Here is a 57,671-nt window from a genome sequence, read left to right on the forward strand (position 1 = left end):
GTGCCGCGCCTGACGCGAGGGGAGGCTTTGCTGGTCTGGGACATTCGGCCACATTTCGGGATATGCACTGTGAGTCAGCGCGGTGCGAGCCGGCTATTTTAAACCTCCGCAGCGCAATGAGCTATTCCATCAGTGATAACCCTGATGGCCCTGACAAGAATCACAGCGCTATTATTTCGCAGCGCTGCGATTTTCGCTTAAGGCGAGCAGTCGTGGTTTTTCAGCAGCATCGACCGGCGGTTTTTCGCCCCTCACCGACCCGTTTGCCTAGCCCCGCCCGACTCGCCAGATCATGACCGTTCTCTCCGTCTCCTCCGAATTCCAATGTGTGCTGAACGCCCAGGCCCAGCTTGGCGAATGCCCGCGCTGGGACGAGCGCGAGCAGGTGCTGTACTGGGTCGACATCCTCGAACCCGCGCTGCATCGCTTCGATCCGGCGACGGGTGTCGATACGAAATTCATGCTGCCGGAACACATTGGCTGCTTCTCGTTGTGCGAAGGCGGCGGGTTTATCGCCGGGTTGCGTTCGGGCATCTGGACGCTCGACGAACACGCCCGTCCGCTCGACATGATCGCGTCGAATCCCGAGAATCAGCGCACCAGCCGCTTCAACGACGGCCGTTGCGACGCCGCAGGCCGCTTCTTCGCGGGCACCGTCGACGAACCGAAGGCCGGCGGCAATGCGCATCTTTACCGGCTGGTTGCGTCGGCGCTGGGCGTGTTGAGCAGCGGTCTGATGACGTCGAACGGTCTCGCCTTCAGCCCTGACGGGCGCTGGCTCTATCACTCGGACACGCCGCGCTTCACCGTCTATCGCTCGCCGTACGACGTCGCCACCGGCGCCTGCGGCAAACGCGAAGTCTGGATCGAAGTCCAGCCGACGCAAACCGATCGCGGCCGCCCGGACGGCGCGGCGGTCGACGCAGAAGGCTACTACTGGAGCGCGTTCTACGAAGGCGGCCGGGTCGTGCGTTTTTCCCCGGACGGCGAAATCGACGCGGTCTACCCGCTGCCGGTGCGCTGCCCGACGATGTGCGCGTTCGGCGGCCCCGATCTGCGCACGCTGTACGTCACGAGCGCCCGGTCAGGCCGTCCCGCCGACGAACTCGCCCGCGAGCCGCTGGCCGGCGCGCTCTTCGCGCTGCGCACGGAAGTGCACGGCCTCGTCGAACCCCGCTGGCGCGGCTGATCCGCGTCTTCCATCCTCACCGGTACTTTTCCCATGCTGAATCTGAGAGATCCTGACCTGCTGCGCACGCAATGCCTGATCGGCGGCGAATGGTGTGATGCGCCCGAAGGCGGCACCATCAACGTAACCGATCCGGCCACCGGCGCGTTGCTCGGCACGGTGCCCGCGATGGGCACGCGCGAAACCCGCGAGGCGATCGCCGCCGCGCAGGCGGCCTTGCCGGCCTGGCGCGCCCGCACGGCGCTGGAACGCGCCGGGTTGCTGCGCAAGTGGCACGAGTTGATCCTCGCGAATCAGGAAGACCTCGGTGCGCTGATGACCGCCGAGCAGGGCAAGCCGCTGGCCGAAGCCAGGGGCGAAATTGCGTTTGCCGCGAGTTTTATCGAGTGGTTCGCCGAAGAAGCAAGACGCGTGGATGGCGACGTGCTCGCGTCGCCGTCGAAAGACCGCCGCCTCGTCACGATCAGGCAGCCGGTCGGCGTGTGCGCCGCGATCACGCCGTGGAATTTCCCGGCCGCGATGATCACGCGCAAGGCCGGCCCGGCGCTCGCAGCCGGTTGCACGATGGTGCTGAAGCCCGCGTCGCAAACGCCGTTCACGGCGCTCGCACTCGCCGTACTGGCGCAGCGCGCGGGCATCCCCGCTGGCGTGCTGAACGTCGTGACCGGCGACCCGCAAGCCATCGCCGACGAACTCACGAGCAATCCCATCGTGCGCAAGCTGTCGTTCACCGGATCGACGGCGATCGGCGCGCGGCTGATGGAGCAGGGCGCGCGCAATATCCAGAAGTTGTCGCTCGAACTGGGCGGCAATGCGCCGTTCATCGTGTTCGACGACGCGGACCTCGACGCGGCAGTCGAAGGCGCGTTGATCTCCAAGTACCGCAACGCGGGTCAGACCTGCGTGTGTGCGAACCGTTTTTACGTGCAGGCCGGTGTCTACGACGCATTCGTCGGTAAACTATCGGCCCGCGCGCAAGCGCTGAAGCTCGGCGACGGCCGTGCGCCGGATACGCAGATCGGTCCGCTGATCGACGCCCGCGCGTTGTCGAAAATCACCGCGCTGGTCGACGACGCCCGTTCGCAAGGTGCGAATGTGCTGTGCGGCGGCGAAGCGCTCGCGCTGTCCGCTGACGGCGTCGCGCGTCACTACGCGCCGACGGTGCTCACCGGCGTGACCCCCGGCATGCGGGTCGCGCGCGAGGAAATTTTCGGCCCGGTCGCGCCGGTGATGCGTTTCACCGACGAGCAGGACGTGATCGCACTCGCCAACGACACCGAATTCGGTCTCGCCAGCTACTTCTACACGCGCGACATCGGCCGCGTGTGGCGGGTTGCCGAAGCGCTGGAGTTCGGCATGGTCGGCATCAACACCGGCCTCATTTCAACCGCTGAGGCGCCGTTCGGCGGCGTCAAGCAATCAGGCATTGGCCGCGAGGGTTCGAAGTACGGAATCGACGAATACCTGGAAATGAAATACCTGTGCATGCAGGTCGCCTGACTTCGCGCGTGATGGAAACCGGCACTGTCGCGCGACCAGAAATCGCAGCGCTGCGAAACTGACGCCAGCAAGATTCCGCATCCACGGGACCGGCGTCCGAATCCACCTCAAAGAAGAACACCGAGGAGACGATCATTTTTACGATATTGAGTTTTGCCTTCTTTACCGCGCTGGTGGGATTCGTGTCCTACCTGTTCACGCGCCGCGCGAAAGACGTCGGCGCGCGCGGCTACTTCATGGCAAGCGGCGGACTGACCGGCTGGTTTATCGCCGGGTCGATGATGCTGACCAACCTCTCCGTCGAGCAGATGGTCGGGCTGAACGGCGACGCGTATGCGCACAACCTGTCGGCGATGGCGTGGGAGTGCACGGCGGCGGTCGCCACGGTCGCGCTCGCGATGTTCTTTCTGCCGCGCTATCTGCGCGGTGGGTTTTCGACTTTGCCGCAGTTTCTCGAAGAGCGCTTCGACGCGACCACCCGGCGCGTGGTCAGCGCGCTGTTCGTGGTCGGCTACATGCTCGTGGTGAATCCGTCCGGTCTGTACCTCGGCGCGATCACCTTCAATCAGGTGTTCGGCGTGCAGGCGATGCTCGGCACGTCGTATCCGGTGACGATCACGTTGCTCGTATGGATGTCCGGGATCATCGGTGCGCTGTACGCGATTTTCGGCGGTCTGCGCGCGGTGGCCGTGTCGGACACGATCAACGGCGTGGGCTTGCTGATCGCCGGTTTGATGGTGCCGGTGCTGGGCTTCTACGCGCTCGGTCACGGCGACTTTTTCTCCGGTCTGCATACGGTCGCGACGCAGGCGCCGGAAAAGCTGTCGGCGATCGGCGGCCCGCATGACTCGGTGCCGTTCGGCACGCTGTTCACCGGCATGATCTTCGCGAACCTTTTCTACTGGTGTACGAATCAATCGATCGTGCAGCGGACCTTTGCGGCGAAGAACCTTGCCGAAGGGCAGAAGGGCGTGCTGCTGTCGGGCCTGCTGAAACTGCTGGTGCCGATTGTGATGATGCTGCCCGGCGTGATCGCGTTCCATCTGTATTCGAGCAATCCGCTGAGCCGTCCCGACCTCGCGTATCCGCAACTGGTGGCCGATCTGTTGCCGTGGTGGGCGAAAGGCTTCTTCGTCGCCGTGCTGTTCGGCACCGTGATGAGCCACTTCAACGCAGTGATCAACAGTACCGCCACGCTCGTCGCGTTCGACTTTTATCGCGCGTGGAAACCGGATGCTTCGGACGAGAAACTGATTCGCGTCGGCAAATCGGCGAGCGTCGCGATTGCCGTGGTGTCGCTGCTGATCGCACCGCTGCTGATGTACGCGCCGGACGGCATTTACATGGTGATGCGCCGCTTCACCGGCTTCTTCAACATTCCGATTATCGCCGTGGTGCTGGTGGGTTTCTTCAACAAGAAGATCGAAGCGTTGCCCGCGAAGATCGTGCTGCTGCTGCACGTCATCGTCTACACGTTGCTGATTTTCGTGTTCAAGGTCGACAAGGTGTACGGCATCAACTTCATTCACATCATGGGCATTCTGTTCGTGAGTGAAGTCGCGCTGATGCTCTTGCTCGGCATGCGTTTCCGCCGCGCGGTTCCGTATGAAGCGCAGTTCCGTCAGCACGGCGACCTCACGCCGTGGCGCTTCGCCAGCACGATGAGCGTGCTGCTGATGGCGATGCTGGTGAGTCTGTATCTCACGTTCTCGCCGCTGGGTGTCGCGCGGCAAGGCGGCGTGACGACGCAATACATGGTGTGGATGGCGATTACGTGGTGCGTGGCCGTGGTGCTGATCGCGACGTTGCGCCGGCGTGAATCGGCTGCGCATCGTGGCGTGGAATGGCGTCATGCATCGCCGGAACAGCGGCACTGATTTTTTCGATTTCGAAGCAAGGACGAATGTGATGGACTGGCAGATAGATGCAGACGGCAAGCTGACGCTGCGCGTCGCGAACCGCACGCTGTTCGAACACTCGCCGCAAGCGCCGGCCGTGTTCGTCGGACGCGGTGTGGAAACGGTCGAGATGTATCGCGGCAACTTCGATATCAGCGACTACGTCGAGGAGCGCGTTGCATTGCGAGACGCGCGTCTCACGCAGAATGCGGACGGCAGCGCGCGCATCGAACTCGCGCGTCACGCGGATACCCCGGCGGAACTGGTGATCACCGCGCAGCGCACGGCGAACGGCGTGCATCTCGCGTTGTCCGGCGATGCGTCGCTCAATCGCTTGTGGTGGCGCGTGCCCGCTCAGGCCGACGAACACGTGTGGGGTTGCGGCGAGCAGATGTCGTATTTCGATCTGCGCGGCAGGCACTTTCCGCTGTGGACCTCGGAGCCCGGCGTCGGTCGCGACAAGAGCACGCATCTCACCTGGCAGGCCGACGTGACGTCGAAGTCGGGTGGCGATTACTACCACACCAACTATCCGCAACCCACCTTCGTTTCGTCGCAGAAGTACTGCCTGCATGCGCAAACCACCGCGTATGCGGACTTCGATTTTCGCCATGACGGATGGCACGAATTGCAATTCTGGGCCGTGCCGGAGCGCCTCGAATTCATCGTCGCCGATGACTTCGTCACGCTGGTCGAACGCATTTCGATGCGCTTCGGCCGCCAGCCGACGTTGCCCGACTGGGTGATGAACGGCGCGATTCTCGGCCTCAAAAACGGTCGCGATCACGCGCAGGAAATTTTCGAAGCGAGCCGCGCAGCAGGCGTCGCGGTGAGCGGTTTGTGGTGCGAAGACTGGGCAGGCATTCGCCAGACCTCGTTCGGCAAGCGTCTGTTCTGGGACTGGCGCTGGAACGACACGCGCTATCCCGGTCACGCGGAATGGCTCGCGCAACTGAAGCAGGACGGTGTGCGTTTTCTCGGTTACGTGAACCCGTATCTGTGCAATGACGGCACGCTGTATCAGGAAGCGCTTGCGGCCGACTATCTCGCGAAACACGCGGACGGCAGCCAGTATCTGGTCGATTTCGGTGAGTTCGATTGCGGCGTGGTCGACTTTACGAATCCGGCCGCGGCTCGCTGGTTCGAAGAGCGCGTGATCCGCGGCGAAATGCTCGACCGTGGACTCGACGGCTGGATGGCCGACTTCGGCGAATATCTGCCGACCGATCTGGTGCTCGCCAACGGCGTCGACGCGATGCTGATGCACAACGCGTGGCCGACGCTGTGGGCCGAAGTCAACGCCCGCGCGATTGCCGCAGCGGGACGCACCGGCGACGCACTGTTCTTCATGCGCGCAGGTTATACGGGTGTGCAGGCGCATTGCCCACTGCTGTGGGCCGGCGACCAATCGGTCGACTTCACGCGGCACGACGGCTTGCAGACGGTGATCTGCGGGGCGTTGTCGTCGGGCTTGCTCGGCAACGCGTATCACCACAGCGATATCGGCGGATATACGAGCCTGTTCGGCAATGTGCGCACGCCCGAACTGTTCCAGCGCTGGGCCGAAATGGCCGCGTTCACGCCGGTCATGCGCACGCACGAAGGCAATCGTCCGGCCGAGAATTTCCAGTTCTGGCAGGACGCCGACGTGCTCGCGCATTTCGCGCGCATGACGCGTCTGTTCGTCGCGTTGAAGCCCTACGTACAAGGTCTCATCGACGAAGCCGCGGCGCGCGGTTTGCCGTTGCAGCGTCCGCTGTTCCTGCACTACGAACACGACGCCGCGACCTACGCGATTCAGGACCAGTACCTGTATGGCCGCGATCTGCTGGTCGCGCCCGTGCATGCCGCCGGCGCAACGCAATGGAGCGCGTATCTGCCCTCGGGCGATGCGTGGACGCATCTGTGGAGCGGTGTCGAATACGAAGGCGGTCAGCGCGTGACGGTTGACGCGCCGCTCGGCGAACCGCCGGTCTTCGTTCGACGTGGCGCGACGAATACCGCTCACTGGCTCGATCTGGTCAAGGCGCTCTGATGACCGGTTCGTTCGTCCATCACCTGATGTTCGTCGTCTGCGTCGCGCTCGCGACGTTCACGCAAAGCCTGACCGGCTTCGCGTTCGGACTGGTGCTGCTCGGCCTCGTCGCGGTGTTTCATCTCGCGCCGTTGCCGGTCGCCGCCAACGTTGTCACGGTGATGGTGCTCGCCAACGCCGCGCTGCTCGTGCGCAGCCTGCCGGCTTTGCCGCGCCGCGTGGCAGTGCCCGCGTTCGGCAGCAGTCTGGTCGGCGTCGCGCTCGGCGCGTGCCTGCTCGCGTGGCTGTCGGATAACGCGATCGGCGTGGTGCGTGTCGCGCTCGGCATCGCGATTCTCGCGTGCAGCGTGTTGCTGGTCGTGCAGACGAAGCCGCGTGCGCAACTGTCGTCGCCGGGTGCGTTCGCTTTTTACGGCGTGGTGTCCGGCGTGATGGGCGGCGTATTTGCGAGCGCCGGTCCGCCGATGGTGTTTCACCTTTATCGCCAGCCGCTCGACCGGCTGGTCGTGCGCGACACGCTCGTGCTGGTGTTCGCGGTGAACGCGGTGTTGCGGCTTGGCATCGTGCTGCAGCAAGGCCGTTTCGACGCCGATTCGCTCGCGCTCAGCCTCGAAGCATTGCCGGTCGTGTTGCTGGTGACGTGGCTCGCGCGTCGTTATCCGCCCGCATGGTCGCCTGGCGCGGTGCGCCGCGTCGTCTTCGTGCTGCTCGCGATTGCGGGCGGGAGCCTCGTCGCTCCGGCCGTGACCTCGGCATTCGCGTCGCCGCACGCGCTTTCTCATCAATCTTCTTAAGCCTACGGCTCTCACTATCGTGCCAGACAAGCTCAAACAACTCGCCGATCTGCGCAGCCAGCGCTGGCTCGCTCCCGACGACATGCGTTCGTTCGCGCATCGTCAGCGCCTGCAGCAGATGGGCTTGCGCCGCGAAGAATTCATGACGCGGCCGGTGATCGGCATCGTCAATACGTGGAGCGATCTTTCGCCGTGTCACGCGCATATGCGCGAGCGCGCGGAGGCCGTGAAGCGCGGCATCCTGATGGCGGGCGGCATGCCGTTCGAACTGCCCGCGATGTCGCTCGGCGAGGTCATGGTCAAGCCGACCACGATGATCTACCGCAACCTGCTCGCGATCGAAACCGAGGAACTGCTGCGCTCGCTGCCGATCGACGGCGCGGTGCTGATGGGCGGCTGCGACAAGACTACGCCGGGTTTGCTGATGGGCGCGTTGTCGGCGGATCTGCCGTGCATCTTCGTGCCGGCGGGGCCGATGCTCAGCGATCGTCATCGCGGACAGGTGGTCGGCGCGGGCACGCATACCAAGAAGTTCTGGGACGAATACGTCGCGGGCAATCTGGAGCAGCCCGAATGGATCTCGCTCGAAGCGCGTATGACGCGCGCGCCGGGCACCTGCAACACGATGGGCACGGCGAGCACGATGACCTCCATCGTCGAGGCGATGGGCTTCACGCTGCCCGGCGCGACCAGCATTCCGGCGATGGATTCCGCGCATACACGGATGTGCTCGGCGAGCGGCGAGCGCATTGTCGGCATGGTGTGGGAAGACCTGAAGCCGAGCCGCTTCTTCATTCGCGCGGCGGTCGAGAACGGCATCGTCGCGTATATGGCGTTAGGCGGCTCCACCAACGCGGCCATTCACACGATTGCGATTGCGGGGCGCGGCAATGTCGACCTGACGCTCGATGAGATCGCGCGCGTCGGCGCGAACATTCCGGTGCTGGCCGACGTGTTCCCGTCGGGCGCGCGTCTGATGGAAGACTTCTATTACGCGGGCGGCCTGCCTGCGCTGCTGTCGGAATTGAAGCCGCGTCTGTCGCTCGATTGCATGAGCGTGAACGGCAAGACGCTCGGCGACAACCTCGCGGCGTTCGAAGCGGGCCAGCGTCCGCAGAACGAGGACGCGATTCGTCCGCTGAACAATCCGGTGACCGAAGGCGCGGCGCTCGGCGTGCTGCGCGGCAACCTTGCGCCGTCTGGCGCGGTGATCAAGCCGAGCGCGGCGAGCCCGCATCTGCTGAAGCATCGTGGCCGCGCGCTGGTGTTCGATTCGATCGCGGAAATGAACGCACAGATTCACGCGCCCGATCTCGACGTCGATGCCGACACCGTGCTTGTGTTGCGAGGCGGCGGCCCGATCGGCGCGCCGGGCATGCCCGAGTGGGGCAATCTGCCGATCCCGAAGAAGCTGCTCGCAGCGGGCGTGCGCGACATGCTGCGTATTTCCGATGCACGCATGAGCGGCACGCACTACGGCACCTGCGTGCTGCACGTCGCGCCGGAAGCGGCGGCGGGCGGCCCGCTCGCGCTGATCCGCACCGGCGACATCATCGAGCTCGATGTGGAAGCCGGGCGTCTCGACGTGCTGCTTTCCGTCGAAGAACTGGCGAGCCGCCGCGAAAGCTGGCGCGCTCCGCCGAAGGCACGTCAGCGCGGCTATATCCGCCTCTATGTCGATCACGTCACGCAGGCCGACAAGGGCTGCGACTTCGATTTTCTGGCCGGCTTCGAAGAACCGGTCGAACCGCCCATCTTCTGAATTCACAGCATTCACAGGTTACGTCATGACTCAAAGAATCAAGCAGGACCCCACGCGCAATGCGTTCCGTGATGCGTTGAAAGCACCGGCCGGCACCAGCACGATGCGTGCAAAACCGCTCGGCACATGGTTGATGGCGGGGTCCGCGGCGAGCGCGGAGGCGTTCGGTCATGCAGGCTTCGACTGGCTGCTGATCGACATGGAACACGTGCCGCTCGAATTCACCGACGTGCTGCATCTGTTGCAAGCGGTCGATTGCGGCGGCGCCGCGCCGATCGTGCGTCTGGCGAAAACCGACCCGACGCTCGCCAAGCGCGCGCTCGACATGGGCGCGCCGACGTTGATGTTCCCGTTCGTGCAGAGCGTGGAGGAAGCGCGTGCGGCGGTCGCATCGACCAAGTTCCCGCCGCTCGGAACGCGGGGTTTTGCCGCGATGCATCGCGCTAGCCGCTATGGCACGTGGAGCGAATTCGGCCGGCGTGCGAACGAAGCGACCGCGTGCATCCTGCAACTGGAAACGCCGGAAGCGATTGCGCAACTCGAAGCAATCGCCGCCGTGCCCGGCGTGGATGCGCTGTTCGTCGGGCCGGGCGATCTGTCCGCGGCGATGGGCAAGATCGGCAATCTCGCCGATGCCGACGTGCGTGCGGCGCTGGCCGATTGCGCGCGTCGCGCGAACGCGATCGGCATGCCGATCGGCATCGTCGGACCGACGCCCGCGATGGTGCGCGAGTTCATCGAAATGGGCTACGACTTCGTGGCTATCGCGTCGGACATGGGCATGATGATGCGTCAGGCCAACGCGTTCATCGCCGAACTGACGCAGACGCAAGTCGCCGCCGATGCAGGCGGCCCGTACTGATCATGACGGACGCTCACACCCTGCTCGCATTGACGAGCGACGTCTGGCAGATACGGCTCGCGCCTTCGCTGGGCGGATCGATTATCGATGCGCGGTGGCGCGGCCACGACGTACTCCGGCCGACCACCGACGAGCAACTCGCGTTGAACAACGCGCGCAAGACGGCGTGCTATCCGCTGGTGCCGTTTTCGAATCGTGTGGGCTTCGGCCAGTTCGAGTTCGACGGCGAGAAGCACACGTTGCACGCGAATTTTCCGGGTGAACCGCACGCGGTTCACGGCGTTGGGTTTCAGCGCGCGTGGTACGTCGGCGAGCACAGCGATAGTGCGATCGACATGCATCTGACGCACACGCCTGATCGCTCGTGGCCGTTTGCGTTTGCCGCGCGTCAGCGCATTCGCATCGACGACGACAGGTTGATGCTGACGCTGAGCGTGACCAATCTCGACAAACGTCGTGCGCCTTGCGGTCTCGGCTGGCATCCGTTTTTTCCGCTCGATACCGCCGCTGGAAAAACCCGGCTCGCGACCGAATGGGACGCGATGCTCGTCAGCGGCCCCGATCAGCTGCCGCGTGAGCGGGTCGAGCCGCCCGCATTACCCGCGCTCGACGACACCGTGGTCGATAACTGCTTTACCGGCTGGAACCGCCGCGCGTCGATCGATACGCCGCATCACCACATTCGCGTCGACGCCAGCGACACGCTGCGCTGCATCGTGCTGTTCCGGCCCGAAGGTCAGCCGTTTTTTGCGTTCGAACCCGTCAGTCATCCGAACAATGCGCTGAATGGTATCGAACCGTCGATGCATGTGCTCGAACCCGGCGCGACGCTCGAAGGCGAAATCGCGCTGACGCTCTCGCCCCGCACAACCGATTCTTTAAGGACATCAGCATGAAAGCCTCACGGCCAATCTATCCGGGCCTCGCGGGCCAGGTCGCGTTCATTTCCGGCGGCGCGTCGGGAATCGGCGAGGCGCTTGTCGAAGCGTTCTGGGAGCAGGGCGCGCAGGTCGCGTTCTGCGATATCGACAGTGATGCGGGCAACGCATTGTGCGAGCGACTCGCCGCGACCTCCGCCACCGACACACAGGTCGCGCGTCTGAAGCCATGGTTCGCTGTGTGCGACGTACGCGACATCGACGCCTATCGCGTCGTGCTCGACGACGCAGCGCGCGCACTAGGGCCGATCCGTACGCTGGTCAACAACGCGGGCCGCGATACGCGTCACGCGCTGGACGATCTGTCGGTCGACATGTGGCACGACATGCTCGCCGTGAACCTCACGCATCACGTGTTCGCAACGCAGCGCGTGGCCCCGGGGATGCAGGCGGCCGGCGGCGGTGCGATCGTCAATCTCGGCTCGATTTCGTGGTTGCGCGGGCGTCCCAATCTGATCGGCTATACCGCGTCGAAGGCGGCGATTTCCGGCATCACGCGCACGCTCGCGCGCGAACTTGGTGAGCACGATATTCGCGTGAATGCCGTGCTGCCCGGCGCGGTCGTGACCGAACGGCAGAGCGCGTTGTGGCGCGATGCCGCCGCCGATCAGCAGTTTATCGATCTGCAATGCCTGAAGTTTCGCGTCGAGCCGTCGCATATCGCCGATTCGGTGCTGTTCCTCGCAAGTCCGCAAGCGGCTGCGATCACCGGGCAGAACCTGCTGGTCGATGCGGGGCTCGCGCAGGTGTCGGTAGTGGGCTGAAGGCGGCCTGAAAAGTGAGTGGAAAAGCGGGCTAAAAAGCCCGCCGAAGTTTGTTCGCGTGATTCAAAAAAACAGAAAAAAGACAGCAGTTTGGAGACGCATTGATGACATACGAAAACAGGCAGTCACGGTATCGCACGAAACAGAACGACAAGAGCTTGAGAAAAGGCCTGGCGCTTTATGCCTTCACGGCCGGATGCGCGTTGCTGGGCGCGCACACGGCGCACGCGCAATCGAGCGTCACGCTATACGGTATCGTCGATTCGGCGGTGCAGTACGGCAAGTTCAACAGCACCGTCTCGCCGACCGCGATGGCCGCGAGCGGCAACCTCCAGGCGTCGCGTTTCGGTTTTCGCGGCAGCGAAGATCTGGGGCAGGGGTATCGCGCGAACTTCCAGCTCGAAACGGGCTTTAATACCTACACGGGCGTGGGCGGCGGTTCGACGCTGTTCAACCGGGGCGCGTCGGTCGGCCTGTCGAGCACGCGCTACGGCAGCATCGACGCGGGTGAGTTGTATCTGCCGATTTACTGGGTGTTTCTCGCGTCGGACGTCGCTACGTATGGTCTGTCGAACCCGGCGGCGATCATGTCGCTTCAGCACAGTTCCACGCTCGGCAAGTCGGGCACCGGTGGCTTCTATCCGAATGCAGTGCGTTACCGGACTCCGGCGACACTGGGCGGATTGTCGGCGGAAATCGGTTATTCGTTCGGTTCGCAGAACACATCGGGTCAAACCGTCGACGGACGCAATATCGGCATGAACGTCCAGTACGCGAAGAACGGGCTGCTGCTCGGTTATGGCTTCAATCGCTACCAGTACTACGCGAACACGAGCACGCTGACGGCGTCGTCACAACTGACGCAGGTGGCGACCGCGACGTATCAGATCGGCAATAACGTGATCGGTGCCAACTACGTGTACTCGAAGCGCACCGATGCGACCGCGTGGTTTGCTTCGTCGTTTCTGCTGAACGCGAAAATTCCGGCGGGTCCGGGCGATATCGAAATCGGTGTCGCGCGCCGGATCGAGAACGCCGAGGCGCGCGCGATGGCTTATAACGTCGGCTATGTGTACTACCTGTCGAAGCGCACGCAACTGTACGGCTATGCGTCGATGATCTCGAACAACAGTCACTCGACGCAGGGCTTCGGATTGCTGAACTCGACGTACGCGACCGTGACGCCGGGCTTCGATCCGTGGGTGGTGACGGCGGGGTTGCGGACGTCGTTCTGAAGTGACCATATCGACATGACCATGGAAATCGCGGACCAGTTGCGCTAGTCTCCAGCGTGCGCCGAATTGACCGGCGCTACCGGACGAGTCCGGGAAAAACAACCATGGGGACGTTTCGCGATGTCGGACCAAAGCGGTAGTCAATCTGTCACGCTGCCCGAGCGGGCCGGCAATCAATCGGCATTGCGCCAGGTTGCGGCTTCGCGGTTTTTTCTCGGCGCAACGATTGCGATGTTTCTGTCGGGGCTCGGCACGTCGGCGGCGGCACCGCAGATCGTGCCCTTCCTCGTGAAAGAACTCGGCGCGTCGCTGCCGCTCGCCGGGTTTTATTATCTGACCAGTCTTGCCGCTCCGTTCGCCGGATATTTCGTCGGCCGTTACTCTGATCGCACGGGCAATCGCCTCGGTCTGTTTCGCGTATGCGCCGTCGCGGGTTTTCTAGGTTGGGCGGGGCTGGCGCTTTCCACGTCGGTCTGGGTGCCGTTCGTCCTCGCTGTCGTTTTGCTGGCTGTTTCCGGTGCAACAGCCTCGCAGATTTTTGCGGCCGTTCACGATGAACTCAGCGAGAAGCCCGGCGACGCAAATGAGAGCGTGGTCGCCATCATCCGTATGGCGCTGACCGGTGGATGGATCGTTGGACCTGTGCTGGGCGCGTGGGTGGCGGCTGCGTACGGCCTGCGCCCGATGCTCTGGATGACCGCCATCTGCCTGCTTCTGCAGATCGCCCCTCTCGGCACGCTGAACCCCGTCGGCAAGCTCAAGCCGCAGCAGACGGGTGACGCGGCGCGTCACACCGGTCTGCGCGCGATGCTTCCCCTGCTGGCCTTCACGGCGCTCTTCGTCCTTGTCTATGCCGGCGAACCCGTGAAATACGGATTCCTGCTGATCTACATGGAGGAGCAACTCAAGCTGAGTCCGGCCGTGCGCGGAGCGGTCATCGGCATACAGCCGTTTATCGAACTGCTGATCATGCCGTTCAGCATCGGACTGGGACGCAGGCTCGGCAACGTGTGGTTGATGTGTATCGCCGCCGCGATGGGGATATTCGCCAATCTCTGCTTCGCGCTGTGGCCGTCCGCAGCGGGCATGTTCGCCGGACAGATTCTCATGGGCGGTGTCTGGGGCATATTCATGGTCTTGGGGATCATCGTGGCGCAGCGCCTGCTTCCCGACGCGGTAGCGACGGCGTCGGCCATCTTCATGAGTTCGACGGCGCTTGCATCGGCGTTGGGCGGCATGACGGGCGGCTTCGGCGTTGCATGGCTGGGCCTTCCGAATGTCTTCCTGCTGCCCGCCCTTTTCAGCGGTATGGCCGTTATCGGACTGGCGCTCATGGCGCGCACTGAACGCTTCAAGTTGTCCTGATCTCGGCGGCGGGCTCAAGTCGAACCGGCTTGGCGAGATCCGTTCATCGTCCCTGCGTGCTGGCAGGAATCGCGCGACGTGCGTCCAGATTTCGCTGACGCAGCGCTTCGGTCGATTCGCCGGCACCGTCCGCGCGCCATCCCGGCGGCAGGATCACGTAGCAGATGGCAGTCCACACGCTGCCCGCCGATCCGATGTCGCGCGCAAGGCTGACCCAATGTTCGAATTCGATCACTAGCGGATTGCGCGAGCGGGTCGGTGTCGTCAGTCCGTAGCGGCACGGTTCGTCTTCGCGTTCTTCGACGTAGGTGCCGAACAGGCGGTCGAATATCACGAGTACGCCGCCGAAGTTCGCATCGAGATAATCGACGTTCGACGCATGGTGAACGCGATGCGCTGAAGGCGTGTTGAACACGTATTCGAGCCAGCCGAGTTTCGGCGTCCAGGTGTTGTGCAGCCAGAACTGATAGAGCAGGTTGAAACTCAGCGTGGCCAGCACGATTTCCGGGCGCACGCCGAGCCACACGAGCGGCGCGAAAAATATCGCCGAGCCGGTCAGTTTGCCGGTCAGTCCGAGCCGGTACGCAGAGGAAAGCGTCAGTTGATTCGGCGAATGATGAACTGCATGCGTCGCCCAGAAAAAGCGGATTCGATGCGACGCGCGGTGGTACCAGTAGTAGCAGAATTCCTGGCCGATAAAGAGCAGCAACAGCGTCAGCGCGCTGTTGAGCGTCACGGTAAACAGCCGGTGATCCCAGGCGAACGCGAATACCGGCGCCGCGAGCGAAAGCGGCAGCAGCGCGAGCAGCTTGCGACCGGCGACGTCGGCGAGTGAAATCCACACCTCGTACCAGTCGAAAGGCGCGGCGCTGCTGCGCTGTTTGCAGGTGAGCACGCAGGCTTCGATCAGCGAGACGCCGATCACGAATAACGTGACGCAAAGCGAGATTTTTCCAAGGTTCATCATGGCGGGCAGATAACGGAGTGAGATGGGACGCGTCGTCTGCGGGACATGACTGCTGGCGCGTCGGGTGAAGGCAATGTAGTGGGCTGCCCGGCGAAAGGCCATGCGGAAACTGTGTCGCCGGATGTCATGAAAATGCAGAGGCGCTCGAAGCCTCCGGCGGCGTGGGCCGCGAGAGGGCGGCGCGCTGGAGCGTGTAATACGGCGACATCTTCTGGATGGGATTCTTGAGGGCGAGGTGCCGCGAGGCAGGCGCGGTAACCACGTCAGCCAACGACGTGCCAGATACAACCCAGGGAATTTCCGAAGGGAAACGAGGTTTCTCTTCGTGTCGTTCTTCGGCAAGCATCCGGGCTTGCTTAAAAAAATAGAATCGCCAGCGCGGAGACCGGTTTCTACCCGCAGCCGGAGAATGACGGCCACCTCCCGTCAAGCGCAGTCAGCCAAGCTTTTCGAGGAAAATCAACGGTTTGCGCGTGACCGTGGCGTCTCATCCCAGCTCTTTATGGCTGGATGCTCCACCTTGCCGCCATAAAAACCCCCGTGTATAGTTTCCGAACTTACTGTTGTTTCGTATCGGAAATTAAAGGGGTTTTTCATGGACGCTTCCAGCATCCTCGCCGACCTCGGCATCGCGCACGCGGCGCAGGCCGGCGATCTCGCGGTTCATTCGCCCATCACCGGCGAACTCATTGGCCGCGTGGCCATCAACACGGTGGCGGAAGTGGACACGGCCCTCGCCAATGCGAAGCACGCGTACACGGCGTGGCGTAACGTGCCCGCGCCGCGTCGCGGCGAACTGGTGCGACTGCTCGGCAATCGTCTGCGTGAAAAGAAGCAGGCGCTGGGCAGCATCATCACGCTCGAAACCGGCAAGATCCTCCAGGAAGGCATGGGCGAAGTGCAGGAAATGATCGACATCTGCGATTTCGCGGTCGGTCTGTCGCGCCAGTTGTACGGCCTGACCATCGCGTCGGAACGGCCGGGTCACCGGATGGCGGAAACCTGGCATCCCATGGGCACCTGCGTCGTGATTTCGGCGTTCAATTTTCCGGCAGCGGTTTGGTCGTGGAACGCGGCGCTCGCGCTGGTCTGCGGCAACTCGGTGATCTGGAAGCCGTCCGAGAAGACGCCGCTGACCGCGCTCGCCGTCAATCAGATTCTCAACGAAGCGCTGCAGGAATTCGGTGACGCACCCGCCGGCCTGACCGCGCTGATCAACGGCGGCCGCGACGTGGGCGCGAAGCTGGTGGCGGACCCGCGCGCGTCGATCGTCAGCGCGACCGGCAGCACCGAAATGGGCCGCACGGTCGGCGTGGAAGTGGCGAAGCGCTTCGGGCGCTCGCTGCTGGAACTCGGCGGCAATAACGCGGGCATCGTCACGCAAACCGCCGACCACGAACTCGCGATGCGCGGCATCCTGTTCTCGGCGGTGGGGACGGCGGGGCAGCGCTGCACGTCGTTGCGGCGTCTGTTCGTGCACGACAGCGTGTACGACAAAACCATCGAACGTCTGACGCAGCTTTATCGCAAGGTGCCGCTCGGCAATCCGCTCGAAAAAGGCACGCTGATGGGCCCGCTGATCGACCAGCAATCGTATGCGCGCATGCAGGAAGCGCTGCAACAGGCCACAGCCGAGGGCGGCAAGGTGCACGGCGGCGAGCGCGTCGAGGTAAGGGGCTACGAGGGCGGTTACTACGTGCGCCCGGCGATCGTCGAAATGCCGTCGCAAACGGCGGTCGTGCTGAAGGAAACTTTCGCGCCGATCCTGTACGTGCTGCGCTACACCGATTTCGCCGACGCCGTCGAAGCGAACAATGCAGCGGTTCACGGTCTGTCGTCGTGCGTGTTTACCACCGACCTGCGCGAAGCCGAGCGTTTCCTGTCCGATTCGGGCAGCGATTGCGGCATTGCGAACGTGAATATCGGGCCGAGCGGCGCTGAAATCGGCGGCGCGTTCGGCGGCGAGAAGGAAACCGGCGGCGGCCGCGAGTCGGGCTCGGATGCGTGGAAGGCCTACATGCGTCGCGCGACCAACACGGTCAACTATTCGTCGGCATTGCCGCTCGCGCAGGGGATCGATTTCAATATCGATTGATCGAGCGGGTTTTGGCGAAGCGCGGTGGCGGCGAGAGCTTAAATTTCGTCGCCGCGCTTTGTCTGAGCTGCCGTACACCCAGGCAATCCGTTTGCGCCGCCCGGCGTTTTCAGAGCGGCCACGCTATTCGTGGAGTAAGACGTGAGTTCCAAAGTCGTGATCGTCGGCGGTGGGGTGATCGGCAGCTCGATTGCGTATTTCTTGCGGCTGTCCGATCCGACAGTCAGCGTCACGGTGATAGAGCGCGATCCGACTTACGCGAGTTCGTCGTCGGCGTTGTCGGCGGCATCGATCCGCCAGCAATTCTCCACGCCGCTTTCCATTCAGATGTCGCTGTTCGGCATTGAGTTTTTACGCTCGATTGGCGAGCGGCTCGAAGTCGACGGTACGCAACCGTCGATCGATCTGCACGAAGGCGGCTATCTCTTTCTCGCGACGCCCGTAGGCATGCCGACGCTGCGTGAAAACCACGCGCTGCAAACGCGTCTTGGCGCGGATATCAGCCTGCTCGACACACATGGCTTGCAGGCGCGCTTTCCGTGGCTCAATACCGAAGACCTCGCGGCGGGTGCGTACGGTGAAAGCGGCGAGGGCTGGTTCGACGGCTACGGTCTGGTGCAGGCGCTGCGCAAAAAAGCGCAGGCGCTCGGCGCGCGTTATGTCGCTGCCGATATCACGGCGATGCATCGCACAGGCAATCGCGTCACGCATGTGCAGAGCGCGAACGGCGAAACCTTCGCGTGCGACGTGGTGGTGAACGCCGGCGGTGCGTGGTCGCGCAAAATCGCGCAGATGGTCGGCATCGATCTGCCGGTTTACGCGCGGCGGCGGAGTATTTTCAATGTCACGTCGCCGGCGAAACTCGAACGGTGCCCGTTACTGATCGATCCCAGCGGCGTGTATTTCCGGCCCGAAGGGCAATCGTTTATATGCGGCACGTCGCCTTCCGCCGATAACGACCCAGACGATCTGCCGCTCGACGAGGTCGATCACGCGTTGTTCGACGAGGTGATCTGGCCGACGCTTGCGCATCGCGTGCCGCAATTCGAGGCGCTGCGGGTGCAGAACTGCTGGTCCGGCTATTACGAGTACAACGTGCTCGACCAGAACGCGGTCATCGGCTATCACCCTGACGTCGCCAACTGCATTTTCGCCAACGGTTTTAGCGGCCACGGTTTGCAGCAGGGACCGGCAACGGGTCGTGGCATCAGCGAACTCATTTTGCACGGACGCTATACGACACTCGATCTGGATTCATTGAGCTTCGCGCGCGTGCTTGAAGACCGGCCGATAGTGGAAAAAAACGTCGTATAGACGCGCGAGTAATGCAGATTTAAAACGCGTCCGTTTTTCATTCGCCGGTATCAAACGGAATGGATGTTTTTTGCGGGTGTTGTATCTCGAAAAATAATATTCACGCAGCCCCGCGTTCCGGTTCTTTCCATGTGACTCGACGGACCATTATCCAAACCGGCTTGCGGAGAATGGAACCGCTGTTTGACTGCTCTTGTCCTCGCCAATTAAAAATTTGCGGAAAATGCGCCATACAGGCAGGGCGGGATCCGGTAATTTGTGCGGATAAACGCGATTCGGCGGTATTCCGCATCAGCTGGAATAGGCAGGCGCAGTCTCCCAACGGAGTTTTATCGCACTCGCAACGATTTAACCCGATTGGGCGAAGCTAATAGATACTCGCGTTGACGCGCTTATAAACAGGCTTTGAATTCTCACCGTGCCACCGCAGAAAAGTCAGTCGTTTGTTAAATGACATGCGAATACTGGCTAATAGTCAAAAACATCGGTTATCATCGCTGCCCTTGGAGATTGATTAAGCGCGCTTAATCCGTCACGCATCTACGTTAATACCGTCGCATCGAACCAGAAGAAATCAGATGAAGATGTCGCGTAAAAACATTGCAATCCTGGTAGTCGGTCTTCTGATCGTAACCGGCGTGGTTATTCAGGCGGTGTGGCGTCCGTTTGCGCATCGCAAGGCGACCGGCACCGAAGCACTGGCGTTCGATATTCATCGTCCCGACGCGGTGATCGACAGCGAGGCGCTGTCGCGTCTGCCGCGCGATATTCTGCGTGTGCCACTGCTGCACGACGTGCTCACACAAGACTTCGTCGACTATTACGAGTCGGACAACACGCGGCTCTCAGCCGAAGGCGCATTGCGGCGGCTCGCGTTCGAGCATCAACTCGACTGGCGCGAAGAACTGATACGCCGCGTCTTCGACGAACCCGCGCACGTATTGCTGTGGCGCTCGCCCGACGGCCGCCTCGGCTACTGGGTCATGTCCATGCATCGCAACGGCCTGGCCAAACTGCTGCAAGGCATCGGCAACGTCGCCGCCAGCGATTCGCAATTGAGCCAGGTCGCCAAGCTATCCGGCGGCGTACCCGTCTACGCATTGAAGCTGGCGGTGGGGCGCACGCTGCTGTTCGCCACGAAAGACGACCGCCTCGTGGTGCTGTCCGCGCCCGGCGTGCTACTCGACGAAAAGGGCGGCTTGCTGAGCGACCGCGCCGATGCCGTGTCCGCGATGCTGTCGTCGGGTCACGACGATTCGGCGAGCGCCTATCAACTCGATGCGGCCGGCGATACGCCGAAGGGGCATCGGCTGGTGGTGTCGGCGAACTATCTGTCGTTCGGTTATCAGGCGTTTTTCTCCGGCATCAACGCGTTGCGCTTCGATTTTTCGTCGAATGGCAATGCTGCGGCGAACTGGCAGACCTCGGCGCTGATCGACCCGGACAAGCTGCCGCAACAGTGGAACAGCGCCGATTTGTGGCGCGCGTTGCCGGCCAATCCGGCGGCCTGTACGAGCTTGCCGGCGGACTGGAAAGAGGCGTCGGGCCTGCTAGGCAAGGTGACGGCGGATGCAGGCGGCGCGACTGCTATCGGCGATCAACTGACCGGCCCCGCGGCCGTGTGCTGGTACGCAAAGTCGACGCTGGTCGCGCCGGTTTTCGTCGCGCGCGTGAAAACGCAGGACGCGGCGAGCGTCGCAGCGTTGAAGAGCGCGCTTGGCAAGACGTTTGGCGACGTGATCGGCGCTTATGAAGCCAAGGCCGCTAATGCCGCTAACGCCGATTCGGGTTATCGGCGGTTGCCGGTCACGACGAAAGAGCAGGGCGCGGATGTCACCGTGTGGCAACGGCCCGTGAGCGCGCGCTCCGGGACGGCGCTGGCGAGCAAGGCCTCGTTCGCGTCGCAGTTGTCGGCGGAGCGGTATTTCCCCGTGACGCTCGCGCTCGCTCACGGTTACCTGATTTTTTCGCCGGACAGCCGCCTCGTCGACGACACGCTCGCCGTGCTCGACAAGCGCTACCCGGCGCTCGCCGACACGCTCGCGCCGCAGCGTCTGCCGCGCACGATCCTGACGTTGACACCTTCGTCGGCGGCGACGCTGGTCGAACGCGAGGCGGCCTCCGCGTTGCCGGTCGATCAGGAAGCGGTGTTCCGCAATGCGTCGCGCACGCATCTGGTGCCGAAGCTGCATGCGCTCGCGCACTATCCGCCGGTTTCGCTGACGCTGCCGCAACATCTGCCGGGTTCGGCGGGATGGGTGCCGGTGGAATGGTGGTTCGATCGCACGAAGGGCGAAGCGGGTTCGGCCGATGCAGGCGCGGGTGCGCTGGATGCGCCTGCGGATCAACCCGGCACAGAGGGCGATTGAGTGCGCCGCGCTCGCGTTTTGCGCGCGGAGGCTGAGACGCTGGCGGCGCGTGTGATTGCGGCGGCTGAGCGGCTGCGCCGTTGCCGCGTCGCCGCGCGTGCTGTCGGCGAGACGTCTCATGTGCGTGCAGCGCCAGGCACGCGCCACGCGCCCGTTCCCGCCCGCCGCACCTGGCTCGCACACGCCGCGTCCCTGATCGCTCTGGCTAGCCTCGCGCCCTACGCGCACGCGCTCACCTCAGCCACCGCTTCACCCGATCCCGACGCGCTCTCACCCGAACAATCCGCGGCATTCCGCGCGTGGTTCGTGCGCATCGTCGATCAGCAGATGCGGCGCGGCCCCACGCCGCGCTGGACCCAACGCGATTGCGCGGGCCTCGTGCGCTTCGCGGTCGGCGAAACGTTGAAGCCGCACGACACCAAATGGCTGCGCGCAAACGGCATGACCGGCCTCGCGGATACCGGCAGCATGCCGCCTGAACTGCAACTGTCCGCGTCGCAACGCACGCTCGCGAATCGCTGGACGCAACTCGACGGATCGACCGGCGCGTATGCGTCGGCGATTGCGCTGATTCAACGCAACAGCCGTTTTGTCTCGAAGGACGTCAACCAGGCGCTGCCCGGCGACCTGCTGTTCTTCGATCAGGGCGACGACCAGCATCTGATGATCTGGCTGGATCGCTACATCGCTTATCACACAGGCACCGTGACGCCGGCCGATACCGGTCTGCGCGCGGTCGCCGTTTCCGACCTGATGCAATGGAAAGATTCCCGCTGGCAGCCGCTCGACGGCAATCCGAACTTCGTGGGCGTGTTCCGTCTGGACTTTTTGACACCATGAGCCGAATGAATTCCGTCACCTCATCGAAGGGCTGGTTTGCCAATGCGCGCCGTCGCGCGACATTCATGTTCGCGGCATTGTTCGCGACGCTGACGCTCGCGGTGGCGCCGCCATCCGCCTATGCCGACGACAGCGCATCGAGCAGCGCCGCCGATACCAGCATCGCCGCGAATCCGACCTTGCAGAGCGCGCCGTCGAGCAACTTCAATTCGCAGAAAGTCGACGGCCAGCCGTTCTTCCTGCTCTCCGACGCGAGCTTCGGCAGCGATCAGGTCGCGCAGGTGCGGCTCGAAGCGCCGGGCCGCGACTTCAAGGACACGCTGCAAGGCTATGGCGGCGCGGATATCGTCGTTTATCGCGTGCCGAAACCGCTGGAGTTTTTGAAGGCGCAGAAGAACCTGCATCGGCTGAACGTTGCGCCGAATTATCAGGGCGAAGGGCTCGCCAACACGCTCGCGTATTTGTGGGACCGCTGGTACACCGAGGCACGCCGCGCCTGGCAGCGCGTGCTGTCGTTTGCGACCCGCAGCAAGGCGACCGAAGCCGCGCCGCAATTCAAACTGGGCGAACAGACCGGCGCGCCGACGCACTTCGAGCAGAACTCGCAATTTGCGCCGCTGAAAGGCTACGACGTGACCGCGCGTTTCCGCTACCCGATCTGGGATGCGAAGGTGATCGAGCCGCCCAAGGGCGTGGATCTCGCGGGCAGCAGTAGCAATTTCATCGAAGCCAGTTCCGGCAACGTGATGATTCCGGTCGGCAAGCTGCCGCCGGGGCTGTATATCGTCGAGGCGGTGATCGGCAACTATCGCGCGCATACGCTGCTGTTCGTGTCGGACACGGTGGCGGTCGTGAAAGCGGCGTCGAGCGGGATGCTGGTATGGACCACGCGGCGCGATAACGGCAAGCCCGTCGCAAATACAGACGTGAGCTGGACCGACGGCGTCGGCGTATTGCAGAGCGGCACGACCGGCAGCGACGGCGCGCTGGTGCTGCAGCACGTGAGCCCCGAGCGCAGCTATGTGCTGGGCGTCGATCCGCAGGGCGGCGTGTTCGTCTCCGAAAACTTCTATTACGACAGCGAGATCTACAACACGAAGATCTACGCGGTGACCGACCGGCCGATGTACCGGCCGGGCGATCCGGTGCATGTGAAGTTCATCGGCCGGACGTTCCAGAACGCAACGCAATCGTCGGCGCCTGCCGAGGCCGATATCAAACTCGACGTGCTCGATCCGAACGGTGCGCCGGTGGCGACCAGCAAGGTCCATTTCGCGTCCGACACCGGCGCGGATACGGCCTTCACCTTGCCCGCCGATGCGACCGCCGGCGGCTACACGCTGCGCTTCGATTACAACGGCGATGTATACGGCAGCGCATTTCGCGTCGCCGACTATGTGAAGCCGCACTTCGACGTGAACCTGTCGATGGACAAAGCCGATTACGCAACCGGCGAGCCGTTGAAGGGCAAAATTCAATTGCGCTACCCGGACGGCAAACCGGTGCGCGACAGCAAGATCTCGGTCACGCTGCGCGCGCAGAAGGTGACGATCGTCGACGGCGAATTGCGTTACGCCGGACTGTTCCCGATCAAGCTCGAACAGCAGGAGTTGAAGACCGACAGCGACGGCAATGCGAGCCTCACGCTGCCCGCTGCAACGGAACCGAGCCGCTATGCGTTGACGCTGTTCGCGCAGGACGGCGCGGCCTACAAGGTGCGCGTAACGCGCGAAGTGCTGATTGCGCGCGGCGCGACGCCGTATCGGCTGACGACGGCGAAGTCGTTCTCGCAGCCGAAGGAGGCGGTCACGTTCGACTTGCAGGCACTCGGCGCGGTCGATGCTTCGTCGCATCCGCCGTCGAAGTGGGAATGGACGCGCCTCGAATCGCAGACGCATGGCGATGGCGCGTTGACGAGCACGGCGAATGGCTCGAAGGGCGCAGCCAAACTGTCGTTCCCGGTGACGTTCGACGCGCCGGGCTCATACATGCTGTCGGTCAAGGACGACAACGGCAATCTGCTCGCCGCCGCCAGCCATTGGGTCGCGGGCGATGGTCTGAAGGCGATTCCGGGCAGCGTCGAAATCGTGTTCGATCGCGACAGGTACAAGATTGGCGATACCGCCGAAGCGCTGATCACGTTCCCGATGCCGGTCGACGACGCGTTGCTCACGCTCGAACGCGATAACGTCGAACGCCGCGCATTGTTGAGCGCCGGTGGCGACTGGCTGCAACTGCAAAAGGTCGCGCCGTCGCAATGGAAGGCGCGTATCAAGGTCGACGCCGACTTCGCGCCGAACATGACGTTCTCGGTGCTGTACGTTCACGCGGGCGAATACGTGTTCCAGAACGCAGGCATCGTCGTCGCACAGCCGCAGATCGAACTGAACGTGAAGAGCGACAAGCTGGTGTATGGCCCCGGCGATACGGTCACGCTGAATTTCGACAGCACGTTGAACGGCAAGCCGGAAGCCGCCAATCTGACCGTCAGCGTGGTCGACGAAATGGTCTATGTGTTGCAGCCGGAAATCGCGCCGAACATCGTCGACTTTTTCTATCACCCGCGACGCAACAACGTGCGCACGTCGTCGAGTTTGTCGTTCATCACCTACGACCTCGCGCGTTCGCCGTTGAAGGGCGCGCCGGGCGGTCCGCAGCGCGCCAACTACAACGAGCGCGGCGTGAAAGTGCTCGAACGTCCGCGTCGCGACGATCAGGACACGGCCGCTTGGGAAGGCAACCTGAAAACCGACGCGAACGGTCACGCCACGATGAGCTTCAGGATGCCCGACTCGCTCGCACGCTGGCGCATCACGGTGCGCGCGGCCGCGCCGGACGGCATGGTCGGTCAGCGTACCGCGTATGTGCGTTCGGACAAGGCGCTGTATCTGAAGTGGAGCGGCCCGTCGCATTTCCGTACCGACGATCAACCCGCGATCGACATGATCGCGTTCAATCAGACCGATGCGGATATGGACGCGCAATGGGTGGTCGACGGCGGCGGGTTGTCGCTGAACCAGAAGGTGACGCTCAGGCGCGGCGCGAACTATCTGCGTCTGCCGACGGGCGCGCTGAAGGCCGGCGTGATCAACGCGACGTTGCGCAGCGGCGGTAAAGACGTCGACCGTCTGCAGACCACGATTCACCTCGATGCGGGCGGCTGGCTCGATCTGCATCAGAACACGGTCGCGCTGGACGGCTCGAATGCGCCGCTCAATCTGCCGCAGGATGCGCAGGATGTGAGCGTGCGGTTTATCGGCAACGCGGCGAGCCAGTTCATGCGCGTCGCCGACGACCTGATCAACTACCCGTACGGATGCGCCGAGCAGACATCGAGCCGGTTGATTCCACTTGCGCTCGCACACGACGCAATCGGCCACGGCGACAGCGCGAGTTCGACTCAGGGGCTCGAAGCGCTACTGCGCAATCAGCGGCAGCGGCTGGCGATGCTGGCGGGTGTCGGCGGCACGTTCGGCTGGTGGGGCGATACCACGGGCGGCAGCGCGCTGATCACGGCCTACGCGTACTACGCGGATTGGCTCGCGAGCCGCAGCCTCGGTATCACGCTGCCCGCCGACAACTGGCAGCACGCGATGGACGTGTATCGCGATGCCGGTGCGAAGGAGCCACTGCTGCATCGCGCATTGGCGTTGTGGCTGATGCAGCAGATGGGCTTGCCGGTGGCGACGCCGGTGTCGGGCGTGGCGTCGGATTTGCTGAGCGACGCGGCGGCCACGGCAGCCTCGGCAGCAAAAACGCCCGCCCGCATCGGCACCTATGGCGCATCGGACAGCATTGTCTTCGCGCAAGCCGATTCGCCGCGCGGCAAGCAGATGGCGATGCTGTTGATCGCGAACATGGCGCGCAGTGCGAGCGCGCAGTTGCCGGATGGCTTCGACGCAGCCGCAAGCGCCGCGCGCGCAGCACTGACCGGCGACACCGCGCCGCTCGTACAGAGCCTGCTGTTCATGTCCGGCGATAACGGCGGCGCGGCTATCGACGCATCGGCGTTGCTTGCAAAAAGCAGTGCCGATTACCCGACCCTCGATCGCGCGTTGACGTTGTTGTGGTTGCGCAAGGCGCTTGGCGGCGATGTTGCGGCCGGGGCGTTGCCATCGTTGCAAGGCGCGGGCTGGACGCGTGCGTCGACGGCGACGGGCACGCCGCTTTATAAATGGACCGGCGCTGCGCTGCCGACGACGCTCGACGCGGGCGCTGCGCGCACGGACGTCAACGCGCTCGTCTCGTTCCGCAGTCATACGAGTGAGGACAGCCGTTTGAACATCACGATCGAGCGTCGTTTCTACAAACTCGTACCGCTCGATGCACCGGCCGCCGACCCGAAGAAGGACGCGCCCGCCGCGAGCCAGTTGGGACGCGCTTCGTTCACTGCACGTCTGGTGAAGCAGGGCGATGCGATCGACAGCAACGCGCTGTACGTCGACGAAGTGACGCTCACGCCGCGCTCGGGCAATGCGTACCACTACGGTCTGCTCGACGTGCCGCTGCCGCCGGGCGGCGATGTCGAGGCGACGAGCTGGGGCGTGTCGATCGACGGTCTGCCAGGTGTGAAGGACAGTGGCAGCGGCCCGCAGCCGTTCCAGCGCGCGGCATCGTATGAGATGGGCGAGCTTTCGTATCATCAACCGGTGCCGTTGCTCGACCGGCCGGTTACGTTGCGGCAACTGGTGCGCTTCGCGCTGCCGGGCACCTTTACGTTGCCGCCCGCGCGCTACTTCCGCATGTATCAACCGGACGCGAAGGCGTTCGAGGGCGGCAAGAGCGATCGCGTGACGACGCTGCGTATCGAGTAAGCGAGACGCTTATGTTCAGCACGCTTCGGCCTGTTCGCGATTGTCTGGCGGTGACGCTGAGGATTGCGCTCGCCGTGAACGTGGGCAACGTGGTGAATAGCGGGGCTGCGTATGCCGCGGACTCCACCGTGCCCGCGGTCGCGGCAAACGCGAGTTTCGCTTCGAGCCGCGCCGTCGACCGCGCAACCAGCGCGACAAGTGCCTCAATAGCGCGCCCCGCGTCGTCGTCCGCGCAACTGCTGAACTTCGCATGGTTGCGCGACGGCCAGAGCCAGCTTTGGCAAACGACCGCCAATGCCAGCGGGCCGGCCTCCGGGCTGGAGCCGCGATCTGCGCGACCCTTGCCCGCATCGCTTGAAACGCCACTTGGCAGCGTGTGGAAACTGTTCGTCTACGGCTATCTCGTCGACCGTAATATCGCGACGCCCGACTACGCGTGCAACGGCGGCGACCGCGACGAAGTGTATTGCTGCATGACCGGCGGACACATCGACCGGGAACACGCGCTGGTGCAATCTTGCGGACTGTATTTCGAGCCCGCGCGCCTGCAACTCGATTCCGCCGACTGGCGCAAATACTGGAGCACTGCGCACGCGCCAGCGTGGCTGCGCGATCTCCGTTCGATGACGCCGACGCAACGCGTGCGCGTCGTCGACCTCCTCGCGGCATTGCAGGCGATGCCTGCGCGTCCGCGTGAAGCGGCGGCGAGCACGCTGGTGTCCGTGCTCACCAGCGGACGCGGCGAAGGCACGGTCGCGCTATATGGCAGCGTGTTGCGCGCCAAAACCTGGACGATGCCCAATCCGGCGCGTCCGGGCGCATCGCTCGGCGGCGCGGCGGGCTGGCTCGCGGACGGCACGCCCGTGTGGCTCGGCGGACCCGGCGGCAGCGCTCGCGTGCTGGCTGCCGCCGCGCCGCGCATCGCGCCGCTGCTCACGTCGATTGCCGTACCGGACGACGACGGCTGCGTGCTGGTCGATTTCTTCAGCCGCTATCCGATCCGGCAAGTTCTCGGCGACGCAGGACCGGCCGCTGCGCCCGACGGGCCGATGCGTGGCGATTTTCGGGTCGGTTTCATCAACGGCAACTGGGCGCGGGTGACGAGTCTCAGTGAGCTGCGGCTCGATCGCGACGCGGCAGGCGCGCCGCGCGTGGTCGGCCGCTTCGGTATGAACGACTACGTGGCGCGCGTAGTCGAGCGCGAGGGCGATACGAGTCAGCCGGAAGCGGCCAAGGCGCTGGCGGTGGCGGCGCGCACCTATGTGGTCCAGCACGGTAATCACGACCACGGCTGTTTCCGTATCGACGACAGCAGCAGCACGCAACGTGTCCTGCCGCGCGAACCGACCGCAGCCGCCCGCCATGCCGCCGATCTGACCGACGCGCTGGTGCTGACCGGCGTGCCGGTTCAGTATCACCACGACAAGGCCGCGCCGGGCCAGATGAGCTGGCTTGCCGCGAAGGCGTCGGCGCAAACCGGTCTCACGTTCGACGCGATCCTCGCGCGCACGTGGCCGCAGGCGACATTGACCTCGTTCCTGAGCCCGCTGTCCGGCGACTGTATCGCGGTGGCGGGCGCGCAGGCCTGGCTGAAACGTAACGCATCCACGTGGGAGCGGCGGCTCGACGGCGCGGCAGGCTACGAGACGCCTGATCTGCCGGCGGTGTGCGAAGTGCGCGAAGGGCGTCCCTATGCCGATGCGCAGCGCAATCGCGTCTACGTGTACCGGTTGCAGACCGAAGAGGACCGCATCGCGCTGGCGCATGAATATCTGCATCTTGCGTTCCAGCATCATCCGCGCGGGCTCGACGAGGCGTTTGTCGAACGCACCGCGCGCACGCTGATCCGTACCGATAATCCAATCCAATGAACGACGTTACGCGCCCATTTTTATCGTTGTCCCGGCGAGCGGTTTCCGGGCGCTGCTCGCGTGGCTGCGTGGTGGTAGCGCTTGCCGGGACGATGCTGTTTGCGAGCGTCGTCACACAGTCGGCAAACGCTGCCGATACCGCCGGCCCCATCGCCGATCTGACCGGCGCGTTCGGCGGCTGGCGTCATAGCGGGCTGACGAACGAAGGCGAGCGGTTCGTCGCGGCGTATCCCAAGCCGCCGGTCGATCGTGGTGCGCAGCGCTTCCGCACGCTGATCGAGGGACGTCTGCGGCATATCGACAAACACGCGCGCAGGCCGCCCACGCTTGTGGTCAACGGCAATCCCACGCCGCTCTATACCGACGACGAAGGCGCGTTCGCGCGGCCGTGGGCGTTCGGCGCGGGGTCGAACAGCGTCGAACTGATTTCCGCCGACGGCCGGCAGCATCAACGGATGCAGTTCTACGAAGCCGACCGCAGCAAGCCGCAGGCGAAACTGCGTGCGATTGTCACGTGGGACGATCCGCATGCGCAGGTCGATCTGCATGTGATTACGCCCGACGGTTTGCACGCGTTCTTCGCCAATCCGACCCTGGAGGACGGCAGCGGTTTCGATGTCGATTCCGTCGACGGCGCGGGGCCGGGGATTTTTTCGTCGGCGGCGCCCCAGCATGGGACGTGGCTGTTCTTTCTGAACTACTGGGGCAATTTCGATTCGACCGGCTATAACTTCGACGCCGCCGCGCACGACCGCGACGTGATCACCGCGACGTTGACGCTGGTATTCAACGAAAACACGCCGAACGAACGACGTGAAACGATGGTCGTGCCGCTGCGCAAAATCGGCGACCTGATGCTCGTGAAAAGCGAGCGACTCTGACAGCGGAACGGGAGCATTGACGATGAAGTTCGATACCACGACGGGGTGGGTGAAAGCGGCTCGCGGACTGCTCGTCGCCGTCTGCCTGCAGGCTGCGACGGCGGCGCACGCGAGCGAGATCGATTTCGCCGCGCCGCTGAACGGCTGGCGCAATACGAGCGGCGACAGCGCGCGTTATACGCAGGACGTGCATTACCCGGCGGTGTCGGTGTCGACGCCGGAGGGGCAGTCGAAGTTCGCGCTGATCGAGGGAGAGATCCGCAATACGCCGAAAAACAAGAGCAAGGGCGACGGTAGCGGCAAGTCGGTCGGCACGCTGGTGGTCGACGGTACGCCATTGCCGCAGCGCGTGGAGGAAGATGGCAAGTTTTCGCGTCCTTATGCGTTCCCTTCCGGCAGCAATAGCGTCGAACTTCGCGCGCCGGACGGCAGCCGCAAACGCGTGCAGTTTTACGACGCGTACAGCGGCAAAACTCAGCCGAAGTTGCGCGTGGTGCTCGCGTGGGACACTGACGGAACCGATCTCGATTTGCACGTGGTGTCGCCCGATGGCGCGCACGCATGGTACGGCGACCGCGTGACAGCCAACGGCGGCTCGCTCGATGTCGATGTGACGACCGGCTATGGGCCCGAGATTTATTCGTCGGCGGCGCCGTTGAAGGGGACGTATCTGGTTTTCGTGAATTACTACGGTAGCGGCGATAGCGGCAGCGATATGACCGTCGCGCAAATCACGATCATCACGAACGAAAACACGCCGGATGAAAAGAGCGAAACGATCCGCGTGCCGATGCGCAAGGCTGGGGAGTTGACGCTGGTCAAGCGTTTCGTGGTGCCCTGAATCAGGATCGTGCGACTCGTTGAGAGCGGACGCACGAAATCCAGTGCGATCAATGACTTGGATGAGTCATGCGCAGGTTGTCCACAGGCTTAAGAACAATTTCTGTGGACAACGATGGAATGCCGGTGTGCCTTTGGCGAAGGCTGAAGGCAGCGCCGGGAGTGCTAGAGGTTCGACTCCCGTTCCTGCGCCACACCGCGCGTCGCCGCCCAATACGGCGAACGATTGTAGTAAGCGTGGACCGACGCGCCCCATTCCACATCGGCCATCGACGGCCAGTGATCCTTATCGAATCCGGGTGCGCTCCTGATCCGCTCCACGGGAGCGTCGAGCACGAAGCAGCGGTCGTCGGTATCGAGCGTGAGGACGCTCCACGGGATCGCGTGAAGCGTGTCGCCTATGCCGAGAAAGCCGCCCGTCGACAGCACCGCGTAGGCGATCCGTCCGCCGCGCACGTCGAGCATGATGTCCGAGATTTTGCCGACATGTTCGCCATCGGACGAAATCACCTTGTTGCCGTCGAGCGTCGACGCAGCCATCACATCGGGACCGGGGCCTTCGCCCACGCCCATTCCAACTATGTTTGCACCTTGCGCGGCGGAAGGGTCGGCGGATGCCGGCTTTGAGGGATCGAGTGTGGTCATGATTTGCTCCTCGTAAAAAGCATAGTGAGGAGCGCGCAACGAGCGTGCCCAAGGCGGTGGGGAGGTGGTTGTTTTGCTGGTGGCTCGCGGTGCTTGCCGGATGGCGCTTGCCGCTTGCCGTGACAGCGAGACAGCGAGTATTTCAGGCAGTGAGGCGGCGTTTGAGGGTGGTTTGCTCTCTGGCGACAGCCGGCTCAGTTGGAGGTGACTACTCTGCACCCAGCCGTGGCTGATTTTCAGCCTGCCGCCGATCAACCGACGCGTACGCTTACTGCGCCTTACCAATGCTCAAGTTCCGGCTAGCGAGCGTCGATAGAGTTTATGACCGATTGCGCGTTGCCCCGCTGCGTGAGTCGCCATGTATCGCCGATGCACGGCGACTTGGCTTTCCGCAGCCGACGGCGCGACGCGTGCCTTAAGCGACTTGAACGGAGGTAGCAATGCAAATTAACAGCACATTGCCAACGACGACGCAGCTAGCGGCGCCAGCAACATCGAACAGCACGGCCGCCGCGAGCGACGCTGCCGCGCAGACCAGCACATCTGGAACGCCGTCGCAGGATGACGCGGTCAACATCTCCACAGACGGCGCGGCGCTCGCTGCGCAGGCGACTCAATCTGCGCAACCCTCTCAGACCGGGAATGCGACACAGGACGCCACGACGGGCGATACGTCGGGAGACGGCGATACGGATTCCGGTTCGGATGTCTCGCCGGTGAAGTCGTTTGCGTACGGCTCGCTTGGGCTCGAGCGGCCGGACCAGCCGCAATCGGACGGCAACTCGTTCTACACAGCCGGACGCTGGCTGGCGGCGGGTATCACCATTGGCGGCCTTGTGTCGCTGCTTATTTGATGCTGGAAATGAGGCGGGAAAGCGGGGAGGGGTGAAGCGGAGGGGGCAAGGCGGGAGAAAAACTGCGCTTGCCGTGCCTGTTGCACGGCAAGCGCGATCGCTAACTAAACCGCTGGATTAGCGGTCGAGGAACGACTTCAGACGGTCAGCGCGGCTCGGGTGCATCAGCTTGCGCATAGCCTTGCTTTCAATCTGACGAATCCGTTCACGCGTGACGTCGAACTGCTTGCCGACTTCCTCGAGCGTGTGGTCCGACTTCGTGTTGATGCCGTAACGCATACGCAGCACCTTCGCTTCGCGCGGCGACAGCGAGTCGAGCGCGTCGTCGATGGCGGCGCGCAAGTCGGCCTGCATCGCAGCGTCGGCCGGCGACGAAGCCGCCGAATCCTCGATCATGTCGCCGAGCGTCGCGTCGCCGTCGTCACCAACCGGCGTTTCCATCGAAACCGGCTGCTTCGCGATTTTCAGGATGCCGCGAACCTTCTCTTCCGACAGTTCCATGCGTTCCGCGAGCACCGACGGATGTGCTTCCATACCCGTTTGCTGCAGGATTTCGCGCGAAATACGGTTCAGCTTGTTGATCGTTTCGATCATGTGCACCGGCACGCGGATCGTGCGAGCCTGGTCGGCGAGCGAACGCGTCACAGCCTGACGAACCCACCACGTTGCATACGTCGAAAACTTCCAGCCGCGACGGTATTCGAACTTGTCCACCGCCTTCATCAGGCCGATATTGCCTTCCTGGATCAGGTCGAGGAACAGCATGCCGCGGTTCACGTACTTCTTCGCGATCGAGATCACGAGACGCAGATTCGCCTCGATCATCTCGCTCTTCGCCTTGCGCATCTTCGATTCAGCCGCGACCATCTTGCGGTTGACCTCTTTCAGATGCTTCAGCGGCAGCGAAACCGTGGCTTCGATCTCGATCAGCTTCTGCTGTTCGGACTGAATCGCCGGCAGGTGACGCTCCAGCGCCGGGCCGTACGTCGAGTTGCCGCGGGCGGCGCGTTCCGTCCAGCCGAGGTCGGCTTCGTGGCCGCCAAACGACTCGATGAACTTCTCGCGCGGCATACCGCTCTTCTGAACGACGATTTGCAGAATGTTCCGCTCGATCGCGCGAACTTGCGCAACCTGGTGCTGCACGTCGCCGCACAGGCGGTCGATCGTACGCGCGGTAAAGCGAATTTTCGCGAGGTGTTGCTGAATTTCTTCGCGTGCGCGCAGATAGGCCTTCGAGCTGACGTCACCGCGTGTATGCGAAGCGTTCATCTCGTCGGACAACATGCCGACCTTGGCGAAAATTTCGAGGCAGTCGCTCGTGAGTTGCTTCAGACGCGCTTCGTCCGCAGCCGACGAATCCGCCGGGCCGACGTCGTCGTCGCTATCTTCGTCTTCGTCACCGTCGCTGTCAGCGTCGTCGTCGGCGGCCGTGTCGGCGCTGGGCGCTTCGTCTTCCGCCGCGACCGTTTCTTCGTTCAGGCCGTCGACCAGTTCGTCGATGCGCAGTTCGCCGTCGGCGACCTGCTGGGCGCTTGCCAGAATCGCGGAGATCGCGAGCGGGCAGGCGGCGATGGCTTGCACCATCTCATGCAGACCGTCTTCGATACGCTTCGCGATGGCGATTTCGCCTGCGCGCGTCAGCAGTTCGGTTGCGCCCATTTCGCGCATGTACATACGCACCGGGTCGGTCGTGCGGCCGAACTCGGAGTCGACCGTCGACAACGCGACTTCGGTTTCTTCGTCTGCCTGATCGTCCGACACCACGGCGGGCGCGTTCGAGTTGAGCAGCAGCGTTTCAGCGTCGGGGGCCTGTTCGTAGACCTGCACGCCCATGTCGTTGAACGCGCTGACGATGCTGTCGATTGCCGCGGTTTGCGCGAAGTTGTCGGGCAGGTGGTCGTTGATCTGGGCGTGGGTGAGGTAGCCTTGCTCCTTACCCAGCTGGATCAGCGCGCGCATCTGGCGCTGACGCTCTTCGGCTTGTTGCGGCGCGAGTTCTGCTGCAACGGGGATCGCTTTGCCAGCTGCCTTGCCCTTGGCCGTGCGACCGGACGGGGCTTTGGCTGTATAGCTGGCGTTTTCGTGTTGCGAATCTTCGCGATCAAAAGGGTTCACGTATTCTCCTCTAGAGGCTTCGCTATGAGACGCAAGACGCGACCGTCAGGCGTTTCGAGCATGGCTCAACATCACCTGAGTGACTCAACGCGGTTGTTTGGCTTGTGCTCTTGGAGAGCAAAAAGATGAGCCCGCTCGAAGCGGGCCGATAGAAAAATGCGAAAATCGCGCGGCTCGCATTATATACGAGGTTGCGCCTTCGCGCTCATGGGGGCACACCAATTAGTGATGCGCGTTTGTCGCAGTACTGCTTGCGCCCCGCTGGTGGCGGGCCGGGCCGAGTGCCGACGTAGGTTGTATATGGCGCGCACCAGGCTAAATGCAAGCCTTCAACTATAGAACAAGTCTCGGTTTTTCACATGACGCGCTAGGCCTCTTTCTTCACCATATATAGGGGCTGTACGTTTCCGGCGTCTTGCGCGGTCTGCCCGCAAGAAAATTCGCGAAAGGGGGTTGACGGGGTTCGGTCTGATCGCCATAATCTCGTTTCTCTGCTGCAGACGCAGCGACGCAGAACGAAGCGGTGCCGGGTGGTTGAAGTGGGCGCAGTTTTGTGAGCGGATCGATCTTTAAAAATTAACAGCCGATAAGTGTGGGCGCTTGATACGCGATGCGAGTGGATCCTTCGGGGTCTGCTGCAAAGCAAAAGCATCAAGTCTCACACAGTAATGAAAGGAAGGTTTTTCTGTCCTCGGACAGATGAATCATTCGTCAGTACGTTGAGTGAGCGACCGGTTCTTAACGGAACCGAAAAACAGTAACAGGTTTGAACTGAAGAGTTTGATCCTGGCTCAGATTGAACGCTGGCGGCATGCCTTACACATGCAAGTCGAACGGCAGCACGGGGGCAACCCTGGTGGCGAGTGGCGAACGGGTGAGTAATACATCGGAACGTGTCCTGTAGTGGGGGATAGCCCGGCGAAAGCCGGATTAATACCGCATACGCTCTACGGAGGAAAGGGGGGGATCTTAGGACCTCTCGCTACAGGGGCGGCCGATGGCAGATTAGCTAGTTGGTGGGGTAAAGGCCTACCAAGGCGACGATCTGTAGCTGGTCTGAGAGGACGACCAGCCACACTGGGACTGAGACACGGCCCAGACTCCTACGGGAGGCAGCAGTGGGGAATTTTGGACAATGGGCGCAAGCCTGATCCAGCAATGCCGCGTGTGTGAAGAAGGCCTTCGGGTTGTAAAGCACTTTTGTCCGGAAAGAAAACTTCCTGGTTAATACCCGGGGAGGATGACGGTACCGGAAGAATAAGCACCGGCTAACTACGTGCCAGCAGCCGCGGTAATACGTAGGGTGCAAGCGTTAATCGGAATTACTGGGCGTAAAGCGTGCGCAGGCGGTTCGCTAAGACAGATGTGAAATCCCCGGGCTTAACCTGGGAACTGCATTTGTGACTGGCGGGCTAGAGTATGGCAGAGGGGGGTAGAATTCCACGTGTAGCAGTGAAATGCGTAGAGATGTGGAGGAATACCGATGGCGAAGGCAGCCCCCTGGGCCAATACTGACGCTCATGCACGAAAGCGTGGGGAGCAAACAGGATTAGATACCCTGGTAGTCCACGCCCTAAACGATGTCAACTAGTTGTCGGGTCTTCATTGACTTGGTAACGTAGCTAACGCGTGAAGTTGACCGCCTGGGGAGTACGGTCGCAAGATTAAAACTCAAAGGAATTGACGGGGACCCGCACAAGCGGTGGATGATGTGGATTAATTCGATGCAACGCGAAAAACCTTACCTACCCTTGACATGTATGGAATCCTGCTGAGAGGTGGGAGTGCCCGAAAGGGAGCCATAACACAGGTGCTGCATGGCTGTCGTCAGCTCGTGTCGTGAGATGTTGGGTTAAGTCCCGCAACGAGCGCAACCCTTGTCCCTAGTTGCTACGCAAGAGCACTCTAGGGAGACTGCCGGTGACAAACCGGAGGAAGGTGGGGATGACGTCAAGTCCTCATGGCCCTTATGGGTAGGGCTTCACACGTCATACAATGGTCGGAACAGAGGGTCGCCAACCCGCGAGGGGGAGCCAATCCCAGAAAACCGATCGTAGTCCGGATCGCACTCTGCAACTCGAGTGCGTGAAGCTGGAATCGCTAGTAATCGCGGATCAGCATGCCGCGGTGAATACGTTCCCGGGTCTTGTACACACCGCCCGTCACACCATGGGAGTGGGTTTCACCAGAAGTAGGTAGCCTAACCGCAAGGAGGGCGCTTACCACGGTGGGATTCATGACTGGGGTGAAGTCGTAACAAGGTAGCCGTATCGGAAGGTGCGGCTGGATCACCTCCTTTCTCGAGCTAACGCATCAAGTGTTGAGCGCTCACGCTTATCGGCTGTAAATCAAGACAGACTCAGGGGTCTGTAGCTCAGTCGGTTAGAGCACCGTCTTGATAAGGCGGGGGTCGATGGTTCGAATCCATCCAGACCCACCACTGTTTCTGCGGTGGCTGCACTAATCGATAAAAAACCTCTGTGATATCTGTATGACTGGGGGATTAGCTCAGCTGGGAGAGCACCTGCTTTGCAAGCAGGGGGTCGTCGGTTCGATCCCGTCATCCTCCACCAATCTTCAATGCCTAGTGTTCTGTGAATGCGCAGAACGTTATGCATTGGCGATTGAGCCAGTCAGTAGGGATACGCGGTTATAGCAATCGCGATATCGGCTGTCGTTCTTTAACAATCAGGAAGAAGTAGTAAAGAGATTCACGAAAGCATACTTAGAGATGGGTGTGTGAGTAGGTGGATCAGGGTTGTGATTGTATCAATGTATGAAAAGGTGATCGAAAGATTGCCTTGGAATACGGCGCAACACGAATACTCAACCTGTAGCGAGTGTGAGAAAACGCGGTCTTCCCAGTGAAGACGGCGGGAGACACACCCGTTATAGGGTCAAGCGAACAAGTGCATGTGGTGGATGCCTTGGCGATCACAGGCGATGAAGGACGCGGTAGCCTGCGAAAAGCGGGGGGGAGCTGGCAAACGAGCTTTGATCCCCCGATATCCGAATGGGGAAACCCACTCCTAATGGAGTATCCATAGCTGAATACATAGGCTATGAGAAGCGAACGCGGTGAACTGAAACATCTAAGTAACCGCAGGAAAAGAAATCAACCGAGATTCCCAGAGTAGTGGCGAGCGAAATGGGACCAGCCTGTACTCTTTATCTTCATTGTTAGTCGAAGGCTCTGGAAAGTGCCGCCATAGCAGGTGATAGCCCTGTAGACGAAAGCAGCGAGGAAGAACTAGGTGTACGACAAGTAGGGCGGGACACGTGAAATCCTGTCTGAAGATGGGGGGACCATCCTCCAAGGCTAAATACTCGTGATCGACCGATAGTGAACCAGTACCGTGAGGGAAAGGCGAAAAGAACCCCGGGAGGGGAGTGAAATAGATCCTGAAACCGCATGCATACAAACAGTAGGAGCCTCGCAAGGGGTGACTGCGTACCTTTTGTATAATGGGTCAGCGACTTACATTCAGTGGCAAGCTTAACCGATTAGGGCAGGCGTAGCGAAAGCGAGTCCGAACAGGGCGATTCAGTCGCTGGGTGTAGACCCGAAACCAGGTGATCTATCCATGGCCAGGATGAAGGTGCGGTAACACGTACTGGAGGTCCGAACCCACTAACGTTGAAAAGTTAGGGGATGAGCTGTGGATAGGGGTGAAAGGCTAAACAAACCTGGAAATAGCTGGTTCTCTCCGAAAACTATTTAGGTAGTGCCTCGTGTATCACCTTCGGGGGTAGAGCACTGTCATGGTTGTGGGGTCCATTGCGGATTACTACGCCATAGCAAACTCCGAATACCGAAGAGTGCAATCACGGGAGACAGACATCGGGTGCTAACGTCCGGTGTCAAGAGGGAAACAACCCAGACCGCCAGCTAAGGTCCCCAAATATTGCTAAGTGGGAAACGAAGTGGGAAGGCTAAAACAGTCAGGAGGTTGGCTTAGAAGCAGCCATCCTTTAAAGAAAGCGTAATAGCTCACTGATCGAGTCGTCCTGCGCGGAAGATGTAACGGGGCTAAGCAATATACCGAAGCTGCGGATGCACATTTATGTGCATGGTAGGAGAGCGTTCCGTAAGCCTGCGAAGGTGCATTGAAAAGTGTGCTGGAGGTATCGGAAGTGCGAATGCTGACATGAGTAGCGATAAAGGGGGTGAAAAGCCCCCTCGCCGTAAGCCCAAGGTTTCCTACGCAACGTTCATCGGCGTAGGGTGAGTCGGCCCCTAAGGCGAGGCAGAAATGCGTAGCTGATGGGAAGCAGGTTAATATTCCTGCACCATTGTTAAATGCGATGGGGGGACGGATCGCGGAAGGTTGTCCGGGTGTTGGAAGTCCCGGTCCTTGCATTGGAGAAGGCGCTTAGGCAAATCCGGGCGCGGAATTCAAGGGTGTGAGGCCATTCACTTAGGTGAAGAAGCAATCGGAAGTGGTTCCAAGAAAAGCCTCTAAGCTTCAGTTTAACAAGACCGTACCGCAAACCGACACAGGTGGGCGAGATGAGTATTCTAAGGCGCTTGAGAGAACTCGGGAGAAGGAACTCGGCAAATTGGTACCGTAACTTCGGGATAAGGTACGCCCCTGTAGCTTGATGCCCCTGCGGGCAAAGGGTGAAGGGGTTGCAATAAACTGGTGGCTGCGACTGTTTAATAAAAACACAGCACTCTGCAAACACGAAAGTGGACGTATAGGGTGTGACGCCTGCCCGGTGCCGGAAGATTAAATGATGGGGTGCAAGCTCTTGATTGAAGTCCCGGTAAACGGCGGCCGTAACTATAACGGTCCTAAGGTAGCGAAATTCCTTGTCGGGTAAGTTCCGACCTGCACGAATGGCGTAACGATGGCCACACTGTCTCCTCCCGAGACTCAGCGAAGTTGAAGTGTTTGTGATGATGCAATCTCCCCGCGGCTAGACGGAAAGACCCCATGAACCTTTACTGTAGCTTTGCATTGGACTTTGAACCGATCTGTGTAGGATAGGTGGGAGGCTATGAAGCGTGGACGCCAGTCTGCGTGGAGCCAACCTTGAAATACCACCCTGGTTTGTTTGAGGTTCTAACCTTGACCCGTTATCCGGGTCGGGGACAGTGCATGGTAGGCAGTTTGACTGGGGCGGTCTCCTCCCAAAGTGTAACGGAGGAGTACGAAGGTACGCTAGGTACGGTCGGAAATCGTGCTGATAGTGCAATGGCATAAGCGTGCTTAACTGCGAGACCGACAAGTCGAGCAGGTGCGAAAGCAGGTCATAGTGATCCGGTGGTTCTGTATGGAAGGGCCATCGCTCAACGGATAAAAGGTACTCTGGGGATAACAGGCTGATACCGCCCAAGAGTTCATATCGACGGCGGTGTTTGGCACCTCGATGTCGGCTCATCTCATCCTGGGGCTGTAGCCGGTCCCAAGGGTATGGCTGTTCGCCATTTAAAGAGGTACGTGAGCTGGGTTTAAAACGTCGTGAGACAGTTTGGTCCCTATCTGCCGTGGGCGCTGGATATTTGAAGGGGGCTGCTCCTAGTACGAGAGGACCGGAGTGGACGAACCTCTGGTGTACCGGTTGTCACGCCAGTGGCATCGCCGGGTAGCTATGTTCGGAAGAGATAACCGCTGAAAGCATCTAAGCGGGAAACTCGCCTTAAGATGAGATATCCCCGGGGCTTTAAGCCCCTTGAAGGGTCGTTCAAGACCAGGACGTTGATAGGTCAGGTGTGGAAGCGCAGTAATGCGTTAAGCTAACTGATACTAATTGCCCGTAAGGCTTGATCCTATAACAGGTGTGTCTTGCTCCCGCAAAGGGACACGAGACGCACGGTTGAGATCAGTGTTGTGCCAGAAACAGCACAACCCCAAAAGCTTCTCTGGTGAGCATCACCAGAAACTACTTCTTCCAGATTGGTTGTGTTGCCCCAAAGGCGACACGACAACAAGTCATGCCTGATGACCATAGCGAGTCGGTACCACCCCTTCCCATCCCGAACAGGACCGTGAAACGACTCCACGCCGATGATAGTGCGGATTGCCCGTGTGAAAGTAGGTAATCGTCAGGCTCCCCAGCAGCATCAGAAACCCCACCCCACAAAGGTGGGGTTTCTGCGTTTACCAGCACCGATTCAGCATCCTGAAAGCGTCGGGGGGCGCATCCCGCAGGCTGCAGAGGAATCCCGGCCATGGCAGGAGCGCGTATGGTAGCGACCGTGACACATGCGGCCAGAGGTTTCTTGCAACTCCTCGTGCCTTCCAAATTATCGGAATAAACGCGCCCAAGCGCTGATAACCCAGTTCAGCAGGTACTGCTTCGAGAATCCGAAGCAACTTATTCCCCGAATACACCAATCATCAATACCGGCCGTGTGGTCTATACGCCGATATCTTCAACGCTTTCCAATCTAAGGCGTTTGCGCGCTTCGATATCCTACGTCTGATCTAACGACGCTCCCTTTGCGCGTCACCCTCGACGGCTCGTCACACACGGCGCTAATCGTCGCCACTTCGTCGTAAAAAACTCCGCGGCACTACAAAGCCATCCGGCCGCCTAAGCCCGTTTACGCATCAGTGTTTGATCCGGCACGCCAGCGATAACGCGGTCGAGCCGTTCGCTCGCGTCTGTTACGACCCAAAGTGGCGCGCTATGCAATTGCCGGTCGTAATTTGTTGCGAGTTTGGCGAAAAGTTCGAATCCCGCGTCGTCCAAGCGCCATTCACCAGTCAATCTGCCGATATCGAACACCGCTGCGACCGCGCCGTCCGCTGCGCCGAGCTCCTCGCCGGTTACCTTGCCGAACCCGGAATCGGCAAGGAATCCGTTGAGCAGCATGACCTGCGTAAGCGTTTGTGCATCGGTCATGCTGCCGACACCGCGGCGCAAGGCGTCGAGCGAGAGGTGCATGCGTAGTGCGAGGTCGTCGGCGACCTGTCGCGGCATGGGCAGCAGCATGGCCTTGGCATGCCGCGCGCGCGCCGCGCCCGCGTTGCGGGATAAGGGGATAGGTTGTGCCATGAAGATCCAAAGTTATGCCTGTGCAGATGCAATAACGGCGCGCTCCGTAAAAGATTGAGCCCTCACCGCGCATACTTCACTGAGCACATCTCAACCTGCGCTGGTAAGTCATTCCGCGACCGCGAATTGCATTCGTTTCAGGCGTTGCTCGCACCTTTTCAGTTCACCAAAGCAGTGGCTTTCGATCCCCCTTCATTGCGTCACTCGGTCGGCAGCGCGGGTTGGTGTCGGTGACAACTGGCGCACCTATAGCAGCGTGGTGGATCTGCATCCGGCCGCTTCGGACGTGGAGCACGTCGCACGACAGCTTTTAAGCAATCAATTCACGCTCTACGTGACGATTACATCAATCACGCTGATAGGGCGCTAAGCGCACATTTCCAACGCAGCCGCTGTCAGGCAGCAAGGCCGCGTATCAGTGAAATGAAGCCTCAGACGTCTGTGACAACGGGGGCGTATGAAGCCGATCCGCACATGATCATTTGAGGCTGTGCAGAATGATCGACTTGCCGGACCTCAACGACGCGAGGAAATCGACAACGTTTAAGGCAATTGTGGATGCCGCATTGGATCGAGGCACGTTGATCTCCAATGGCGCAAGCGCTACCGTGCACGGAAACGCAAAAATCTCGCAGCGTGGGCGTGGCGCGTAAAGTTGCAACGTTGGCAACTTAGCTATAGATAACAGCAGTTGACTTGCCCGACAGTGTTAGTTCAGTTCGTCATTTCCAACTTGATAGCTCTCTTTCCGGTGAGAGGAGACGGTTGACCCGAAGCCGCGAAGTGGTGGGCTAGAGATTCGAGTCGCCCCGGAGAATCATTCCTATAACCGACGGTGGGCGAGATCTTCGCTGACAGTATCTGAGCGGCGAGTAGAGGCTAATACAACTGAACCTTATCTACCGCGCTTTTTGACCTAGGAAGGATGCGTTGCGCGAGACGGCGACGAAGTAGCTACCCAAAGATGAACAGCAAAGCTCTTGATCAACTGGGTGCTTATCACTCACACGTTTCGGTCTAAAAATCGGCGCCGCTAACCATCGCTGACATCGTCGTGCGGTTCAGGCTGATGATCGGCCGCTGACTACGAGTGACGGTCATGCCGATACGCAACTCACGTGCGGCAGGTCGAATGCAATGACGATATTCAACCGGATAGCGAAGTACTCAGCGCATTGGCCAACGCCAACCTCACATCAACACAGATGCCAAAAAAATAACCCTCACTTGTGCTTCGTACTCAGCACATGTTCACGACACGCTCTGCCATACCTGACACACGCAAATTAGAGCTCGCGATAACAAGGCACACGCACGAGTCGCGACATGTCCAACCACTCCGATTCCAACCCGCGTCGCGCGCATGCATCCACTGCTCAAATCGCGAATGTGTCGCCGGCAGCAATCATGTGCCGCATTTCGACGACAGCCCATTCGCATTCGAGTACTGGAATCGACCGGGCCTAACTGCTGGATTCGCAGACCAGACAAAGCGCAACTTACCTCGCAAACTGAACCGAAGCACACATATCGACATAAAATTGCACCGAGGGGTTGTGCTGCGCGCGAGGACTCTCTATAATTCGCGCTCTCTAAAGGCTCGTAGCTCAGTTGGTTAGAGCACCACCTTGACATGGTGGGGGTCGTTGGTTCGAATCCAATCGAGCCTACCAACGAATATGTGACGTAGACGAAAGCGGTTCCGCTTTCGTCTACTGTCATGTTCAGTGTCTCTCTTTTCTTCTCTACCGCCTCCCTGTTTTATAAAAGTCCCTTCTTTCGCGGATGCATTTGCGCGTTCACGTCTGTCGCATTCCGTCACTGTTCTCAGCAATGCGCGGTAAAGTTAAGCCTTCACGCTTTCTGTTGAATCACCAGCAAATCTCCACCGAATTCTCGACCCATCGCCACTGCTTCGTCACCGAATAATCTGCCAGGCGCGCACAACTACGCGCGGGTAGTTTTCAAAGGATGCTGACGCAATGAAGAAGCTCATCAATGACGTCTCCGCAGTCGTCCCCGACATGCTCGACGGACTCGCGGCGCTCAATCCCAATCTCTCGCTGCTGCAAGGCGGCACGATCGTCGTGCGGGCCGATATTGAGGCCGTAGCGGCGCGCAACGAGGTCGCGTTGATCTCAGGTGGCGGCTCGGGTCACGAGCCCGCTCACGGAGGCTATGTGGGCCACGGCATGCTGAGTGCGGCGGTAGCGGGCGAAGTATTCACGTCGCCCTCCACGGACGCGGTGCTCGACGCCATACGTGCGGTTGCCGGTCCCGCAGGCGCGTTGCTGATCGTGAAAAACTACACGGGCGACCGCTTCAACTTTGGCCTCGCCGCCGAGATCGCGCGCGCCGAGGGCATTCCCACGGAAATGGTGATTGTCGCCGACGACGTCGCACTGACCGCGAGCGGCGACCACGCGGGCCGGCGTGGGCTTGCGGGGACCGTGCTGGTCCATAAGATTGCGGGCGCGGCGGCTGCGGCAGGGCGTCCGCTGAAAGAGGTTGCGCAGATCGCACGGAATGTCGCCGCGTCGCTCGGCACCATGGGTGTCGCGCTCACGCCGTGCACGGTGCCCGCTGCCGGCAAGCCGGGCTTCGAACTGGCCGACGACGAAATCGAATGGGGACTCGGCATACATGGCGAGCCAGGCGTGGAGCGCGGCGCGATGGAACCGGCGAACACGATCGTCGGCAAATTGCTGGCGAAGATTATCGGCGACCTGTCGTTGCAAAGCGGTGATCGCGCGGTGTTGCTCGTGAACAATCTCGGTGGCACGCCGTCGAGTGAATTGAGCATTGTGGCGGGGTCCGCGCTGCGTTATCTGGCGGAACACGGCATCCAGGTCAAGCGCGCGTGGGCGGGCACGTTTCTGAGCGCACTGGAAATGGCGGGTGTTTCGTTGTCGTTATTGCGAGTGGACGACGAGCGGCTCGGCTGGCTCGATGCCGCCGCGCACACCAGCGCGTGGCCCGCGTTGAGCGGACGCGTTGCGCCGGTTTCGGTGCGAGCCGCAGCCGCTACGCCCGATCGCGCGAGCGGCGCCACGCTCTCGCGCGACTCCACGTTGCGTCACGCAATCGAAGCCGTCTGCGCGTGCCTGCTGAAAGCAGAGCCGACGTTGACCGCGATGGATCAACGTGTCGGTGACGGCGATCTCGGTATCAGCCTGTCTCGCGGCGCGCGGGCGGTTCTGCAGGAGATCGACGGGTATCCCGCCGAGGCGACGCCGGGCGCCGTACTACGCAGCATTTCCGCGACGATAAGACGTGTGGTCGGCGGAACGTCGGGGCCGCTCTACGCGGTGATGTTGTTGCGCGCGGCCACGACCCTCGAGCAGTCCGGCGGCTCGACGGCGACCGAATGGGCGGCGGCGTTCAGCGCGGGTGTCGACGGATTGATGGAGCTAGGGGGAGCGCATCCCGGCGACCGCACCATGGTCGATGCACTGAAGCCCGCCGCCGATGCATTGCAGTCCGCGCTCGCTCATCGGGAATCCATCGACGCCGCATTGAAAGCCGCCGTCGACGCCGCCATCGAAGGCACGTCACAAACTGCGTCGATGCATCCACGGCGAGGGCGTTCGAGTTATGTCGGCGATCGCGCTCTGGGTCACGCTGACCCGGGAGCGCATGCAGTTGCGTTGTGGCTTGCCACGATTCACGAGGCGGTAGTGAACTGAGTGAGTCTTGAGGGGCGGGTCGTTACGGGCGCAGCAGATCGAACCCGGCCAGCGCGACGACTCCGCTCACGACGATCAGCGCGACAGAGTGCTGTCCAAAATAAAGCAGCCCTGCTGCCGACCAACTCGTCACGGCGAATGCGGCGATACGTTTCATACCTGAAAAACCCGATTCAAAAGCACAAACTCAGAAACCCAAAGCGACTGCCAACAGCCCGCTCACCACGCCGCACACCAGCACGGCAAGCGCCACGACCGTCAACACGCGTCGCGGGAACGAGCGTCCGAGCATCGCCATCGACGGTACGCTGATTAGCGGCAACGTCATCAGCAACGCGCCGGCAGGGCCAGACGCCATGCCGAACGACAGCATCGCCTGAATGATCGGCACCTCGCCGGCAGTCGGGATCACGAACAGCGTCCCGGCGATCGACAGCGCGACGATCCACACCAGGCTGTTGTCGATGTTCGGCCCAATGTGCGGAAACAGCCACGCGCGCGCCGCGCCGAGAATCAGCACCAGTACGATGTATTCGGGCACGAGGCGCAGCGTCATCGCGCCGAGAATTTTCAGCCAGCGCGAAAAGGCGGTGCCGGCTTCGTCAATGGTGATCAGCTTCGCTATTTCGTCGCGCGATGCTTCGGCTTCTTTCGGCGTGACCATGCGGTTCACCAGATAGCCCAGGCCGAACACCATGACAATGCCCAACGCGAGCCGCAAGCCCATCCACTGCCAGCCGAGCACGAAGCCCATGAAGATCAACGTGGCCGGATTCAGCGCGGTGTTGCCGAGCCAGAAGGCGATCGCCGCGCCCGGCGCCGCCTGACGCGCGCGCAAACCGGCGACGACCGGCGCCGCGCAGCAGGTACACATCATGCCCGGCAACGACATCAGGCCGCCCTTCACGACACTGCTGAAATCGCTGCGCCCGAGCGCGCGTGCGACCCATTGCGGCGGAATTAGCGCCTGCACCGCCGAACCTAGCAGAAGACCGAGCACCATTGCCTGCCAGATGGCCTTGCCGTAGGCGAGGGCGTAATCGAGTGCGGCTTGCAGCGACGGCGCGGGCGCGTTCGCCGAGGTGCCCATCAGAATCGATTTGCCGATCGAATGCTGGCTCGCCGCGACGAACGCGCGGTTGTAGTAGGGGAACCACTTCACATAGAAGAGGCCGACCACAGCGATCAGCAGAAAGACGATCCAGCCAAGCGCGGCACGGGGCTGTCTAAGGGTTGTTTGCATGATGAGGTCTCTGGCGTGGGTTTTTATTCGCTGACAACGAGCGCGCGGGTGTTCAGTTGCGCGAGCAGTGCTTTTGCCTGACCGACGACATCCGCGTCGTTCGGGCGGAAATTCATTTGCAGCGCGTGCGGCAATTCGACGAAATGCTCATGGCTGCTGCGCGCGTAGGCGGGATCATAATGCCGCCCGATCAACTCGTGAGCGAGTTCGGCCCGCCTGTTTTCGTCGACGAGTCGTTGCCAGCCGGTCACACGTTCGCGGCTGTGCAATCCGATCATTCGTTGCAGTTGCCCTTTCAGCGAATCGGGATCGTCGAACAGATGCGCGTAGTCGTGCAGCAGGAACGTCGCGCGATCTTCGCGGCTCGACAGCACCTCGACGCACGCGCCGCGATGAAACTTATCGAGCAGCGCGAGCGGCAGCGTGATTGCGCCGATGCGCCGGCTTTCCGCTTCCACGAACACCGGTTGCGTTGGATCGAACTCGCGTAACGCGCTCACGAGCAACGTGTCGAAGCGCTTCTGCGACGGCTGCGGCATGCCCGCCCACGCGCCCAGCAGCGAGCCGCGATGCGACGCCAGCGCTTCGAGATCGAGCGTTTGCGCGCCCGCGTGGTTCAGCGCCGTGAGCAGTCGGGTCTTGCCGCTGCCGGTCGGGCCCACCAGCGCGATGTAATTGAAGGTGGCGGGCAACGCGTCGAGCGTGTCGAGCGTCGCGCGCCGATAGCTTTTGTAGCCGCCATCGAGTTGACGTGCCGGCCAGCCGATCATGTTGAACAGTGTCGTCACCGAGCCGGAACGCTTGCCGCCCCGCCAGCAATAAATGAGCGGCCGCCAGCTACGCGGACGGTCGGCGAAAGTCGTTTCAAGGTGATGGGCAATATTGCGCGCGACCAGCGCTGCGCCGATCCGTGTGCCTTCAAACGGCGACACCTGTTTATACGTTGTACCGACCAGTACGCGTTCTTCGTTGCTCAGCACAGGCGCGTTGATCGCGCCCGGAATGTGGTCTTCCGCAAACTCGAGAGGCGTGCGTACATCGATGATTTCGTCGAAATCACCTGCTTTTTCGAGGCTGACTAAAAGGTTTTTCAAGAGATAGGGGCAAAACGGTCTACGGCGGGAAGCGGAAATTATCTCATGCGCCGTTAATGGCGGCTGATGGACGGCCCGGACGATGAGGGCGCTTCGTAAGCCGAAGCGCCCTCATATCGTCATATTGTCTACGGATATTTCAGGCTACTTCGACACGCGCTTCGCCGTTCACCATGTCGCCGATCACGCAGGCGTCGGCGAATCCGTCGGCGCGGAACAGCGCGAGCACTTCGTCGACCGATTCCGGTGCGCATGACACCAGCAATCCGCCCGATGTTTGCGGATCGGTGAGCAATGCGCGAGCCGTCGACGGCAAACTCGATGGGAGCACGACATTCTTGCCGTAAGCATCCCAGTTGCGCCCCGACGCGCCCGTGAAGATACCGGCCTCGGCCAGGTTCACCACGTCCGGCAGCCACGGCAAATCCGCGTAACGCACGCGAGCGGTCAGATTCGAGCCGCGCGCCAGTTCGAGCGTGTGGCCGAGCAGGCCGAAACCGGTGATGTCGGTCAACGCGTGAACGCCGTCGAGCCGGGCCAGCTCTGCGCCCGGCCGGTTCAGCCTGGTCGTCGCGCCGATCATCGCGGCGTAGCCCGCGGCGTCGAGCCGGTCTTTCTTCAGTGCCGCCGACAGAATGCCGACGCCGAGCGGCTTGCCGAGAATCAGCACATCGCCCGCTTTTGCACCCGCGTTGCGCTTGACGCGCTTCGGATCGACCACGCCGATCGCGACAAGCCCGTAAATCGGCTCGACGGAATCGATCGAATGGCCGCCCGCGAGCGGAATGCCCGCCTCGGCGCACACCGACTCGCCGCCCTTCAGCACGGCCGCGATCACGTCGTGCGGCAATACGTTGATCGGCATGCCGACAATCGCGAGCGCCATGATCGGCTTGCCGCCCATCGCGTAGACGTCGGAGAGCGCATTGGTCGCGGCAATCCGGCCGAAGTCGAACGGGTCGTCGACGATCGGCATGAAGAAGTCGGTGGTGGCAACGATCGCCTGATCGTCGTTGAGCTTGTAGACGGCGGCGTCGTCGGCGGTATCGTTTCCAACCAGCAGGTCGGGAAAGAAGGGCAGCGGCGCGCTGCGCTTGAGCAGGTCGGCGAGCAGTCCGGGAGCGATCTTGCAACCGCAGCCGCCGCCGTGAGAGAGGCTGGTGAGGCGGGGCGAGGGGCTGGTCTGGACGTGGGTGTCGGTCATGATGGCGCGAATTCCGGGCTTCGAATGACCGCATTATGATGGTTGTTCGCACATAGTGCCGAGTTTGGCGGGTGCGCCAAAGCGGCAGCGAGCCAGATTCGCGGGCGGAATCGCGAAAAGCCATGGCGCGGGTCGGGTGTGTCCGGCAAATAGGCGATGGCGCAACAACCATTAACAATCTCTCCGGCGCGTATCGCGATGCTTAACCTGGCGAAGTTTCAACGTTCTGCAACAAATTGACACGCCGGTTTGATTCGTTCGTTTGATACGCGTAAAAGTTGCCGTTCGCTGCCTCGTTGCTACTTGTTGCTGCCCGCGCCGGTGCCGTACAAACCATTGTCGAAACCGCCTGCGCCCTGCGGCTTGTGGCCTTTCGCGCCGGTCTTGCCACGAGAATTGCCAGAACCGCTGTCCTTGCTCTGAGGCTTGTGCGACTCATGAACCATCGAAGCGGAGGGATCGGGCGACGCGCCCATCGCCGAGGTGCGATTTTCCTGCTGTGACGAGCCGCTGCCCTGGGTGATCTGCGCAAAGCTTTCGTCGCTTGCAAGGGTCATCGCGCCACCCATCAAAAGCGAAAGGCAACCGACCGATGCGCGCCATTTTGCGGGGTGATTAAAAGTGCGTTTGAAATCGGAGAGGAAATTTTGACGGTTCATGGTGAGGGCAGGCGTCCATTGGAAGGTTGATTGACCGCCCCCTTCATGCAGCAGAAATAATGCCCGACTGCCTCAAACCGGCTGTGACATTTCATATTTGCAGGCGATTTTAGTGACCCACTCGACACTGCACGACTCCATGCCGGCATCTATAATCATTCTCAGTATCCCGAAAGAGCCGAGGCCATTCAATGACCCATATGTCCCGGCGACAATTTCTAAAGGTCTCCGCAACCACGCTCGCCGGATCGAGTCTCGCCCTCATGGGCTTCTCGCCGACACCCGCGCTCGCGGAAGTCCGTCAATACAAATTGTCGCGCACAACCGAAACCCGCAACACCTGCCCGTACTGTTCCGTGGGCTGCGGCATCCTGATGTACGGACTGGGCGACAACGCGAAGAACGCGAAGTCCAGCATCATTCACATCGAGGGCGATCCCGATCATCCGGTCAATCGCGGCACGCTTTGCCCGAAGGGCGCGAGCCTGATCGACTTCATTCATAGTCCGAGCCGTCTGAAGTATCCCGAGTACCGCGCGGCCGGATCGAACGAGTGGAAGCGCATGTCGTGGGAAGACGCACTCGACCGCATCGCGAAGCTGATGAAGGAAGACCGCGACGCCAACTTCGTCGAAACGACTGAAGACGGCAAGAAGGTCAACCGCTGGCTGACCACCGGCATGCTTGCCGCATCGGCCGGTAGCAATGAAGTCGGTTATTTGACGCACAAGACTGTCCGCAGTCTTGGCATGCTCGCATTCGACAATCAAGCACGTGTCTGACACGGCCCGACGGTGGCAGGTCTTGCCCCGACGTTTGGCCGTGGAGCGATGACGAACCATTGGGTCGACATCAAGAACGCGGATGTGATTCTCGTAATGGGCGGCAATGCGGCCGAAGCGCACCCGTGCGGCTTCAAGTGGGTGACGGAAGCGAAAGCGCACCGCAAGGCGCGTCTGATCGTGGTCGACCCGCGTTTTACGCGCACGGCGTCGGTGGCGGACTATTACGCGCAGATCCGTACCGGCTCGGACATCGTGTTCTTGGGTGGGGTGATCAACTATCTGATCACTAACGACAAGATTCAGCACGAGTACGTGAAAAATTACACGGACATGTCGTTCATCGTCCGTGACGACTTTACGTTTACCGACGGTCTGTTTTCCGGCTACAACGCCGACAAGCGCAAATACGATCAAAGCTCGTGGGACTACGAACGCGGCGACGACGGCTTTGCGAAGGTCGATCCGACGCTGCAGAATCCGCGTTGCGTCTATCAACTGCTGAAACAGCATTACTCACGCTACACGCCCGAGCACGTCGAGCGAATCTGCGGCACGCCGAAGGACAAGTTCCTTCACGTGTGCGAGATGCTTGCGTCGACGGCGGTGCCCGGCCGTGCCGGCACGGTGCTGTACGCGCTCGGCTGGACGCATCACTCGGTCGGCGCGCAGATCATCCGCACCGGCGCGATGGTGCAGTTGCTGCTGGGCAATATCGGCATCGCGGGCGGCGGCATGAATGCGCTGCGCGGTCACTCGAACATTCAGGGCTTGACCGACCTCGGTTTGATGTCGAACCTGTTGCCGGGCTACATGACGCTGCCGATGGAAGCCGAGCAGGACTTCGACGCGTACATCGCCAAGCGCGCAACCCAGCCGCTGCGGCCGAACCAGTTGAGCTACTGGCGCAACTATCGCGCGTTCCATGTCAGTTTCATGAAGTCGTGGTGGGGCGATAACGCGACCGCGCAGAACAACTTCGGTTACGACTATCTGCCGAAGCTCGATAAGTCATACGACATGCTGCAGGTCTTCGAGCTGATGAATCAAGGCAAGATGACCGGCTACATCGCGCAGGGCTTCAACCCGCTCGCCGCGGCGCCGAACAAGGCGAAGATCGGCGCGAGTCTGGCCAAGCTGAAGTGGCTCGTCATCATGGACCCGCTCGCGACGGAAACGTCGGAGTTCTGGAAGAATTTCGGCGAATTCAACGACGTCGATACCGCGTCGATCCAGACCGAAGTATTCCGTTTGCCGACCACCTGTTTCGCGGAAGAACGCGGATCGCTGGTCAGTTCCAGCCGTGTGCTGCAGTGGCACTGGCAGGGCGCGGAAGGTCCCGGCGAATCCAAGAGCGATCTGGAAATCATGTCAGGGTTGTGGCTGCGCATGCGCGACGCTTATCGAAAGGACGGCGGCAAGTATCCCGATCCGATCCTGAACATGAGCTGGCCGTACGCGGACCCGGAAAGCCCCACGCCCGAAGAACTGGCTATGGAGTTCAACGGTAAGGCACTCGCCGACGTCACCGATCCGACCGACAAGACCAAGGTGCTGGCCAAAAAGGGCGAGCAGCTGGCGAGCTTCGCGCAATTGCGCGACGACGGCAGCACCGCGAGCGGCTGCTGGATCTTCTGCGGATCGTGGACCCAGGCGGGCAACCAGATGGGCCGCCGCGACAACTCCGACCCGACCGGCATCGGCAATACGCTGAACTGGGCGTGGGCATGGCCGGCGAACCGGCGCATTCTGTACAACCGCGCGTCGTGCGATGTCAGCGGCAAGCCGTTCGATCCAAAGCGCAAGCTGATTGCGTGGAACGGCAAGACGTGGTCGGGCGCCGACGTTCCGGACTTCAAGGTCGACGAGCCGCCTGAAAACGGTATGAATCCGTTCATCATGAATCCGGAAGGCGTGGCGCGTTTCTTCTCGCGCGACGGGATGGTCGAAGGGCCGTTCCCCGAACACTACGAGCCGTTCGAAACGCCGCTCGGCTACAACCCGATGCACCCGGACAACAAGCTGGTGGTCAGCAATCCGGCCGCACGCGTGTTCCCGGACGACAGGGCGGCGTTCGGCACGCACGAGAATTTCCCGCATACGGCGACCACTTATCGTCTGACCGAGCATTTCCATTACTGGACCAAGCACGCGCATCTGAACGCGATCATCCAGCCGCAGCAGTTCGTGGAAATTGGCGAGGAGCTGGCGAAGGAGGTTGGCGTGGTGGCGGGAGATCGCGTCAAGGTGTCGTCAAACCGCGGGCATATTTTCGCGGTCGCGCTCGTCACCAAGCGCATCAAAACGCTGATGATCGAAGGCAAGAAGGTACAGACAGTCGGGTTGCCGTTGCATTGGGGCTTCAAGGGACTCACGAAGCCGGGCTATCTCGTCAATACGCTAACGCCCTCGGTGGGCGATGGGAATTCCCAAACACCGGAATTCAAGTCGTTCCTCGTCAAGGTCGAAAAGGCATAAGGAAAAGAGATGGCACTGCAATCACTGGATATCAGACGCCTGTCGGCAACGACCACGCCCCCGCCGCAGGTGCGGGAGCCGGTCACCGGCACGGTCGCCAAGCTCATCGACGTGTCGAAGTGCATTGGCTGCAAGGCGTGTCAAACCGCCTGTATGGAGTGGAACGATCTGCGCGATGAAGTCGGCGAGAACGTCGGGGTGTACGACAATCCCGCCGATCTCACCGAGCATTCGTGGACCGTCATGCGGTTCTCCGAGTACGAGAACACCGAGGGCGATCTGTCGTGGCTGATCCGCAAGGACGGCTGCATGCATTGCGAAGATCCGGGCTGCCTGAAGGCGTGTCCGTCGCCGGGTGCGATCGTGCAGTACACGAACGGCATCGTCGATTTCCACGAGGAAAACTGCATCGGCTGCGGTTATTGCGTGACCGGCTGCCCGTTCAACGTGCCGCGCATTTCGAAGAAGGACAACCGCGCGTACAAGTGCACGCTGTGTTCGGATCGCGTGGCGGTGGGTCAGGAGCCGGCTTGCGTGAAGACCTGCCCGACCGGCGCGATCATGTTCGGCACCAAGGAAGACATGCATCAGCAGGCGGCCGACCGCATCGTCGATCTGAAGGAACGCGGTTTTCAGAACGCTGGTCTATACGATCCGGCGGGTGTCGGCGGCACGCATGTGATGTATGTACTGCATCACGCCGACCGGCCGTCGCTGTATCACGGTTTGCCGGACAATCCGAAGATCAGCATCATGGTTTCGGTGTGGAAGGGGCTGGCGAAGCCGCTGGCGCTGGCCGGTATTGCGTTCGCGGCGGTGGCCGGGTTCTTCCACTACACGCGCGTGGGTCCGAACGAGGTCAGCGAGGCGGATGAAGCCGAAGCCCAGCATGAAGCCGATGAAGTACGCCGTTCAAGGGAGGCATCCAATGAAGCACCCTGAGCAGACCGACCTGAAAGACGTGAACGGTCATAGCCTGATCCAGCGCTATACGCCGAACGAGCGCACGAATCACTGGATTACCGCCATCACGTTCGTATTGCTGGCGCTGTCCGGGCTCGCGATGTTTCATCCGGCGATGTCGTGGCTTTACGCGATCTTCGGCGGCGGACAATGGACGCGCATTCTGCATCCGTTCGTCGGCTGCGTGATGTTCGTGTCGTTCCTGATTCTTGCGTTGCGCTTCTGGCATCACAATTATCTCGACCGCGCGGACATCCAGTGGATGAAGCAGATCGACGACGTGCTCAACAATCGCGAGGAAAAACTCCCCGCGATCGGAAAGTACAATGCCGGCCAAAAGCTGCTATTTTTTACGATGGTGCTGTGTTTGCTGGCGTTGCTGGCCAGCGGCATCGTGATCTGGCGGCGCTATTTCTCGTTCTATTTTCCGATCGAGGTGATTCGCTTCGCGGCGGTGGTTCATGCGGCGGCTGCGTTCGTGCTGATCGTCGGCATCGTCGTGCATATTTATGCAGCGTTGTGGATCAAGGGATCGATCGGCGCCATGACGCGCGGAACGGTCACGTATGGCTGGGCGAGAAAGCATCATCCGAACTGGTTCAAGGAAATCATCGGCAAGTAGTGGTTCAGTCTCAGGCAAGTCAGGCCGCGCGCTTCTCCAGGTGCGCGGCACCATGAGCCGCCGCCTTCGTTCGATGATGAACAGCGGCGGCTTTTCAGTTTTCAGAGGTCGATACTTTGGTCCAACGCATTCTTGAAGCCGGCGATATCGAGTCGCTCGATCACACGTCGATTCCTCGCATCCGCACGCCGGAGCGTCTTGCCGTGTTCGCACCGCGTGCCGCGCGTTTGCGTCAACTGGCGGCGCTCAACAATCCGATCGCCGGTTATTTGAGGTTGATGGCCGTGCTCGCCGATGCACAGCAGGCGGTGATCACGGGCTTCAAGGCGCAACCGCCGAGCCGCGAGTTGATCGCGAGCGCGCAAGAGCATTCGATGCCGTTGATTCCCGCGCTGTCCGGCATGCGCGATCCGGCGTGGCATGGCGTGTTGCGTCAGTTGCTCGACAAGTTGCAGGCCGCAGGGCCGTTGACGCCGCCGCTCGAAGCATTGATCGCCCGCTTGCGCACCATCGATCCGGCCGCGCTCGAAGCGCAAGCCGATGCGATTTTTGCGCAGCGTTTCGACGAGGTCGATCCGGCGAGCGCGCCGTTCATCATGGCCGCGCTGCAAGTAGTCTGGACCGATCTCGCCGCCGATATCGACAAACGCGAAGTCCCGTATCTGGAGACGCTCGGTTTGTGTCCCGTTTGCGGATCGCACCCGGTCGCGAGCATCCTGCGCGTGGGCGGTTCGTACGACAATTACCGTTATCTGCAGTGCGGCTTGTGCGCGACCGAATGGCATATGGTCCGCTCGAAATGCTCGAATTGCGATTCGACCAAGGGCATTGCGTACCATGTGGTTGGCTCGCCGGAAGCGGACGAGGCTACGCGCGAAGCCGAATCGAAGAACGCCGCCTTGAAGGCGGAATCGTGCGACGAATGCCATACTTACCGCAAAATCGGCATTCAGTCGAAGGACTACGATTTCGAGCCGTTCGCGGACGACCTCGCCAGTCTCACGCTGGATCTGTTGATGGGGGCGGAAGGTTACCGGCGTGCGTCGCCGCATCCGTGGCTGTGGCCTGAGCAGGCCGACGGTGACTCGGCGGATGAGTCTGCGAGTGAGCCCGATTAAGCATCGACCAGGCTCGACAAAATAAAAGGATGGCTTCGTGAGCGACGTAAGCGGCTCTGAATTGCGCGCGCTGATGGCACGCGTGCCGTCGGTGGAAAAGGTCATTGCATCGACGGAATTTGCGGCGCTCGTCACCGAGTTTGGGCGCACCCAGGTGCTCGGCGCGTTGCGCGATGCGCTCGATCAATGGCGCGTGGCTGCGCTCAACGCACAACCGGGCGATGCGGCCGTCAACGCGCTCGACGTCGCACAGCTTCGCGAATCGGTTGAACGCGCCTTGCGCCGACGCAACGAATCACGTTTGCGCAGCGTCTTCAACCTGACCGGCACCGTATTGCACACCAACCTCGGGCGCGCGTTGTTGCCCGACGAAGCCGTGCAGTCCGTGATGAAAGCGCTCACGCAACCCGCCAACCTCGAATTCGATCTCGACACCGGCAAGCGCGGCGACCGCGATGACCTGATCGATGAACTCATTTGTGAATTGACCGGCGCCGAAGCCGCGACCGTCGTCAACAACAACGCGGCGGCGGTGCTGCTCACGTTGTCCGCGCTGGCGTCGAAGAAAGAAGTGATCGTGTCGCGCGGCGAGCTGGTTGAAATCGGCGGGGCGTTTCGCATTCCCGACATCATGAGCCGTGCGGGCGCGAAGCTGCGCGAAGTCGGCACGACCAACCGCACGCATCTGAAGGATTACGACGAGGCGATCAGCCCGCAAACCGCGCTGCTGATGAAAGTCCACGCGAGCAATTACGCAATTAGCGGCTTCACCAAAGAAGTCGGCCTGAACGAAATCGCGCCGCTCGCGCATGCGCGCGGTCTGTCGGTGGCAGTCGATCTCGGCAGCGGCACGCTCGTCGATCTGAGCCAATGGGGATTGCCGGGCGAGCCGACTGTGCGCGAAACCGTCGAAGCGGGCGCCGATCTCGTCACGTTCAGCGGCGACAAACTGCTTGGCGGCCCGCAGGCGGGCTTGATCGTCGGCCGGCGCGATCTGATCGCGAAGATCAAGAAGCATCCGTTGAAGCGCGCGCTGCGCGTCGGCAAGTTGACGCTCGCCGCGCTGGAGCCGGTGTTGCAGCTTTATCGCGCGCCGGAAAAGCTCGTGGGACGCCTGACCACATTACGCCTGCTGACCCGTTCCGCCGACGACATCCGTCTCGCCGCCGAGCGCGTGCAACCTGCATTGCAGCGTGCGATTGGCGAGCGCTATGCGGTGGTGTCTGAGCCGATGTTCAGCCAGATCGGCAGCGGCGCGTTGCCCATCGATGTGCTGCCGAGCTACGGCCTCGTCGTCAGGATGGCCGACGGCAAACGCGGCGGCCGGCAATTGCTGGCGCTGGAAAAGCGGCTGCGCGAGATGGCGCGACCGGTCATCGGCCGGATCGCGGACGACGCATTGCGCCTCGACCTGCGCTGCCTCGAAGCCGCCGACGAAGCGCAACTGATCGGGCAACTGAAGGGCGAGCACGCATGATCGTCGGTACGGCCGGGCATATCGACCACGGCAAAACGAGTCTGGTGAAGGCGCTGTCGGGCGTCGACACCGATCGTCTGAAAGAAGAAAAGGCGCGCGGCATTTCAATCGAGCTGGGGTACGCGTACGTGCCGCTCGATAACGGCGACGTGCTCGGTTTTATCGACGTGCCGGGTCACGAGAAACTCGTGCACACGATGACGGCGGGCGCGAGCGGCATCGATTTCGCGCTCCTCGTGATCGCCGCCGACGACGGCGTGATGCCGCAAACGCGCGAGCATCTGGCGATTGTGGAATTGCTCGGCATTCAGCGCGGCGCGGTCGCGTTGACCAAGGTCGACCGGGTGGACGAACAGCGTCTGCGCGACGTGCACAACGAGGTGACTGCGTTTCTGAGCGGCAGCGTGTTGCAGGCCGCACCCGTGTTTGAAACCTGCGCAACGCAAGCTAACGACCCGGGTGTGGCCGCGCTGAAATCGTACCTTCTCGGCGCGGCCGTCGCGTGGCATAAGCGGCGGTCCGACGGACTGTTCCGGCTTGCCGTCGATCGCGTTTTCACACTCGCAGGGCAGGGCACGATCGTGACGGGGACGGTGGTCGCCGGCAGCGTGAGCGTCGGCGATACGATGCTGCTTGCGCCGAAGAATCAGCCGGTGCGCGTACGCAGCATCCATGCGCAAAACCGCCCCGCCGAAACGGGACGCGCCGGCGAGCGTTGCGCATTGAATCTCGCGAGTATCGAAAAGAGCGCGATCGATCGTGGCGACTGGATCGTCGATTCGCGTTTGTCGCAAGCGTCCGAGCGCATCGATGTCGCACTGACCTTGCTTGCCGACGCATCCGTCACGCTCGAACATTGGACGCCGGTGCATGTGCATCTGGGCACGCAGCATCAGGTCGCGCATGTTGCTTTACTCGAGAGCGACACGCTCGGCGCCGGTCAGCGCGCGCGCGTTCAACTGGTGTTCGAGCGGCCGATATGCGCGGTGCCGGGCGACCGGTTTGTCGTGCGCAATGCGCAGGCTGATCGCACGATTGGCGGCGGACAGGTGCTCGATCCGTTCGCGCCGTCGCGCAAACGCCGCTCGGCTGAACGGCTGGCGTGGCTCGATGCAATCCGGACAATGCTCGACACCGGCACGCTCGACGCGATGTTCGCGAGAGCACCGCTCGGTTTATCGCGTGCGTTGCTGGAGCGGCTCACGGGTAGGTCCGCGAGTGCTTTGACCTTGCCTTCGGACACGCGCGTGGTCGAGTTGCCTGGGCACGACGCGCTGCTCGTTGCCGATGCGTCGTGGCAGGCGTTGAGCGCGCGCGTGATCGCGTCGCTGACGCAATATCACGAGCGCTCACCGGATGAGTTGGGGCCGGACGTGTCGCGCTTGCGGCGCAT

General features: G+C 61.8%; 37 protein-coding genes, 3 tRNA genes and 3 rRNA genes (2 of these 43 running past the window's edge). 33 read left to right on the forward strand and 10 right to left on the reverse strand.

Annotation, left to right across the window (positions count from 1 at the left end):
• Nucleotides 1-44 carry the start of a LacI family DNA-binding transcriptional regulator gene (locus BLS41_RS17375; protein WP_074767016.1) on the reverse strand. Its footprint begins 1,030 nt before the window's first position, so only the first 44 of its 1,074 coding nucleotides appear in the window; it begins with the start codon at nucleotides 42-44; the stop codon falls past the left edge of the window.
• Between the two features lie 248 nt (nucleotides 45-292).
• Between BLS41_RS17375 and BLS41_RS17380 the strand changes: the two genes are divergently transcribed.
• From BLS41_RS17380 to BLS41_RS17430, 11 genes are all read left to right on the forward strand, one after another.
• A complete protein-coding gene (locus tag BLS41_RS17380; RefSeq protein ID WP_074767018.1) occupies nucleotides 293-1,189 on the forward strand; it encodes an SMP-30/gluconolactonase/LRE family protein in 897 nt (298 codons plus the stop codon).
• 33 nt (nucleotides 1,190-1,222) lie between these two features.
• A complete protein-coding gene (locus BLS41_RS17385; protein WP_074767020.1) occupies nucleotides 1,223-2,689 on the forward strand; it encodes an NAD-dependent succinate-semialdehyde dehydrogenase in 1,467 nt (488 codons plus the stop codon).
• 146 nt (nucleotides 2,690-2,835) lie between these two features.
• The gene (locus tag BLS41_RS17390; RefSeq protein ID WP_216350611.1) at nucleotides 2,836-4,566 is read left to right on the forward strand and encodes a solute:sodium symporter family transporter; all 1,731 of its coding nucleotides are present in this window, start codon (nucleotides 2,836-2,838) and stop codon (nucleotides 4,564-4,566) included.
• Nucleotides 4,541-6,622 carry an alpha-glucosidase gene (locus BLS41_RS17395; RefSeq protein WP_216350612.1) on the forward strand — a complete coding sequence of 694 codons (2,082 nt, stop codon included), beginning with the start codon at nucleotides 4,541-4,543 and terminating at the stop codon, nucleotides 6,620-6,622. Before BLS41_RS17390 ends, BLS41_RS17395 begins: the two co-directional genes overlap by 26 nt.
• Entirely contained in the window at nucleotides 6,622-7,416 is a 795-nt protein-coding gene (locus BLS41_RS17400; RefSeq protein WP_074767024.1) for a TSUP family transporter, read from the forward strand. Before BLS41_RS17395 ends, BLS41_RS17400 begins: the two co-directional genes overlap by 1 nt.
• Nucleotides 7,417-7,435: 19 nt before the next feature.
• Nucleotides 7,436-9,178 carry an IlvD/Edd family dehydratase gene (locus tag BLS41_RS17405; protein WP_074767026.1) on the forward strand — a complete coding sequence of 581 codons (1,743 nt, stop codon included), beginning with the start codon at nucleotides 7,436-7,438 and terminating at the stop codon, nucleotides 9,176-9,178.
• Between the two features lie 25 nt (nucleotides 9,179-9,203).
• Nucleotides 9,204-10,040: an HpcH/HpaI aldolase family protein gene (locus BLS41_RS17410; protein WP_253189695.1), complete on the forward strand. Its 837-nt coding sequence runs from the start codon at nucleotides 9,204-9,206 to the stop codon at nucleotides 10,038-10,040.
• 2 nt (nucleotides 10,041-10,042) lie between these two features.
• The gene (locus BLS41_RS17415; protein ID WP_074767028.1) at nucleotides 10,043-10,936 is read left to right on the forward strand and encodes an aldose 1-epimerase; all 894 of its coding nucleotides are present in this window, start codon (nucleotides 10,043-10,045) and stop codon (nucleotides 10,934-10,936) included.
• Nucleotides 10,933-11,742, forward strand: coding sequence for an SDR family NAD(P)-dependent oxidoreductase (locus tag BLS41_RS17420; protein WP_074767029.1), 810 nt, complete (start codon nucleotides 10,933-10,935; stop codon nucleotides 11,740-11,742). The genes BLS41_RS17415 and BLS41_RS17420 overlap by 4 nt, the downstream gene beginning before the upstream one ends.
• A gap of 104 nt (nucleotides 11,743-11,846) precedes the next feature.
• Nucleotides 11,847-12,977, forward strand: a complete 1,131-nt coding sequence (locus BLS41_RS17425) for a porin (RefSeq protein WP_074767031.1) — start codon at nucleotides 11,847-11,849, stop codon at nucleotides 12,975-12,977.
• Between the two features lie 120 nt (nucleotides 12,978-13,097).
• Nucleotides 13,098-14,342 carry an MFS transporter gene (locus BLS41_RS17430; RefSeq protein WP_074767033.1) on the forward strand — a complete coding sequence of 415 codons (1,245 nt, stop codon included), beginning with the start codon at nucleotides 13,098-13,100 and terminating at the stop codon, nucleotides 14,340-14,342.
• 43 nt (nucleotides 14,343-14,385) lie between these two features.
• Here the strand turns inward: BLS41_RS17430 and BLS41_RS17435 are convergent, their stop codons facing one another.
• Complete coding sequence (locus tag BLS41_RS17435) at nucleotides 14,386-15,309, reverse strand: sterol desaturase family protein (protein ID WP_074767035.1); 924 nt, start codon at nucleotides 15,307-15,309, stop codon at nucleotides 14,386-14,388.
• A gap of 595 nt (nucleotides 15,310-15,904) precedes the next feature.
• Between BLS41_RS17435 and amaB the strand changes: the two genes are divergently transcribed.
• The 8 genes from amaB to BLS41_RS17475 all read left to right on the forward strand — a co-directional run bounded on the left by amaB (nucleotide 15,905) and on the right by BLS41_RS17475 (nucleotide 30,334).
• Nucleotides 15,905-17,404, forward strand: a complete 1,500-nt coding sequence (gene amaB / locus BLS41_RS17440; RefSeq protein WP_074767037.1) for an L-piperidine-6-carboxylate dehydrogenase — start codon at nucleotides 15,905-15,907, stop codon at nucleotides 17,402-17,404.
• 141 nt (nucleotides 17,405-17,545) lie between these two features.
• Nucleotides 17,546-18,718 (forward strand): NAD(P)/FAD-dependent oxidoreductase, encoded by a 1,173-nt coding sequence (locus BLS41_RS17445; protein WP_074767039.1) that lies wholly within the window; start codon nucleotides 17,546-17,548, stop codon nucleotides 18,716-18,718.
• A gap of 578 nt (nucleotides 18,719-19,296) precedes the next feature.
• Nucleotides 19,297-21,087 (forward strand): DUF2138 domain-containing protein, encoded by a 1,791-nt coding sequence (locus tag BLS41_RS17450; RefSeq protein WP_074767040.1) that lies wholly within the window; start codon nucleotides 19,297-19,299, stop codon nucleotides 21,085-21,087.
• A 120-nt stretch (nucleotides 21,088-21,207) separates the two neighbouring features.
• Nucleotides 21,208-21,927, forward strand: coding sequence for a DUF1175 domain-containing protein (locus BLS41_RS17455; RefSeq protein ID WP_074771008.1), 720 nt, complete (start codon nucleotides 21,208-21,210; stop codon nucleotides 21,925-21,927).
• Nucleotides 21,924-26,741 carry an alpha-2-macroglobulin family protein gene (locus tag BLS41_RS17460; protein WP_083379998.1) on the forward strand — a complete coding sequence of 1,606 codons (4,818 nt, stop codon included), beginning with the start codon at nucleotides 21,924-21,926 and terminating at the stop codon, nucleotides 26,739-26,741. The genes BLS41_RS17455 and BLS41_RS17460 overlap by 4 nt, the downstream gene beginning before the upstream one ends.
• An 11-nt stretch (nucleotides 26,742-26,752) precedes the next feature.
• Nucleotides 26,753-28,612 carry a DUF2300 domain-containing protein gene (locus tag BLS41_RS17465; RefSeq protein WP_083379999.1) on the forward strand — a complete coding sequence of 620 codons (1,860 nt, stop codon included), beginning with the start codon at nucleotides 26,753-26,755 and terminating at the stop codon, nucleotides 28,610-28,612.
• A 92-nt stretch (nucleotides 28,613-28,704) separates the two neighbouring features.
• The gene (locus BLS41_RS17470) at nucleotides 28,705-29,493 is read left to right on the forward strand and encodes a YfaP family protein (RefSeq protein WP_074771010.1); all 789 of its coding nucleotides are present in this window, start codon (nucleotides 28,705-28,707) and stop codon (nucleotides 29,491-29,493) included.
• A gap of 22 nt (nucleotides 29,494-29,515) precedes the next feature.
• Nucleotides 29,516-30,334 carry a YfaP family protein gene (locus BLS41_RS17475; RefSeq protein WP_074767042.1) on the forward strand — a complete coding sequence of 273 codons (819 nt, stop codon included), beginning with the start codon at nucleotides 29,516-29,518 and terminating at the stop codon, nucleotides 30,332-30,334.
• Between the two features lie 164 nt (nucleotides 30,335-30,498).
• On the opposite strand, the gene BLS41_RS17480 is transcribed toward BLS41_RS17475, so the two are convergent.
• Nucleotides 30,499-30,978: a PRC-barrel domain-containing protein gene (locus BLS41_RS17480; RefSeq protein WP_074767044.1), complete on the reverse strand. Its 480-nt coding sequence runs from the start codon at nucleotides 30,976-30,978 to the stop codon at nucleotides 30,499-30,501.
• Nucleotides 30,979-31,418: 440 nt separating this feature from the next.
• On the opposite strand from BLS41_RS17480, the gene BLS41_RS17485 reads away from it, so the two are divergent.
• On the forward strand, nucleotides 31,419-31,832 hold the full coding sequence (locus BLS41_RS17485) for a hypothetical protein (RefSeq protein WP_074767047.1): 414 nt from the start codon (nucleotides 31,419-31,421) through the stop codon (nucleotides 31,830-31,832).
• A gap of 117 nt (nucleotides 31,833-31,949) precedes the next feature.
• On the opposite strand, the gene rpoD is transcribed toward BLS41_RS17485, so the two are convergent.
• On the reverse strand, nucleotides 31,950-33,947 hold the full coding sequence (gene rpoD, locus BLS41_RS17490; RefSeq protein WP_074767049.1) for an RNA polymerase sigma factor RpoD: 1,998 nt from the start codon (nucleotides 33,945-33,947) through the stop codon (nucleotides 31,950-31,952).
• A 768-nt stretch (nucleotides 33,948-34,715) separates the two neighbouring features.
• Here rpoD and BLS41_RS17495 point away from each other — a divergent pair.
• The 5 genes from BLS41_RS17495 (at nucleotide 34,716) to rrf (ending at nucleotide 40,002) form a co-directional block, all read left to right on the forward strand.
• Nucleotides 34,716-36,246, forward strand: a 16S ribosomal RNA gene (locus BLS41_RS17495).
• Between the two features lie 64 nt (nucleotides 36,247-36,310).
• A tRNA-Ile gene (locus BLS41_RS17500) sits at nucleotides 36,311-36,387 on the forward strand.
• A 57-nt stretch (nucleotides 36,388-36,444) separates the two neighbouring features.
• Nucleotides 36,445-36,520, forward strand: a tRNA-Ala gene (locus BLS41_RS17505).
• A 322-nt stretch (nucleotides 36,521-36,842) separates the two neighbouring features.
• Nucleotides 36,843-39,722: ribosomal RNA gene (locus BLS41_RS17510) — 23S ribosomal RNA — on the forward strand.
• Nucleotides 39,723-39,888: 166 nt separating this feature from the next.
• Nucleotides 39,889-40,002: ribosomal RNA gene (rrf, locus tag BLS41_RS17515) — 5S ribosomal RNA — on the forward strand.
• Together the 16S, 23S and 5S rRNA genes with 2 tRNA genes alongside form the textbook arrangement of a ribosomal RNA operon.
• Nucleotides 40,003-40,487: 485 nt before the next feature.
• On the opposite strand, the gene BLS41_RS17520 is transcribed toward rrf, so the two are convergent.
• Nucleotides 40,488-40,952, reverse strand: coding sequence for a hypothetical protein (locus BLS41_RS17520; RefSeq protein ID WP_074767051.1), 465 nt, complete (start codon nucleotides 40,950-40,952; stop codon nucleotides 40,488-40,490).
• 1,596 nt (nucleotides 40,953-42,548) lie between these two features.
• On the opposite strand from BLS41_RS17520, the gene BLS41_RS17525 reads away from it, so the two are divergent.
• A tRNA-Val gene (locus BLS41_RS17525) sits at nucleotides 42,549-42,625 on the forward strand.
• Between the two features lie 309 nt (nucleotides 42,626-42,934).
• A complete protein-coding gene (gene dhaK, locus BLS41_RS17530; RefSeq protein ID WP_074767053.1) occupies nucleotides 42,935-44,638 on the forward strand; it encodes a dihydroxyacetone kinase subunit DhaK in 1,704 nt (567 codons plus the stop codon).
• A gap of 22 nt (nucleotides 44,639-44,660) precedes the next feature.
• Here the strand turns inward: dhaK and BLS41_RS39960 are convergent, their stop codons facing one another.
• From BLS41_RS39960 to BLS41_RS17550, 5 genes are all read right to left on the reverse strand, one after another.
• The gene (locus BLS41_RS39960) at nucleotides 44,661-44,795 is read right to left on the reverse strand and encodes a hypothetical protein (RefSeq protein ID WP_290439522.1); all 135 of its coding nucleotides are present in this window, start codon (nucleotides 44,793-44,795) and stop codon (nucleotides 44,661-44,663) included.
• A 30-nt stretch (nucleotides 44,796-44,825) separates the two neighbouring features.
• On the reverse strand, nucleotides 44,826-45,881 hold the full coding sequence (locus tag BLS41_RS17535; RefSeq protein WP_074767055.1) for a permease: 1,056 nt from the start codon (nucleotides 45,879-45,881) through the stop codon (nucleotides 44,826-44,828).
• A 23-nt stretch (nucleotides 45,882-45,904) separates the two neighbouring features.
• Nucleotides 45,905-46,975 (reverse strand): tRNA 2-selenouridine(34) synthase MnmH, encoded by a 1,071-nt coding sequence (gene mnmH / locus BLS41_RS17540; protein WP_074767057.1) that lies wholly within the window; start codon nucleotides 46,973-46,975, stop codon nucleotides 45,905-45,907.
• A gap of 139 nt (nucleotides 46,976-47,114) precedes the next feature.
• On the reverse strand, nucleotides 47,115-48,179 hold the full coding sequence (gene selD / locus BLS41_RS17545) for a selenide, water dikinase SelD (RefSeq protein ID WP_074767059.1): 1,065 nt from the start codon (nucleotides 48,177-48,179) through the stop codon (nucleotides 47,115-47,117).
• A 299-nt stretch (nucleotides 48,180-48,478) separates the two neighbouring features.
• The gene (locus tag BLS41_RS17550) at nucleotides 48,479-48,736 is read right to left on the reverse strand and encodes a beta-xylosidase (RefSeq protein WP_074771012.1); all 258 of its coding nucleotides are present in this window, start codon (nucleotides 48,734-48,736) and stop codon (nucleotides 48,479-48,481) included.
• Between the two features lie 293 nt (nucleotides 48,737-49,029).
• On the opposite strand from BLS41_RS17550, the gene fdnG reads away from it, so the two are divergent.
• The 6 genes from fdnG to selB all read left to right on the forward strand — a co-directional run.
• Nucleotides 49,030-52,098 carry a formate dehydrogenase-N subunit alpha gene (gene fdnG / locus BLS41_RS17560; RefSeq protein WP_143026304.1) on the forward strand — a complete coding sequence of 1,023 codons (3,069 nt, stop codon included), beginning with the start codon at nucleotides 49,030-49,032 and terminating at the stop codon, nucleotides 52,096-52,098.
• A 9-nt stretch (nucleotides 52,099-52,107) separates the two neighbouring features.
• Nucleotides 52,108-53,040, forward strand: a complete 933-nt coding sequence (gene fdxH / locus BLS41_RS17565; protein ID WP_074767065.1) for a formate dehydrogenase subunit beta — start codon at nucleotides 52,108-52,110, stop codon at nucleotides 53,038-53,040.
• A complete protein-coding gene (locus BLS41_RS17570; protein ID WP_074767067.1) occupies nucleotides 53,027-53,683 on the forward strand; it encodes a formate dehydrogenase subunit gamma in 657 nt (218 codons plus the stop codon). The genes fdxH and BLS41_RS17570 overlap by 14 nt, the downstream gene beginning before the upstream one ends.
• A gap of 116 nt (nucleotides 53,684-53,799) precedes the next feature.
• Nucleotides 53,800-54,801 carry a formate dehydrogenase accessory protein FdhE gene (gene fdhE, locus BLS41_RS17575; protein ID WP_074767069.1) on the forward strand — a complete coding sequence of 334 codons (1,002 nt, stop codon included), beginning with the start codon at nucleotides 53,800-53,802 and terminating at the stop codon, nucleotides 54,799-54,801.
• 37 nt (nucleotides 54,802-54,838) lie between these two features.
• A complete protein-coding gene (selA, locus tag BLS41_RS17580; RefSeq protein WP_074767071.1) occupies nucleotides 54,839-56,278 on the forward strand; it encodes an L-seryl-tRNA(Sec) selenium transferase in 1,440 nt (479 codons plus the stop codon).
• On the forward strand, nucleotides 56,275-57,671 hold the 5' portion of the coding sequence (gene selB / locus BLS41_RS17585; protein WP_074767073.1) for a selenocysteine-specific translation elongation factor. Its footprint extends 517 nt past the window's final position; the window shows 1,397 of its 1,914 coding nt (coding positions 1-1,397); it begins with the start codon at nucleotides 56,275-56,277; its stop codon lies off the right edge, out of view. The genes selA and selB overlap by 4 nt, the downstream gene beginning before the upstream one ends.

The organism is Paraburkholderia fungorum (assembly GCF_900099835.1).
GTDB classification, from domain to species: Bacteria; Pseudomonadota; Gammaproteobacteria; order Burkholderiales; family Burkholderiaceae; genus Paraburkholderia; species Paraburkholderia fungorum_A.

What these genes read in the sequence shown, in the direction of transcription:
- BLS41_RS17380 (WP_074767018.1), top strand. Translation starts at nt 293, where the DNA reads ATGACCGTTCTCTCCGTCTCCTCCGAATTCCAATGTGTGCTGAACGCC.
- BLS41_RS17385 (WP_074767020.1), top strand. Translation starts at nt 1,223, where the DNA reads ATGCTGAATCTGAGAGATCCTGACCTGCTGCGCACGCAATGCCTGATC.
- BLS41_RS17395 (WP_216350612.1), top strand. Translation starts at nt 4,541, where the DNA reads ATGCATCGCCGGAACAGCGGCACTGATTTTTTCGATTTCGAAGCAAGG.
- BLS41_RS17400 (WP_074767024.1), top strand. Translation starts at nt 6,622, where the DNA reads ATGACCGGTTCGTTCGTCCATCACCTGATGTTCGTCGTCTGCGTCGCG.
- BLS41_RS17410 (WP_253189695.1), top strand. Translation starts at nt 9,204, where the DNA reads ATGACTCAAAGAATCAAGCAGGACCCCACGCGCAATGCGTTCCGTGAT.
- BLS41_RS17415 (WP_074767028.1), top strand. Translation starts at nt 10,043, where the DNA reads ATGACGGACGCTCACACCCTGCTCGCATTGACGAGCGACGTCTGGCAG.
- BLS41_RS17420 (WP_074767029.1), top strand. Translation starts at nt 10,933, where the DNA reads ATGAAAGCCTCACGGCCAATCTATCCGGGCCTCGCGGGCCAGGTCGCG.
- BLS41_RS17425 (WP_074767031.1), top strand. Translation starts at nt 11,847, where the DNA reads ATGACATACGAAAACAGGCAGTCACGGTATCGCACGAAACAGAACGAC.
- BLS41_RS17430 (WP_074767033.1), top strand. Translation starts at nt 13,098, where the DNA reads ATGTCGGACCAAAGCGGTAGTCAATCTGTCACGCTGCCCGAGCGGGCC.
- BLS41_RS17435 (WP_074767035.1), bottom strand. Translation starts at nt 15,309, where the DNA reads ATGATGAACCTTGGAAAAATCTCGCTTTGCGTCACGTTATTCGTGATC.
- amaB (WP_074767037.1), top strand. Translation starts at nt 15,905, where the DNA reads ATGGACGCTTCCAGCATCCTCGCCGACCTCGGCATCGCGCACGCGGCG.
- BLS41_RS17450 (WP_074767040.1), top strand. Translation starts at nt 19,297, where the DNA reads ATGAAGATGTCGCGTAAAAACATTGCAATCCTGGTAGTCGGTCTTCTG.
- BLS41_RS17460 (WP_083379998.1), top strand. Translation starts at nt 21,924, where the DNA reads ATGAGCCGAATGAATTCCGTCACCTCATCGAAGGGCTGGTTTGCCAAT.
- BLS41_RS17465 (WP_083379999.1), top strand. Translation starts at nt 26,753, where the DNA reads ATGTTCAGCACGCTTCGGCCTGTTCGCGATTGTCTGGCGGTGACGCTG.
- BLS41_RS17470 (WP_074771010.1), top strand. Translation starts at nt 28,705, where the DNA reads ATGCTGTTTGCGAGCGTCGTCACACAGTCGGCAAACGCTGCCGATACC.
- BLS41_RS17475 (WP_074767042.1), top strand. Translation starts at nt 29,516, where the DNA reads ATGAAGTTCGATACCACGACGGGGTGGGTGAAAGCGGCTCGCGGACTG.
- BLS41_RS17480 (WP_074767044.1), bottom strand. Translation starts at nt 30,978, where the DNA reads ATGACCACACTCGATCCCTCAAAGCCGGCATCCGCCGACCCTTCCGCC.
- BLS41_RS17485 (WP_074767047.1), top strand. Translation starts at nt 31,419, where the DNA reads ATGCAAATTAACAGCACATTGCCAACGACGACGCAGCTAGCGGCGCCA.
- BLS41_RS17520 (WP_074767051.1), bottom strand. Translation starts at nt 40,952, where the DNA reads ATGGCACAACCTATCCCCTTATCCCGCAACGCGGGCGCGGCGCGCGCG.
- dhaK (WP_074767053.1), top strand. Translation starts at nt 42,935, where the DNA reads ATGAAGAAGCTCATCAATGACGTCTCCGCAGTCGTCCCCGACATGCTC.
- BLS41_RS39960 (WP_290439522.1), bottom strand. Translation starts at nt 44,795, where the DNA reads ATGAAACGTATCGCCGCATTCGCCGTGACGAGTTGGTCGGCAGCAGGG.
- BLS41_RS17535 (WP_074767055.1), bottom strand. Translation starts at nt 45,881, where the DNA reads ATGCAAACAACCCTTAGACAGCCCCGTGCCGCGCTTGGCTGGATCGTC.
- selD (WP_074767059.1), bottom strand. Translation starts at nt 48,179, where the DNA reads ATGACCGACACCCACGTCCAGACCAGCCCCTCGCCCCGCCTCACCAGC.
- BLS41_RS17550 (WP_074771012.1), bottom strand. Translation starts at nt 48,736, where the DNA reads ATGACCCTTGCAAGCGACGAAAGCTTTGCGCAGATCACCCAGGGCAGC.
- fdxH (WP_074767065.1), top strand. Translation starts at nt 52,108, where the DNA reads ATGGCACTGCAATCACTGGATATCAGACGCCTGTCGGCAACGACCACG.
- BLS41_RS17570 (WP_074767067.1), top strand. Translation starts at nt 53,027, where the DNA reads ATGAAGCACCCTGAGCAGACCGACCTGAAAGACGTGAACGGTCATAGC.